Here is a 51572-nt window from a genome sequence, read left to right as displayed (position 1 = left end):
CTGGACCTCAGCCGCGAGGACTGCTGGTACTTCGGCGGCTGGGCGCCGAGCATGGGCCTGCTCGACGGCGGCCAGCCGCAACTGGACGCCTACGCCGGCCTGCGGCGCCCGCTGGACGACCGCCTCGGCTACGAAGTGGGGCTGATCCGCTACAGCCGCCTCGGCGTCGACGGCCTCGACCACAACCAGTACTACGCCGGCCTGACCCTGCTGGAGAGCCGCTTCGGCCTCGCCGTCGCCGACCGACCGGGACGCCAGGACGGCAACCTGCTGCTGGACCTCGCCCTGCCCCACCCGCTCGACCTGGGCATGACCCTGCAGTACGGCGCGCACCGCCTGGACAACCCGGTCAGGCTGGGTTCCGGTGCCCAGGTGCGCTCCTTCGGCGACTGGTCGCTGAACCTGACGCGGGCCTGGGGCGGCAACGCGCTGAAGCTCTCCTACGGCGGCTCCTCGCTGGGCGGCGAGCGCTGCGCCGCCTACTCGGGCAACAACGGCCAGTGCGAGGGCCTGCTGATGATCCGCGCGGAACGTCCGCTGCTGTGACGCCGGCTCAGCGCAACTGGCTGTCCTTGCTGCCGCGCCGGTTGTAGCCGCTGAACGCCGCCTGCTCCCTGTCGTGCTCGGCCTGGCACTTCACGCACAGGCGCACGCCGGGCACCGCCTCACGGCGGGCCTGGGGGATCGGCGCATCGCACTCCTCGCAGCGGCTCAGGCTCTCGCCCCGGGGCAGCTGGCTGCGGGCGCGGGCCACCGCGTCCTCGATGCTGCTGTCGATCTGCTCCTGTACCGCATCGTCGTTGGTCCAGCCTCCGGCCATGATGACCTCCGGATAGGGGATGTGATCCTGAAGATATGGGCGCCCGCCGCGCCGAATGCAAGCGCGCCGCCGGACTATGCTGGAAGGAACAGCGAAAGGAGTCCGTCGATGCCCTGCTCTCGTCTGCTCGCGGCCCTCGTGCTGGGCTGCTGCGCGCTGCTGGCGCGCGCCGAAACCCTGGTCGCCATCGACAACGCCAACCCGCCATTCATGTATCTGCACGACGGCCAGGCCCGGGGACTGTATCCCGCGATGCTGGAGGCGGTGTTCGCCCGCCTCGGCGAGCCCCTGAGCCTGCAGGCCATGCCCTGGAAGCGCGCCCTGCTCAAGGGCGCCGCCGGCGAGGTGGGCATCGGCGGCATCTACCGCAACGCCGAGCGGCTGCGGGTCTTCGACTATTCCGACCCCATCTACGAGGAGCGCCTGCTGCTCTACGTGCGGCGCGACCGGGCGTTCGACTTCCGCGGCATCGAGGACCTGCACGGCCGCCGGATCGGCGTGATCCGCGGCTGGAGCTACACCGACGACTTCGACCGGGCGGTGCGGGAGGGACGCATCGACGCCCAGCCGGGCAGCTCCGACGAGGCCAACCTGCGCAAGCTGGCGTCTGGCCGGCTGGACGCCGTGGTCGTCATCGAGATGGCCGCCAGGCGGCTGCTGGAACAGGACGGGCTGGACGAACTCCAGCCACTGCCCCAACCGCTGAGCATCAACCCCACCTACCTCGTGTTCGCCAAGCAGGCCCGGCGCCAGGACCTGCTGCTGCGCTTCGACCAGGCGCTGCGGGAGATGCACGAGGACGGCTCGCTGCAGCGCCTGATCGACGAGGCGACCGCTATTCCTTGACGTTCATGTACTCGCGCGCCCAGACGATGTAGTCCTCGGGCTGGGTGTACTTGTGCGTCAGCTCGGTGGCGTTGAGGTCGCTGGCGGCAATCCCGCGCTGCTCGCGCAGGCAGTCGTAGGTGGCCTTGATCGCGGCGAAGTAGGCGGCGTGGCCATCGACCACGATGCGCACGCCGAGGCTGGCCAGGCGGGCATCGTCACGCAGCAGCGGGTTGCCGTAGCTGACCAGCATCAGCGGCACATTGAGGTTCTCGGCGATCAGCTCCAGGTGGGCGAAGTCGCGCACGCCCACCATGCAGATGGCGTCGGCGCCCGCCTCCTGGTAGGCGCGGGTGCGGTGGATCACCTCGTCGACCTCCAGCACGCCGGCATGGGTACGGGCGATGATCGACAGCGCCGGGTCCATGCGCGCTTCCAGCGCCGCGCGGATCTTGCCGACGCCCTCGGCGACGCCGATCAGGTCGGTCGACTTGCGCCCGAACTGGGCCGGCAGCAGCGTGTCCTCGAGAGTCAGGGCGGCGATCCCGGCGCGCTCCAGTTCGGTCACCGTGCGCATCACGTTGAGCGCGTTGCCGTAGCCGTGGTCGGCGTCGGCGATCACCGGCAGCCGCGCGACCCGGCCGATGCGGGAAGCCTGCTCGACGAACTCGCTGAGGGTGATCAGGGCGAAATCGGGCGCGGCCAGAACTTGTAGTGAAGCTACAGAACCGCCCAGGATGCCAACCTCGAAGCCAAGGTCGGCGGCGATCCGCGCGGACATGGGGTCGAACACCGACGCGGTGTGATAGCAGGCGTTCGAGTCGAGAAGCGCGCGGAACTGCGCGCGAAGATCGTGATGTGAAGCTCTGTGCATGAAAGGCGCCACGGCTGGTTCGTCGTATTTTTGGTCGGACCAATTATGTAGCAAAACTACAAAACCAGCCAAGTATCCCAGCCCTTCTTCACGCACGGCGCATACCGGGATGCCACTCACAAGCCTGCCCACCTGTCGCTGCGGGTGCTGGATTCCTTCGATTCTATTTTGTTATGTTATTACATCCAAACAGGAAAGAAGCATGAAAAATCTCATCTACAGATCGATAGGAATATCCTCCCTGGTCGTGCAGGGCGCCATGGCGCAAGACGCCGTGCAGCTGGAGAGCGTGACCATCAGCGGCGACCGCTACGAAAGCGCCACCGGTCCCGTCGACGGCTACCGCGCCACCCACTCGGCCACCGCCACCCGCAGCGACGTCGATATCCGCGACACGCCGCAGAGCATCGAGGTGGTGCCGGCGCAGGTGCTGGAGGACCTCAACACCACGCGCATCGACCGCGCCCTGGATTTCGCCGGCGGCGTGTCGCGGCAGAACAACTTCGGCGGCCTGACCTTCCTCAACTACAGCGTGCGCGGCTTCACCACCGGCGAGCTGTACCGCAACGGCTTCGCCATCAACCGGGGCAGCTACAGCGCGCCGGACGCCTCCGGCATCGAGCGAATCGAAGTGCTCAAGGGCCCCTCGGCCAGCCTCTACGGCCGCGGCGACCCCGGCGGGCTGGTCAATATCGTCGGCAAGAAGCCCCAGGCCGAGGCGTTCAGCCGGCTCAACCTGAGCGCCGGCAGCTGGGACCGCTACCGCGCCAGCCTGGACGCCAACACCCCGCTGAGCGAGGACGGCAGCCTGCTGTCGCGGATCAACCTGGCGGTCGAGGACAACGGCAGCTTCCGCGACCACGTGGACAACCGCCGCCAGGTGGTCACGCCCTCGCTGAGCTGGCAGCTCGACGCGGACACCCTGCTGCAGCTCGACGCCGAGTTCGCCCGCACCGAATCCGTGTTCGACCGCGGCCTGCCGGCGGTCGGAGGCGAGCTGGGCGCGGTGCGCCGCTCCGCCTTCTTCAGCGAACCCAACGACGGCGACATCCGCAACGACAACCAGACCCTGGACCTGGCCCTGGAGCGCCACCTCGACGAAGGCTGGAAGCTGCGCCTGGCCAACCACTACACCCAGGGCCACCTGCGCGGCGACAGCTCCGAGCCGCAGCGGCTGGTCGGCGACACCCTCACCCGCTTCTACCGCCAGCGCGACTTCGAGTGGAACGACAGCATCACCCAGGTCGAGCTGCACGGCAGCTTCGAGCTGGCCGGCTGGCAGCACCAGAGCCTGATCGGCCTGGAATACGAGAACTACCGCAACAGCCAGAAGTATCCCCAGAGCGAGACCCTGGCCAGCTACGGGCTGAACATTCGCAAGCCGGTCTACGGCACGCCCAAGCCGCCGATCACCCGGCCCAACGACTTCCACGAGCGCACCGAGAGCTACGCGCTCAACCTGCAGGACCAGATCGCCTTCACCGACCGTCTGCGCGGGCTGCTCGGCGTGCGCCTGGAACGGGTCGAGCAGCGCTCGCTGAACCGCGCCAGCGGCGTCGCCAACGAGCAGCGCAAGGACGTCGCCACCCCGCGCATCGGCCTGCTCTACCAGCTCGTCCCCGAGGTCGGCCTGTTCGCCAACGCCGGCACCTCGTTCAAGCCCAACGCCATCGGCAGCCGCGGCGAGGTCTACCAGCCCGAGAAAGGCCTGGGCTACGAGACCGGGCTCAAGCTGGACCTGCTCGACGGCCGCCTGGGCGGCAGCATGGCGCTGTTCCACATCGACAAGGAAAACGTCGTCACCACCGACGCCCTCGGCGACAGCGTGGCGGCCGGCGAAGCGCGCAGCCGCGGGCTGGACCTGCAGTTCAGCGGCCAGCTGAGCGACGCCCTGCGCCTGATCGGCGCCTACGCCTACATCGACGCCGAGGTGACCAAGGGCGACGCCGCCCTCCCGGCCGGCAGCGACCTGCTCGGCATCCCCCGCCACAGCGGCAGCCTGCTGGCCGTCTACGAGTTCCAGCACGGCGCGCTGCGCGGCTCGGACATCGGCGCCGCCGTCACCCACGTCGGCGAACGCTCCGGCCAGGCCGGCAGCGACTTCCGCCTGCCGGCCTACGAGACCCTCGACCTGCTGGCCCACTACAAGGCCAGCGAGCAGGTCACCCTGGGCGTCAACCTCAACAACGTGTTCGACCGCAAGTACTACGAACGCGCCTACAACAGCGTCTGGGTACTGCCCGGCGAACCCCGCAACCTCAGTTTCAGCCTGACCCTCGACCTCTGACCGAAAGGACTTCCCGATGCGTACTCCCCTCCCCCTGCTGCTCGCCGGCCTGATCCTCTGCGGACAGGCCTCCGCCCACGGCCTGTGGACCGAACAGCGCCGCGGCAACCACGAAGTGATCTACGGCCACGGCGCCGAGGACGACGCCTTCAAGGCGCACAAGGTCAGTGGCGCCTGGGCCTATGGCGCCAGCGGCCGGACCATCCCGGTCGGCGTCCAGCGCCTGGACGACCACGCCCGCCTGCAGCCCCTGCGCGCGCCCGCGGTGCTGGCGGTGGCCCTGGACAACGGCGCCTGGTCGCAGAAGCCGGACAAGAGCTGGGTCAACCAGGGCCGCAGCCAGGTGCCGGACTCCACCCATTCCCTGCACACCTACAAGTACAGCCTGGCGATCCTCCAGGCCGGCGCCAGGCTGCCGGCGCTGGACAAGCTGCGCCTGGCCATCGTGCCGCAGAGCGACCCGACCGCCGTCGGGCCGGGCAAGCCGCTGCGCGTCCGGGTGCTGGCCGAGGGCAAGCCGGCCAAGGGCGTGAAGCTGATCGGCGACTACCGCGGCATGCCCCACGAGGTCAGCGCCACCACCGACGCCGAGGGCTATGCCGAAGTGACGGTGCGCAACGAGGGCCTGAACGTGATCGCCACCCAGCTCTACCTGCCGGTGAAGGGCGACGCCGATATCGAGGAACTGGGCCTGTTCAGCTCGCTGACCTTCCTCGGCAGCGAGCACCACGAATAACCCCTCAGAACCGCTCCGCCCGCGGCAGCCAGTGCTGGCGGATACGCTCCAGGCTGCCGTCGCGGCGCATGGCCTCCAGCTCCCGCTGCCAGCGCATGACCCGGCCGGGCGCCGTGCGCGCGGAGAAGGCGATGTAGTAGTCGGACTGCATGAACGCCATGTGCCCCTGCACCTCGTCCGGCGTCAGCCCGCCGCCGGCCAGCTCCTCGCGCAGGGACAGGTCCTCGGTGGCGATCAGCTTGACCCGCCCGTGCTTGAGCATGCTCACCATCAGCCGGGGGCTCGCCACCCCGTGCAGGTTGGTGAAACCCATGCGCTCCAGGGTCTCGTAGGTGTACCACTGCTTGGGCAGCGCCAGGGTACCGGCACGCCGGGCGGCCTCCAGGCTCTCGATGCGCAGGCCGCTGTCCTTCAGCGAATAGAAGCGGGTGGTGCCCTGCAGGATCGGGCCGACCCACTGGAACACCGATTCGCGCTCGGGGGTGCGCACCACCATGAACAGCCCGACGTCCGGCTCGTGGCGGGCCAGGTAGTAGCCGCGCGTCCAGGGGATCAGCTCGATATGGGCATCGCTGCCGGTGCGCCGGGACAGCTCGCGAACCAGATCCACCGCGTAGCCGTCCGGCTCGCCGTCGCGCAGGAAGCTGGTGGGCGGCGCCTCCTCGGTGTACAGGCGCAGCTCGCCCACCGCCAGGCCAGGCAGCAGGGCCAGCATCAGCCAGGCGAACAACCGGGCAGGCATCGCATTCTCCGTCGGGTCCTGCGAGTCATCCTAGGACTTGCGTCGAAAGGCGTCGAGCACGACAGGCCGATCTGCGGCATGCAACTACCGGCGCACTGACATAGAATGCGCGGCCGTTTTTCCGGAGCGCATCATGAATTCCCGTCCCGCCAATGCCCTGGGCATCGACTTCGGCACCTCCAACTCCACCGTCGGCTGGTGGCGCCCGGGCGTGGAGCCGCTGCTGGAACTGGAGGACGGCAGAATCACCCTGCCCTCGGTGATCTTCTTCAACACCGAGGAGCGCCGCCCGGTCTACGGCCGCCAGGCGCTGGGCGAATACCTGGAGGGCTACGAGGGACGCCTGATGCGCGCCCTCAAGAGCCTGCTCGGCTCCAAGCTGCTGAAGAGCGAGACCACCGTGCTGGGCAGCGCCCTGCCGTTCCGCGACCTGCTCGGCTTCTTCATCGGCGAGCTGAAACGCCGTGCCGAGGCCCAGGCCGGTCGCGAATTCGAGCAGGTGGTGCTGGGCCGCCCGGTGTTCTTCGTCGACGACGACCCGCAGGCCGACGCCGAGGCCGCCAACACCCTGCTGGCGGTGGCGCACAAGCTGGGCTTCAAGGACGTCTCCTTCCAGTTCGAGCCGATCGCCGCGGCCTTCGACTACGAGCGCAGCGTGACCCGCGAGGAACTGGTGCTGATCGTCGACATCGGCGGCGGCACCTCGGACTTCTCCCTGGTGCGCCTGGCGCCGGAGCGCCGCGAGAAGGCCGAGCGCCAGGACGACATCCTGGCCACCGGCGGCGTGCACATCGGCGGCACCGACTTCGACAAGCAGCTCAGCCTGGACGGCGTCATGCCGCTGTTCGGCTACGGCAGCCGGATGAAGAGCGACGCGCTGATGCCCACCAGCCACCACCTCAACCTCGCCACCTGGCACACCATCAACGCGGTGTACGCGCAGAAGGCCCAGCTGGCGCTGAAGAACATGCGCTACGACATCGTCGATCCCACCGGCATCGACCGCCTGCTGCGCCTCACCGAGCAGCGCGCCGGCCACTGGCTGGCGATGCAGGTGGAAGAATCGAAGATCGCCCTGACCGAGCGAGACGCCCACCGCATCGACCTGGCGCGGATCGAGGATGGCTTAGAAGCGAACCTCGACCGGCCGCTGTTCGAGCAGGCCATCGACGAGCTGCTGGAGCGCATCCGCGCCGGTGTCGACGAACTGCTGGTCCGCGCCGGCGTGAACCACGAGCAGGTCGACACCCTGTTCTTCACCGGCGGCTCCAGCGGCGTGCCGGCCCTGCGCCGCTGCGTCTCCGAACGGCTGCCCAACGCCCGCGTCGCCGAGGGCGACACCTTCGGCAGCATCGGCAGCGGCCTGGCCATCGAGGCCGCGCGCCGCTACGGCTGACCATCACCCCTTCACCAGCCCTAGGCCATTGGTGACGGCGGTCGCTGCAAGGCGGCCGCCACCTCGGTAAGGTGGGCCTTTCTTCCGCCGGAGACCGTCATGCGCAACGCCCTGCTTCTCGCCAGCCTGCTCGCCCTCGCCGCCTGCGACGGCGGCGCGGCCACCGCCACAACCGCCAAGCTGCAGGCCGACAAGGCGCAGCAGGCCCAGCAGCAGATGGAGCAGCTCAAGCAGCAGATCGATCAAGTCAACGCGCAGAGCCAGCAGCGCCTGCAGCAGATGGAACAGCAGAGCGAGCCGTGAAAAGAAAAAAGCCGGCAATGCCCTAATGCTGCTCACTTATGGCTGCCCTCGTGGGAGCGGCCTTGGCCGCGAAGCTTTGCTGCCTGCCCCGTTCGCGGACAAGTCCGCTCCTACAGGGTTGGCCCAACAACTGGTCGCGTCTGATTAAACAGCATTAGGGCATTACCCGGCCTTTCCATAGGGGTGCGCGGGGCCTCCCAGGCCACGCGCACGCGACCAGCCCTAGGCAGCCCGGCGCAGCAGGAACACCCCGGCCAGGGCGCAGATCGCCGCCGGCACGGCCACCGCCAGCAGCGGCGAGAAGCCGAACACCAGGCTGGATGGTCCCAGCAGGTCCTGGGCGATGCGGAACACGAAGCCCACCAGCACGCCGGTGAATACCCGCTGGCCGAGGGTCACCGAGCGCAGCGGGCCGAAGATGAAGGAAATCGCCATCAGCACCAGCGCCGCGGTCACCAGCGGCTGCAGCACCTTGGTCCAGAACGCCAGCCAGTAGGTGCCGTTGTTCAGGCCCTGCTCCGCCAGGTAGTGGATGTAGCGCCACAGGCCGGTCACCGACAGCGCCTCCGGCTCCAGCACCACGGTGCCGAGCAGCTGCGGGTTGAGTTCGATGTCCCAGCGCTCGGCGGGCGCTTCCACCACCTCGGTGCTGTTCTCGTGGAAGCGGGTGGTCTGCACGCCCTCCAGTTGCCAGTGATCGCCCTGGTATTCGGCGCGACGGGCGAAGCTGGCGGACTGCAGCCGGCGCTCGCCGTCGAACTGGTAGCGGGTCACACCGACCAGCCTGCCGTTGGGCTGCACGGCGTTGATGTGCACGTACTCCTGGCCCTGGCGATGCCACAGGCCGTGCTTGGAACTCTGCGCCTCGCCGCCGCCCTGGGCCAGCGCGCGGTGGGCCTGGGCCTGGTTCTCGCTCCATGGCGCCAGGTACTCGCCGATCAGCACGCCGGCCAGCATCAGCACCAGCATCGGCTTCATCACCGCCCAGACGATGCGCCCGACCGACACGCCGGCGGCGCGCATGATGGTCAGCTCACTGTTGCTGGCCAGGCTGCCGAGGCCGATCAGGCAGCCGATCAGCGCCGCCATGGGGAGCATCTCGTAGGCCCGTCGCGGCAAGGTCATGATCACGTAGGTCAGGGCCTGGAGGGTGCCGTAGCTGTCGCTGAGGTCGCCCAGCTCGTCGATGAAGGCGAACAGCAGGGCCAGTCCGACGATGATGCCGAGCACCGAGACGATGGCGAAGAAGACGCTGGTGCCGATGTAGCGATCGAGCTTATGCATGGGCCACCTCCTGCGTCGCGCGGCGGCTGGCCAGCCTGAGCTTCAGCGGTTGCCAGAGGAACAGGCCGGCGCCGATCAGCAGGAACAGCACGTGCACCCACCACAGCCCCAGCTGCATGGGGATCTTGCCCTTGTCCAGCTGGCCACGCGCGCCGATCAGCAGCGCCAGGTAGGCCATGTACAGGAGGATCGCCGGCAGCAGCTTGAGGAAACGACCCTGGCGCGGGTTGACCTTGGCCAGCGGCACCGCCAGCAGGGTGACGACGAACACCAGCAGCGGGATCGACAGCCGCCACTGCAGCTCGGCCTGGTGCCGGGGCTGGTCGCTGCCGATCAGCTCGCGGGTGGGAATCGCCTCGCGCTCGCCGATCTCAGCGCTGACGCTGGGCTTGGGCAGCAGCACGCCGTGGGTCTCGTACTGGGTGGCGCGGTAGTCGGCCTCGCCGGGGTTGCCGTCGTAGCGATAGCCGTTCTCCAGGATCAGGTAGCGGCTGCCGTCGGACTGGATCACCTGGCTGCCCTTCTCGGCCACCAGCACGGTGATGCCGCGCTGGCTGCCGTCCTTGGCGCTCGGCCGCTTCTCGGTGATGAACACGCCTTCCAGCTGGCCGCGGTCCTCGGACAGGCCCTCGGTGTAGGTCATCCGCGAGCCGTCCTTCATGGCCTGGAAGCGGCCCGGCACCAGGGTGTCGAACTCGGTCAGGGCGTCCTGCTGGTTGAAGATGCGGGCCACCTCGGCCACGCCCTGGGGCGCCAGGCCCAGGCTCAGCCAGGCGACGATCGCGGCGACGATGGCGGCCGGCGCCATGGTGTAGCCGAGCAGGCGGCGGTTGCTCATGCCGGTGGCGGACAGCACGGTCATCTCGCTGTCCAGGTACAGCCGGCCGTAGGCCAGCAGGATGCCGAGGAACAGTCCCAGCGGCAGGATCAGCTGGAGGAAGCCGGGCATGCGGTAGCCCATGATCATGAACAGCACGCCCGGGTCCAGCACGCCCTGTGCGGCCTGGGCCAGGTACTTGATGAAACGCCCGCTCATGATGATCACCAGCAGCACGGCACTCACCGCGCCCAGGGTGACCAGCACCTCGCGGGACAGATAACGGAAGACGATCAAACCGGACGCTCCAGGGTTGTCAGGCTCAGGCGGCAACGCTCACACTAGCCGCTCTCGATGGCACGGCCCGCCTCGGCGGGCCTCGAAAAAATAGCGGGCATTATCCGCCGATTGGTTTGGCGTGTCACGGCGTAGAAAGGCCGAATTTATCGGGGCTGCATACGCAGAATCGCGCCGAATTACGCCTAGTTGCGCCTGCGGTGGTACAGAAAATGGTACAAGCCATGCTGCGCTGGTATGGCTCTGACCGGCCCACTCCCATTTCATTCCCGTGCGTCCGGCCAGCGGGCCACACAAACGAAAAACGCCGCCCTCCTGGGCGGCGTTTTCGTAGCTGCGGGTCAGGCAGGCAGGCCGCGCGCGATGTCGGCCAGGTTGACCGCGCCCTCGGCAATCGCCTGCAGCTCGGCATCCGGCAGGACCGACAGCAGGCTGCTCGCCCGGCGATCCAGTTCCAGCTGAGCCATCGTCTGCCAGTTCGAGTAGCTGATGAGGTGGTCTCGGCCGGCGGGGTTGTTGCGGGTATAGCCGGTCAGGTAGTCGGCCAGGCTCTGTTCGATGGTGGTTTTCACAGGTTTCTCCTTTGCTATCACCGGGGTTCCTGCCCTGCACGGTAGGCAGCCTCTAGCGCCGCCTTGACCGACCAGACCGCCAGATCGTGAAAATCCAGGCTGTCCGAGTGGCGGGTGTCCAGGGTCTCTACGCCCAGCAACTTTTCGGCGATATCCCGTAGCTGTTCTTGGGCGGCAGGGGTCAGTGCAGGCAGGGTCATGCGGGCTTCCTCAGTTTGTTTGGCTGGCACCAGTAACGCTCTGGTGTCGCCGCATAGCAAGCAGTTCAGAGCCCAGCGAACAGCCCGCCGAGAGCGGCTGGCGACCAGTTCATGATCACCAGTTCACCGGTCACCTCGGCCGGGCCTTGGCGCTGGTTCGTGTTGCTGTAGCGGATATCCAGGCGCTCCATGTGGAAGCCCTCGAACGCCTCCCGGATATCGGGATGATCGTTGATGCTCACCATCACCCGGCCCTTGCACCGGCGCATGAAATCGGCCATCGCCAGGTACTGGTCGAAGGGGAAAGCCACGCCGTAGCCCTCGGTCTGCCAGTACGGCGGGTCCATGTAGAGGAAGGTGTGCGCCCTGTCGTAGCGCTCGGCGCACTCCAGCCACGGCAGGTTCTCGACGTACACTCCGGCCAGCCGCGCCCAAGCCGAGGAGAGATTCTCCTCGATGCGCATGATGTTCGGCGCCGGGCCGGTGGTGGCCGTCCCGAAAGTCTGGCCCGCCACTTTCCCACCGAAGGCGTGGTGCTGGAGATAGAAGAAGCGTGCCGCTCGCTGGATATCCGTCAGCGTCTCGGGGCGGGTGATCTTCTGCCACTCGAACAGCTGGCGGCTGGAGAGCGCCCACTTGAATTGCCGCACGAATTCCTCGACGTGGTTCTGCACCACGCGATAGAGGCTCACCAGGTCGCCGTTGATATCGTTCAACACCTCTACGGGCGCCGGCTGCGGCCGCAGGAAGAAAAGCGCGGCACCACCAGCGAACACCTCGACGTAACACTCGTGCGGCGGAAACAGGGGGATCAAACGGTCAGCAAGACGGCGCTTGCCGCCCATCCAGGGGATGATCGGGTTTGTCATTTGCAGGCCTTTTACTGGATAAATAAACAGTGCTAGGCTCCGCTCGCTTTGTGCACGAAGCGGGGGCCTTGGCTGGGCTTGCAGGTGTGGTCTGCGGGTTCGGCGGGCGGCACGGGTGTTGGCGCACCCGGAACCGCCCGCCCCTTTACGATTGAAACCGGAGGGTTCGTGGACCTACGTGGCCTGGAGCACAAGCGCCTAAGCGTCAGCCGCTGGCTGGTCGCCTTCCGCGACGAGCATGCCTGGCGCTGGGCCGCCGAGGAGCACTACCCGTACCTCCGCGACAGGGCCAACGAGTTGCTGCAGCTGGGCGATATATCAACTGACGTGCGCAATCAGGTTGTGCTGCAGGCGTTCGACCGCTATCAGTTCTACCTCCGCCACCGAGAGGAGGCCGAGCGGACATTCTGCTGGCACTATGAATACGAGGTACTGGAAGGTGATCAGCTAGTTGCCACTACAGGCGGCGGGGGCCACCTGTTCGCTACGGGTAGCCGCCAGCTGCTGGGATGCATCGGACACCACGGCCCCGAGGCTGATCTGCGGGTCACACGCTGGGTCGACTTCACCGAAACCCATGTTGGGTTCCTGCGGGGCCTCGATATCGTGAGACCTGCCGGGCCGGCGTGGCGGCTGAGACTGTCCCGGCGAAGCCCGCCACCGAAGCGGTGGGCAGGAACGCCGAGCGAGGGAGTCATCTGATTGCCCCCTACCTACGCACTTAGCGGTCGGACTCGTATCGAGCTACGCCGCCGCCCTGCGGCTTCCAGTCTTCTTCTGACGCAGCCGGAGAATGAATCAGTACCACCTCTACCTCCTGACCCTCTTTGGGCTCTGCCGGGCGGAGGCGAGCCAGTCGGTATGCGGTTCGCCCGCGGTCAGTATGGTATGTACTTTCTGCGCGGTGAAATTCCCACAGCCCCCAGCCGCCCGCCTCGCTCAGCTTGCGCTCGAGCTTCAGCGTCCACCCCTTGCCCAACCTGATCACCAGCACGGCGTTACCCTCGTTGCGAAACGGGGCATTCTACCGGCGCAAGCATGGACTGGGATGTTCCTCTACAGCCCTTCCTCAACCGCGCACCAACGCGCCCCCCATCGCCCACTCTCTCGCCGCCACCACCCACCAGGCTCCAGCCGGCCAACGCGGACCTGGCCGAACAGGGGCTCAGCCCAGGCATGGGGGTAGTTGTCGCGCACATTGGGCTTGAGGCTGGGCGCTTCCAGATAGCCATAACCAACCATGCTCAGGAGGTGGGACGGGTCGCTCTGATACCAGCGGCGCTGGACCCACTCCCCATCACCGGCATAGAGCCGGAGCGCGGTGTCCAGCGTGTCTTCGCTTTCGGCCGACGCCTGCAATGCTGCGTGCATGTACTCGGCCGCCGGCGCTCGCGCGTTGCGCCGGATCTCGATCCCCACATCGCGCAGGGCACCGCCGCCCAGCCTGGTGATGCTTGAGACAGCCTTGGCGATGGCGGCCAGGCGTCCGTCGTGTTCCTGATTGCGCAGCAGCAGGACAATCTCGCCATTGCCATGGACTTCCTCGGCGCTGAATGCCGGCCGGGGGACCAGCGGCCCGTAGGCCATGCCTGCGCGCTCCGTTCGGCCTGCCGGGGTGGGGTTGCCGCCAGGGCTGGCGAACTTTGGCACACCCTCCACCCGCTGCATGGTGCGCTGGCCATAGGCGAACTCAAGCTCAAAACCCAGCTGCCGCTCCAGGGCATGAACCAGGCCGCCCACCGCCGTCAGCGCCGGCCAGCCGACACACACCAGGCCGGACGATATGTTCATGCGCTCAACCCGGGCCGTCACCTGCACGAAGCTGAGCTTTTCGGCGCCGCGCCGCTGATTGTCCAGGCTGCGGCAGCCCCGGGTCATCAGGCGTACAGCACCACTTTGCTGCAGCAGCATTTCGCCGTGGTTGGCCATGGCCGCCGGGGTCGGCTGAATGATCCACTGGCGCGCGAGCAGCTTGCGCTCGAACAGCCGCTGGCTCAGCTCGTGGAGCACGCCGCAACTGTATACCGGCGAGACGCTGACGTAATGCCCCTGGTGCCAGCCGGGCAACGGCAGCAGCACCTGCTTCACGTTGGGGTCCTGAACTGGCGGGAGGACCGGTGCGGTGTCGAAGCCACCCTCGGCGATGAGGTCCTTTTCCAGCTTCATGTTGGCGGCGTTGCGGGGCAGAGCCCAATATTCGCGCCGCATTTCAACCGTCTGCGAGCAGACCAATTCGGGCGGCACGGTGCCCAGCAGCTTCGCCCGGATGGCGTTCTGCTTGAGCTTGGCGTTGGCGAGCTTGGGGGTGTGGGTGCCGATCATTCAGGCGCCCTCATGCTGGCCGCTATGGGGCATTCATCGTCGAAGTCCTGTTCACCGGAAAAGACGACCAGGCCGTCGTCGGCCTGGTCCAGGGCGACGATGTTAAGGCCATCGTCTCCCGACCAGCCGAGGGCGGCCGCCATGTCCGCGTAGTCGACGTAGCCAAATTCATGAGCGGCCTGGTCCAGCGCGCCGTTCATGTTGATCCCGGCGACGATCAGCGCGTCAGCCTCCTCGCCATCCTTCCAGACCCTGAAGCGCTCCAGCGAACTCCGGGCGCGCAAGATGGCCCAGGACAATGCTTTCTTCTTGCTGCCGTCGAACTGCCTGACCAGATATTCCCAGGCATCGAATAGCTCGGGCTCCGTCTCCGGGTTGATCAGGGCCTGAATCTGAGTCTGCTTTGCCCGGTAGCGGGCCGCTGCTTTCTTCTGTGCGTCGCTCATTGCTTCACCAGCTCCTGTTCCTTGCCGTGCATGTCGATCAGATAGGCAGTGCCCTGCTCATCAGTGACAGCCACACCGCGATAGCCGAGCAGTTGGGCAGCACGGGCCGAGAAGCGCTGAACATCCCAGGAGGCATCTGCGAGGTCTTCGGGATCGATGTGATCGAGGTCGTAGACCTGGCGCGACTCTTCGATCAGCGCTTCGGCGGTTTCGGGGTCGACCGACAGACGCTCGGCCAGCTCGGCCACCAACTCGTCCAGCTTCGCCGCGTCATCGTGATAGAAGAGGCGGTCAGCCTTGATGATCGCCTCTTCGTCTACCTCCACGCTGTAGGTGACGTGGCTACCGGCGGTCATCACATACTCGCAGGCCGAGAAGAACAGGAAGCTGCCGAAGCGGCCGGAGGTGGTGATGGCGGTGATTTCGGTAGGGCTGGTGTGGAAGAGTTGCATGGCGTCTTCTCCGTCGTGTTAGGGCAATCATACATATATCATAGGATATAGATCAACCCTTCAACAGCGGATGCCGACAGAGCCTGAACTGGCCGTCCTGACGCCTCTACGGCGGACCCTCACCGGCCTTCCGGTAGAACCGTCGACCGAACGCGCGAACACCAAGCCACATCACCGAGGCCACAGCGACCGAGGCAATCCCGATCAACGAACCATCGCCCGAGCCGGCAACGCACTGCCACAGGCGCTCGTCAGCCAGGGCCTGGCCGATCTGCCGGGCGTAGTCATTGTCGTGTATCTGGCAGCAGTGCGCCCACCAGCCCTCCGGGAACAGCGTGCAGTAGTCCATCACGGAGCCCCCGCACATTGAATGCTGATCCGGTTCGGCGCCACCGCCAGGGCGACCGCCTCCCTGTTGACCACTCGCACCTCGCCAGGGAGGGCGCAGTAGCGCGCCGTCGCATATTGCGCGGCCTGCATCACGGTGCAGCCCTGGAGCACGACCAGGGCGCTGAGCAGCACGACCGATCTCATCGCACCACCTCCAGCGACGCGGCGTAGTTGACGGCGAATTTCTGCCGCAGCTCCCGGCGCTTCCCGGGCGTGCCGGTGGTATGCGCCCCGGGGCGCCAGGTGCGGAGGTAGAGCTGCCACGCCCCCTCCACATCGCCTCGCTCCGGCAACTGGTGAGGGTCGGTGAACATCAGCAGGCGCGCGCAGCAGGCAGCCAGCACATCGTCGTGCTGCAGGCGCTTGTAGATCGCCTCCGGCTCGAATGGCACGCCGCGAGCAGCAGCAACGGCGCGCAGATGCTCGCGGCTGGCGGGGTGCATGTAGATGCCCCACACGCCACCCCGGGTTTGCTCGCTGCCCAGCTCAAACTGCCAGAGGCCACGGGCCGGGCCGGTGGGCCACTGCCGGCGCCGCTGCTGCGGGTCCTCCTGCAGGGTGAATGCAACAAGGTGCAGCTCGGCCAGCTGGCTTTCCATCCGCGCAGGCAGCAGCCGGAACGCCTCGGCCAGGGCGCCGAAGCGAAGCTCTCTCAGTGTCATCGTGTTCTCCAATAAAAAGCCCGGCGCTGGGCCGGGCTTGCGGGTGTAGGTGAGGTCAGATCGTGGGAGGCGGGATGCAGTCTTCCGCGTAGAAGATCGGGCGCGGTGGCTCGCTTGCGATATGCAGTACGAGAGTTCCGCCGATAACGGCGCCGCCGAGAGCGGCGGCAAACAGCATGAGGAAATTGCGCAGACGAGTGGGCATGATCACGCTCCTTGTGATTCGGAGCGTGGAGCATAGCCCAGATCAGGAAGCGGCCGGCCAGCCCTCCTCGAGCATGCCGGCCTGGAACGTGCCGGCATCCAGAGCAGAAAGCAGCTCTGCCTCTCTGTCGAAGCACGCCTGGACATGCGCCCTGCTGGCCTGCGCGACAGCGAGAATCTGCTGGGCGCTCAGCTGAACGAACCCGGCCGGCGTCTTCCACTGCAGCTGGTAGCCAGGATCGAGCATCGCCTGCACGGCCGCCCCGGTCATCAGCGCCTGGCTGTCGCGCTCAGTGTTGATCGCCACGCCACCCACCGTCGTGCCCGCAGTCTCTGCTTGATAGCGCCGCGCCGCAATCACGGACGGCCAATCATCCGGCGGAGCACCAGTGCTGACCCATGCACCACCGCTGACCTCGCCGGTCTCGGCGTTGTGCTGGCCGCCCTGGTACACCGGGTCGTAGACAGGGCCGCTCCAGCCCGCGGCGACCCAGCGCTGTCCAGGCTCGGGATAGATGGCGTTCCCGAGGTACATGCCATCCTCGGCAATCAGATACTTGATCATGGATCACCCCAGGGGAATAAAGACGTCCAGCCCGAAACGGAGAGTCGTTCCCCCCACTGCCGGCCCCAGCTTCGCGTCTCCGTTTGTGTCGATCAGCCCGGCGACGCCGGCGCTCCACTGGCCGGCCGTCGCCGACACGTCACCGCGGCCGTTGAACGGGTAGATCGCTGGCGGGCGGTACAGGAACGGGAGATTCCAGAAAACAGTTCCGGCGTTCTTCGTCCCCATCGTTGCATAGAGCTGCAGCTGCAGAGAGCCACCGAGGATGCGGAATCGGCTGTTGAACCCGGGGAGGATCGTCCAGCCGTTGAGCAGCGATGTGATCGGGGTCCATGAGTCCACGGTAACGTAGGTCTGCCACTGCGCCCAGAAAGGCGCCGCATCCCAGGTGATCAACATCCGGAACAGCGTGATGTTGTGATAGATCACCGCCAGTTTCTGCTCGATGCGCCCACCATCAACGCGGCGAACCTCAACGATTGCACCCGGCGTCGGATACTGAGCCGGGCCGTTCGCCATCGCCTGGTCGACTATCCAGATTCCCTCCTGTGTCATTGCGTCGAAGTCGGCGGCCCCCGTCCACGGGCGCGCCCCGGCCTGCTCCAGCGTGACGATGCTCCCATCCGCCTTCTTGAAGAACAGCTTGCCGTCGGCGACGTTGAGCGCCAGCTCACCCAGCGCCAGCTGCCCCGCGGTTGGAGCGGCAGCTGCGACGGAAGAGCGTTTGAGCTTGATCACATCGGCCATGGATCACCTCAGTACGTACCGCCATCGATGCCGTCGACGAACTCCAGGGCATTGGCCGCCGCGTTGACCTTCACGAAACGGCCTGCGGCGCCGGTGAATGCTGCCGGAGTGTCGGTCAGCGCAATGAACGTGGTCACGCCGCTCGGGATGGCCTCCATCTCGAACACGCCGTCGCGGTAGATCAGCACCTGGCCATTGGCGGCGCCGGTGAGGTCCACGTCGTTCAGCGCGCCGATGCTCGCGGCGGCGATGACGGTGCCGACAGCGGCCGCGAAGTCGCTCAGGTCCGCAGAGCTGAGACCATCCAGCTTGTCCTTCAGCGCCTTGCCGCCGATGATCACAGGGGTGCCGTCGCTGATGCGGCCGTAGTACAGGTAGCCGGAGACCTCGGAGTACGCCAGTTCGCCCGCGGCGAGAGAAGGCGGCGCCGAGGTGGCGTCGGAGCGTTTGATGCGAATTACGTCTGCCATGTGAGGCTCCTCAGAAATGGCCGCCGTCAGGCGACACAGGCTCGAATGCGCCGAGGTGGAATACCTTCAGCTGCAGGGTCAGGGGGTTCCACCAGGTGTCGCTCTCGGCGGCGCCGACTGGTTCGTGGTCTTGGATGTAGGTGATGCCGCCAGCGCCAACACCGTCCCGGCCGGGCGGGCCTTGCTCGCCTGCCGTCACGGCAGTGACCTGCTCATGCTCGAGCACCGCCAGATATTCGGTTTCCAGTTCGCTATCCACAGCCGCAGCCCCCTTTATCCGGGCCGCCCTCGAAGAAGCGGGTCACGGTGCCGTCTGAAAACGTGACATCGAAGCTGTAGCTCCAGTCCTGGCCCAGGGCTGCGGTCTGCTCGGCAGTGAGCGTGCGCGTGATCGTGCCAGGCGCAGTCAGTTCCAGGCCGGCGCCAAGGGTCAGCACGAGGGGCGCGCCACCGGTGATCGTCATCACAGGTACCGAGCCGACAAGATCCAGCGGCACCCGGTACGCCAGTTCACCGCCGCGAGCGTTCGTGCCAGCCGCGGACAGCTCGTTGATCTCCAGCGTGTCGGCGTCGATCACGGCAGCGCGAAGGGGGCGGGCCTGGGGTGGCTCACGATTGAGCGTCGGCATTCCGGACACGCCTCGCACCCACACCGACCAGTGATCTGTGAGGCCGTGCCCTGGAACCGTCAGGCGGGCCGGCGCCTCGGCGATTAAGGTGATCGGCTTGTACACCCACCTCGGCTGCATGAGCCGCAGAGTGTCGCGATAGGTCGTACCCGGGACGACCGCGAGGTTTTGCACTGCTGGTTTCATCATTTCTCCGGGCAACAAAAAGCCCGCGCGGGGCGGGCTGGGATTGCGCTTGTGGGCGGCTACGGGTCAACCGTTTCTTCATACGCAGCGAGGGGTGTGGCGATCAGCACCATCCCTGGTCCGCTGTCCATCAGCTGCGTGCGCAGGTGAGTGAGTCCGGAGGACTGGTACACGCGCGGCACGCCAGCCAGCTCGACGTTGGAATAGATCACGTCCTGGAAGCCGAACTCGGCCGTCACTCCGTCGGCCAGCAGCCACTCGCCGCTGCCGGGCTCGCTGAACCCGAGGCCGCCGCTTGTGATGTGACCGACGAAGGTCCTGTGCTGCAGCTCAACCCAGTCCGAGGCCTCGCCGTCGGACCAGACGCAGACCCACACGCTCCCGTCCAGCTCGCTGACACACAGCGTGCAGGCTGGCGCGATCACGCCGTCCACCCCTGGATAGCCAGGGATCGACAGGCCCGACATGTGCGTGATCTGCTCTGCGGTCAGCGTCAGGTAGATGAAGCTGCCGGCCGGCCAATCCTGCTGATCTGTGCCCTCGCAGCCGCGACCCAGCGCCGCCGCTCCGCTCTCGACGACCGCCTCCACGATCTCATACCGGGTCCGGCCGGCGTCACGCAGCGCGAGACGATAGCGGCCGTCCGGCAGGTCCAGGCTGGCAGCCTCGGCATATTCAGAGAGCGCGATCTCGCGCTCCCAGTAGTTCTCGAATCGGTACATGCTCATGCTCACACCCAGTTGTATCGGTAGTTCAGGTCAGCCCTGCGCACTTCCCCGGTGACCGGGTTCCATGCACCACTCGCCCAGCACCGGAGCTGGTCCGGGGTATGCGCGGTGGCGTTCGGGATGACGTGATCGCCGCCATGTAGCCCCGCGGGGCTGACGGCCCCGCTCTGGAATCGTCGCTGCTCTGGCAGCTGAGCGCGGTACGCCATGGCGACCAAGGCATTGGAGAGATACGAGACGTTGAGGCTCATTGCGATGATGGGCGGTCCGCTCCCCACAGGCCCCTCGCCGGCGTAGTCGATGAAGCGCGCTCCTGTTGGGGTGTACCGCTGCAGATGCACAACCGGGTCTCGCCCGTTGAGGTTCCGGCCTGGGGCGTCGGAATAAATCTGCGAGCCGTTCATTGAGACTTTCGACGACGGTTCTTGCCAGCCTCGGGTAAATACCGTATCGACGTCATTCACATACGTCAGAACCTCATGGCCCTGGATGCTGAAAGTCCGCGTCTCAAGAACATGGTCATGGCTGTTTACGTTAAGCCCCGACCCGAAACTCCTGTCGACCTCATATCTAACCCTGAGCTTCACAAGTTCGACGGTAGTTGCATCCGATTTGTACCACGCCCAAAACGTCCACTCCTCATCGGTGCTGTAGCTGTAACTTCCCACGCTGTATGTCATCGAATCGGTCCACCCCGAGTTGCTCGGAGGAGTCCCATACGGCATAACCACCGGCTCGCCGAACGAGTACCAATAGATAACGTATGTAGGGGATGACTCGCTGGTAGGGCTCACCGAAAGCAACTGGTACATGCCCGGATAAGTTGCGTGATATATCACGCTGATATTGTTGTTCTCCGGCTCCAGTATCACTTCGAAGATACAGGCGCGCTCATAACCACCCGTTCGTCTCAGTTCTAGCAAATAGAGAGCTCTGTCTCCCGATCCGCCCCGCATCATTAATGTAATGCGCGTATCGGTATACCCCCAATCCGACGGGACATTGGCCGGATTGAAGCCGGACGTGTATTGAAGAACAACCCTCTCGCCGCTTACCGACTCGACCTCCGCATGTACGGTCAATATCTTTTCAATTGGCGTATAGCCGGCGAAGTTATAAATCATCCTCCAGGGCTGACCACCCCGAACAACGGGGGGCGATGGGTAGTATCGATCCCACGACCACTGTCCGTCGTCAGCCCTCCTGATCCCCCGCGTCCAATACGCTTGGTCTTCCTCCACCGGGATGTCGGGCGCCGACAGGCCAGGCACGACGAACGGGTGGCTGTTCGTGAATACGCTGCCGGACACCTGATTGCCTGACGGCATCGGCCGCGTCGCGCCGCTCGGCAGCACGATCTCGCAGCCGTGGGGCGGGTCTGTGATCTGATTGCCCGCGGGGCGCCGGATCAGGCCGTGCCAGGGCCAGCCGAACGCCGCCGGGTACGGATCAGCCGGCGAGTTAGGGAGTGACATTCAGGTACTCCATTTCCACGAGTTCGTCGTTCGCGTCGCGCATCGTGATCTTCTTCACCGAGTGCCATTTGATCCACGCCATACCGTCTGTTGACGGGAGTACAACGGCCTCGTGGTAGGTGCGCGTGTCGGGCTGCTCGATCAGCGGGCTCGCGATGCCGCCCCCACCGCCGAGTGACCGCGGCGGGTTGTAGTCCGCACGGCCGCGCTGTGCGCCGATGCCTCCAACTGCCGGGCTTGCCGGCAGGGTTCGGCGCGGCGCCGGCGGCGGAGTGAGCCGCGCAATGTCCTCAACTACAGTTTCTCCGCGCCTCGCTGCCTCCATCTGCCGCCCGAGCATCCGCCGGGCATTCTCGTTGTCGATCCCGAGCTGGCGGCGCGCGGCCTCCATGCGGCGCCCGCTCTCGCGGCGTTCGTCGCCCAGTGCCATAGCCGGTCCTCACATCACAAGAAGATCGTCGGGAATGCCGACGTGGTAAGTGAACGTGCCTTCGTAGACTCGCTCGTCGGTGTCCGCCGCGGGGATCTCGTCAGCTTCAACAGTCATCCGACGCGGGAACTGCTCAAGGGACGGGTCCTGCGGAATCGAGTAGTTGCCGGCGAAGCCCAGCAGGTCGTCGTCGTATGGCTCGGACGTGAACTTGCCGCCGAGCTGGGTTGGCAGGTCATTACTCGGTGCCGCACCGCCACCACCGCCGCCTCCGTCTGCCGCCCCCAGCCGCGGCGGAATCGTCAGCGGCTGGTTGCTGCCGGCGCCCATGCGACGCACAGCGATGCTGAGCGTCGTGTTCGCATTACCGCTGTCGAGGTCGAGCACATGCCGGATGCGCCGGCACTTGCCCTGGGCCTGGACGCCCTGGTCCTTCAGCAACAGCGTATGCACAAGGTCAACGCCCATTGCCTCCGGAGTCGGCACATCCCAGGACACGGCTGTGCGGCGGTGCGCCGAAATAAGCTCGGTGCGAGCGGTTTCCAGTTGGCAACGGATGCCAGCTATCCGGCGAGGCTCGTTGTGGCGGTCTCCGGGAGGGCCGAAGCCAGGCGATCCCGGCGAGGTGGCAATGCTGTCTTGGTTGATGTTGATCGGCAGCAAGCTGTCGGCCCATCCATCGGCCTCTGCCGCCTCGATGTCGAACGAACTGCCGCGGCGCTGTGTGACGCGCCGCACCTCGTCTTCTCCGCCATCGGTATGCAGGCGGAAGGCGTATCGCTCGGTCACCGTTTGCACCCACCTGCGCTTGCCAGTCCAGCCGGCACCGAGCAGCAGGTCCGAGAAATTGTTGATCCACGGCATGCCGTTGCCACAGGGGTCAGGGTGAGTCGGAGGCAGGCGATACCAGTTCGCGCTGGTGATCACCTGCCCTGCTCCCGATCCCGAGCCCAAGATCATCTCGATGTTCGGCAGTTCAGAATCGTCGTTACGCCAGGCACAGAGCCCGGCCAGCCCGATCAGGCCGCCAGTGCCTGGATGCGTCCAGCCGTAGGTCTGTGAGAACTCGCGCAGCCTCGAATAGCGGTAGCTGATCTCGATCTCGATGAAATTTGTGATTGCCTCTTGCTCCGCCAGCTCAACGCGCACGGACTGATAGAACGTGGTCCCTTCGCCGAACTCGAAAGCCGGGGCAGTCGGCGTCCAGCTGGTCAGCCGGAGGGCGCCGTGGGCAGAACAGTCGAGCGAAGCAGGCAGACTGCCGAGCAGTTCCTGCGCGTAGTCCCAATGGCTGCGCCCATCTGTTGGCTCGTAGACATCGGCGGACCAGTACCCTGGAATCAGCGCCTGGATCTGCTCGACGCCCATAGCCTCTACGCGCAGCTGCAGGTTGTCGCTCGCGGCGCACGCCATCAGCCGGGTCACCGGGTCCCAGTCAGGCTGAGACAAGACGCCAGTGAACAGCCTGGCCTCGGATGTGGAACCCGCGCGGGTGCTGATGAAGTCGATGGAAAGCGCTACTCCGGTCCAGTCGGTCGGAACAACCGCGACGCCCTCCTCGAAGTACATCACCACCCCGGCAACGCCGGCGCCGCCCTCCTCGCGGTCGACTTCCAGCTGGCCAGTGATCAGATTGGTCAGATCATTGCCGCCGAACCGAACGCGCACCGTCCAGTCGTAGGTACTGCTCGGGTCGGACGGTTGCGGCGGATTCACCGAGCCGCCATCGCCGCCGGCCAGCGCAAGGATTGGCCCGCCGATGATGGGTTCTGCACCGATCATTCACGCCTCCTCCCAGCTCAGCGACCAGTTGTAGTTCGCACCCGAACGCCCCTCGGTAGGCCGAGTGCATTTCACCTGGTACACAGGCAGGAACCACGCCTGGTACGTCACCGCGCCCGGCACTGGCGTGGCGGTCACGACGCGGCCTGCAGTGACGCTGGCGGTTGCAACCCACTCGCCGTTCGGGAAGTAGGCCCAGCACCAGGGCGCTTTGTCCGGCCGAGGATCTGCAGGCAGATTGAACAAGGTGCCGGACGACTGGACCGAACGTGGCTTCGTCGAGCGCAACTCGTGGTGTACAGCGAAGTCCAGGCCATCGAGGCCGGGCGGCGTGAAGCCGGCACCACTGATCGTGCCGGCCATGCGCTCCCAATGCCGCATGGTCACCAGGCGCCCGCGAGAAAGCCGCCGGTTCGTTTCGCCGCCCAGCACCTGCTCGCTCAGCTCTACCGAGCCGGCATGCAGTTGCAGCGGGATACCTCCCAGCATCAGGGGTGGTAGCGAGCCCATGGGTACTCCAGAAATAAGAAGCCCCGCGAGTGCGGGGCTATTGTCGTTGCGTTGTCGCTAGCGGCGCCCTGGCCGACCGAACTTCCGGGCGGCGAGCTTCAGCTCATTGGCTTGTTCAGCCGTGGCGTAGACCGTGTAGTCGCCGCCACCAAGCTCAAGGACCATCCGGCCGAGGTTGGGCAACTGCTCGGCATTGATCTGAGCCTGCAGGGCCGGGGCCAGCGGCGGGATAGGTGGCGGAGAGAACCCGCCGCCGATCACTCCGCCCGTTGCATAGCCCGGCAACTGCAGCCGGTTGATCCGGTGAACCAGGTCCGCGCCGTAATGCCGCACAGCCCTTGCCGTGAGAATGCCCTCACCGTTGCTGCCGTACATGAGGATGCTGTCGCTCGTTCCGGTTCCTGCGCCACGCAGGATGCCACCGCGCGCAAACTTCGGCGCGGGCGGGTTGGGCGGCACGAAGACATAGCCGTCGGCATCCGCCTCGCCGGCCTTCGGCATTACCACCTTGACCGGAAGCGTGATCTCGGTCTGTCCAAGCTGCTGGATCAGAGCCTGGATCTGCGTCCGAACAGCCTCGATGGACCCCTCGTCAGTTTTCACCGACACCGGCATGTCCTTCAGCTTCTTGGCTTGCTCCTCAAGAGACTTGATCTCCTCGCGGACTGCCTTCAGCTTGTCCTCGGCATTCGTCTGCTCGATGTCGTTGGCAGCCAGCTCGATGGCCTGCAGCTCCTGAATGAAGCCCGCGAACCCATAAGTGTTCTGACCAGCCGCCGCCAGGTCCTGCAGCATCTTCAGCGCCGCCTGCGCCTGGCGCTGGGCGCCCTCCACGTCATTGGCCGCCAGAGCCTGCCGCGCGCCCACCTTCAACGCCTGAGCCGCACCGTAGGAGGCCTCGCCACCGCCATTTAGGCCGGCCAGCGCTTCCTGATAGCGCTGCTCGATCTTCAAGCGGTCTGCTCGAACCTTTTCAATGTCGCTGAGCGCCTTCTTCTCTGCAGCGGCGAGCTTCTTGGCTGCCGCTTCAGCGGCCTTGACCTGACTATTGCGAAGGGCATCAAGCTCGGAGATATATCGCCTGAAATCAGCGACATCTCGCACCCTTGCAGCCGAGGCAGCCTCTGCAGCAACGTCAGCCAGGAACTGCATTTCAGCATTCATGCCGGTCTGCTGCTCGATCACGCTGGCCCGCAGCGCAACCAAGGCATCCCGCTTGGCCTGCAGTTCCTCCGTCGAGAAAAACAGATCGGTGAATAGGTCGCCCGGCGACCATGATCCATCCAGCGACTTGTCGATGGCCGCGATCTCGTTGTCGATGGCATCGAGTTCGGTGACAAGCCCCTGCGACTTCGCCACGGTGAAAGCAATCTGCTTGCCCAGGTCGACAAAATCGCTGCTTGCCCCAATAGCGCCCCCGGCTAGAGACGTGAGAGCAGAGGCCAGGCGCACCAAGTTGTCGATCACCACCGGATCGCTGAGCGTTTCCCCCAGGCTGTTGATGCTGTCGATCAACGGCTGCACGTCCGCCTGACCAAGTGCCGCGCGCCAGGTGTCGCCGAGCTTGGTCAATGCTCCGCCGACGGTTTCCGGCAGCGACTCGGCCTCCTGTCGCAGCGTATCCAGCTGCCCGGTCAAGGCATCCGTCACCACCTCGGCCGTCAACTTGCCCTGCGCCGCCATTTCCTTCAGCGCTGTTACCGGCACTCCGATGCCATCCGCGAGAGCCTTCATCAGACGCGGCGCCTGCTCATTAACACTATTGAACTCGTCGCCACGCAGGGCGCCGCTACCCAGCGCCTGGGCGAATTGAATAACGCCCTGCTCAGCTTCAACAGCAGTAGCACCGGACACCCGGAAGGATGTGGCTACAGCCTCGGTGACCTTGAGAATATCCTCTTGGCTCCGGCCGGCCTCGCGCAACGGCTGACTGATCCGCCCATACAGAGTGACGAGCGCCTGCACAGGAGACTCGGTTTCCCGGGCAATGCGAGTCAGCCCAGCTTGTGCAGTGTTGAACTCCTCCTGACTCTCGGTGGCCAGCCTGAGCCGTGCGTTCATCAGGCTGTAAGAATCGGCCGCTCGAGTGACGGTGGAAATAGCCGAAACCGCAGCATACCCCCCGCCGATCACACCTATGGCACCGCCAATGCCGCTGGCGAGGCCGGTCATGCTGCTCGGGCGCCGCTGCTCAGCGTTCATGTCGCGCAGAGCACGTTGCGTCTCCCGCACTCGCTCAGTCATAGCCCGCTGAGCAATCGCCAGTTCTCGGCCCGTGAGATTGCCTGTAGCGCGCAGCAACTGGTATTGGCCGCGCACCCGCACTAGCTCAGCCTGCAGCTGGCGATAACGGTTGACCCCGAGATCCTGCCGGGCCGCCTCCAAGTTGGCTGCGCGCTGCTGGCGGGTCATCTGTGCCAGGGCAGCGGACCGAGCCTTGATTCCTGCAGCGGCTTGCTCACCGCGGCCAGCAGTCAACGCACCATTCAACTCCCGGCTGAGTCGTTGCTGTTCTGCGACCAGATTCCGCGTATCCACGCCAGCCGCTGTGAGTTCACGGCGGCGTGCCGCCAGCCGCTGCTGGGCGGTACTCTCGGCCCTCTCCAGTCGCTTCAACTCGCTGACGGCATCCCGATACTCGGCCGTCAGCTGCTTACTGGGCTCAGCCGTGCGTGCCAGCTCATTGCCGAGTTCGCGCACACGGTCCCGCGCACGGCTCGTCTGCCGCTCGGCATCTTCCAAGCCACTCTCCAGCTCGCGGAAGACGCCAATCGACTTCAGCGGCTTGGCCAGTTCGTTGACCAGTGACTGGTATACCTTGCTCAGGTAGCCGATGCCCTGCACGGCCCCGTCGACATCTGCAACTAGCCGTAGCTGAACATCAGACATACATCACCCCTTCAACGCCTGCAGAAACAACGACCACGGGTAGCTCCACACGGCGTGGTGGCCGAGCCGGATCAGCTGGCAGGCCACATCATCCAGCGCCTTTACTGCTTCTCCGGGCTGCCGGCCACCTTGGCCAGCATGCGAAAAAAACTGGGGTTGGCCTCTTTGCAGCCTTCCACCAGCAACTCCAAGTCGCTAGGCAACATTTCCTCCAGATCCTCCCGCTTGAGGCAGGTGAAGAACGGCAGATCAACCAGCCGAACCTCCTCCAGCAGTAGTTCGTCCACTAGGTCCCCGGTGGTCACGTTCTGCAGCAGGCCGCGCACCTGGCCCACGGTCAGCTCGTTGCAGGCGATACCGCCCCTGCTGGTCTGCTTGATCACCGACCTACCAATCACGCCTTCGCCCATGCTGTTCTCCAGGCATAAAAAAACCCGCCGTAGCGGGTTATTCATTGAACTTTGTGAGCCTATCCAAAAGAGGGGGGCTCACCAACGAGTCTCTATCAACACCTTTTAGCCCATCGCCGGCTAGCTGAAGCTCTTTCGCAGAAGTAGCTAGATCAGTCCGAATCTTCTTCATTTCACCAAGCGTCTCGATCTGATCGTCTAGTGCTTTCCTGATAGCCTCATAACCACTGTCTCGCACATACTGGTTTGAAGACTCTGTTCTGATTTTTGCATTCTTTTCGCGATCCTTTGCGCTGGACAAGTTCAGGATTGCACGCATCGAATTAGCAGTGCCCCTTATGACCTCCTGAGACTTCTTCGCGTAATGAATACCTGCCGCTGTAGTTTCATTTTGAGGCTCGATCACTGACAGCCGTACAGCAATTGAATCAATTTCAGTGACTGCCTTATTGGCCTTGGCGAAGAACTCAGAGAACGTCATCGAACCTGAGTCATCAACAGCAGTGAGAACTTGTGAAACATAAGCGGAGGCCAGCTTTACTTCTTTATCAACCTGCTCCGCTACCAATCTCTCTGTATATATAGAGAAGCCGAAATAACCAACGCCAATAACAGCAGCAAGCGCAAAGACTGACAGCAGTAGCACTCTACCCTTAACTTTCCTACCCGCCCCGCCAGGCGGCGCCGCGGCGGATGCAGACTCAGCAGAGCCATATTCTTCACCACAACTTACACAGCCGTTCGGGCTCCGCTGCACTTCAGCCAAGGTCGGCTCATATCTACACTTCGGGCACTGCATCAGGCTTCCCTCCCTATTGATGGCAGGGACTGTAGCCGATCAACGCCAACGCCGAAACCCAACCAAGCCGGGTTTCGACGTAGCGCAGACTAGGCCTACCGGGCAACACCCTATTCCACGTCCTTGATGAGCAGGTACTGCGATACGCCGGTCCCAATCTTGGTCGGGTCCTTCTCGACCTTCGCGGTGAACTCCATGCCCTGGAACTCGTCACCGATGAAGCTCAGGTTGGCAGGCGAGTGGTTGATGCGGAAGGCTTCGATCACCACCGGCTTGCCAGAGCGGGCTTCGTTGAGGCCGACGAATACGTGACGATAGCGCTTGCCGCTGCTCACCAGCGCCTGGATGGTGGCGTGCTTGGAGAAGCTGTAGTCCACCTCGATATCCATGCCGGCATCGGTGACCGCACCGTCCTCGGTGATCACCGGGAAGCCGGCCGGGTCCAGGGTGTAGTCGGTGTCCAGCACCAGGGGCGAGCCGCCGGCCTGGGGTGTCACCACGACGTTGGTGGCGCCCGGATTGCGGAGCAGGATCAGCGCCCCCGGATACGCCTTGTGCGGCTCGCCGGTCGCGGTACCTGCTGCCACATTGGTGGCGCTGCCGGCCAGCGCTCGGGCCATGTTCGCGGCCTTGAAGTGGCGGGCGTTGTAGATCAGGTTCACCGCGCTGATGCGTTGCACGGATGCGTCGAGGCCGCCGCCCGGGGTGGTGTAGTCGGGCTCTTCGATAGACTGCGGAGTGGCTTCGTATTCAAGCCTGTTGCAGTTGCCGATGAAGATGAGGCCCTTGGAGTCGTCGAGGTCCTCAACGTACTGTTTGCCTGCGCCCAGGAAGGCGCCGCGCAGATCTGCTGCCATGTCATTCTCCGTGGATTGTTCAATCCGGGGAGGCATGGCGATGCGCGAGGCCTTGCGGCGTGGCGGATCAGCGAGCCCGGCGAGCGGGTGTCAGTTGGTGGGGCTGTTCTCTTTCAGCCAGTTTTCCCAGGCGCTGATCGCGCCCTTGGCGAGGCGGATCAGCGCCTCATGCAGTTTTCGGGTTGCGGGGGTCATCGGTATGTTTCCTGTCTTCGTTCAGACGGCTCTGCCTGATCCCCGGCTGGGCAGGCTCTACCGTCACGTCCACGACTTGTGCGCGGCCGAGGATGTGGCCGCCCTCCAAGTCGCGGACGGTCATGGTTCCGCCCGCAAGGTGGCGCGCTAGGTCAATCACCCCCGACCACCTCGCGCTTTTTCAGCCATTCCTTTTGCTGGGCAGTTACCTTGATCTTTTCGCCCTTGGCGTACTCCTTGCCCTTGTGGGTGTGGGGCTTGGCGAGGATGACCTCGATCAGTTCAGGCGCCGCCTCGGCGGCCTCAGTCTTCGGCTTGCTCATGTGTCTTTACCTCGAATCACGACATGGAGTTGGATGGGGAATAGCACCGTGCCGGCGCGTAGGCCCTCGGCTGGCGCGAACAGCTGGCTCGGCTCGATGCTCACCCTGCGGGGGCCGAACTGGCCCCAGGGGTTGGGCATGCCCGGCTGGACCTGCAGGCAGGCGGCCAGGTCGAAGAACAGTTCGTCGAGCAGTTGCCGGTAGTCGTCGCCAGCACCTGGGTCCACCGCACCGACCACCCGCCGCCCAATGCGCCACAGGTCAGCACCAGGGCCATCGGCGCCAGGCAGGTACACCGCCGGTTGCACGGCGATCAGCGGGAAGGTCACGTCGTCCTGGGCCAGGATGTCCTGCAGCCACCCTTCCCTGATGCGGGTGCCCGCGTCCGTGCAGTAGCCGTTCGCGGGCACGATCTGGCCGAGGCGAGCCAGCAGAGCCTGGTGCGCCTGTTCGATGGGGTTGGTCATAGGTCGATCCGTTGGAGTTGCCGGCGCACCTCGGCCTCGAGCTTGCGCTCGGCGTCGGCGCCGAGGTCTTCCAGCTTGGTATTGAGGACCTGCGACGGCGAAGGGCCGTGCAAGACTTCGAGCGGCAGGCGCGGGCGCCCGAAGCGCTCGGCGATCAGGCCGCCGGCCGGGCCGATGGGCGCGATGAATGCGCCCTCGACCAGCTCCGTCCAGCCCTTGCCCACGCTGACGCTGACGCCCGCCTTGACCCGCTTGCCGTCCTTGCCACGGCGCCACAGCTGCTTGTGGGGGAACTGGCTCAGCGTCACCCCGCGCTTGCGCGCGTAGATGATCACCCGCAGTTCCTCCAGCGTGGCCGGGATGAAGTTCACCTCGTTGCTGATGTAGCTCGGCCGGAGGTTGATTTCCTCGCGTATCTCGCGCCAGCTCTGCGTGCGGGTGCTGCGACCCACGGTGTTCAAGGCCAGCTGGATGGCACGCCGGAGTTTGTCCGGCGCTTCGCCCAGCCGCTGCAGCTGTTGCTCGAAACCACGCGCATCGATACGGATGCTGTCATAGCCGGCCATGCGTCACCCCAACTTGATCAGGGACCACTTCTCGACCAGTCCGTCGCTGTCCAGCTGATCGTCGAGCTTGAAGCGCCCTGCCTCGACCGTGAGCAGACCGCCGCGGCGACCGCGCACTTGGTGCATTCGCAGCTCGGCAAGGAACTGCACGGGCCGGAAGATCCCGTCGGCGCCGGCCACAGTCACGTCACGGCTGATCATGACCTCGACGCAGACTTGCCCGCCCCCGTCCGGGGGCTGGTAGGTGGGCGCCTTGCCCGCGCAGCAGTGCTCGCCGAACACGCGGTACAGGTCGTCGTCCGCCTGGCGCATGATGGCGTCGAAGTCGCTGGACACGATCAGTCGCCGGAGCTGTCGTCGCCGGAGCCGGGCGCCGTGTCATCGCCGTCGGTGCCGATGGGCGCCGTCGCACCCTTCGCTTTGGCGCCGCCTTCGACTTCCTCGATCACGCCACGCTCGAGCAACTCCTTGACCAGCGCGTCCGGTACTTCCTGCGGTTCAGGTGAGGACTTGATGACGACTTTCTTGCCACCCTTCTTGACGATGCCGTGAATGGTGGATTTGACGATGTATTGCTTTGCCATGGTGGGTCTCCTGCAGGCGCGCGGATGCGCGCCTCAGTTGGGGCAGCCGTCAGGCCACAAGGACGAAGGTGAACTCGTCAGCGTCGAACAGGGCCGGCACCGGGGCGGCCTGGGTCTGCAGCCACTCAACGCTGGGGTTGTCGGTGAACCAGTTGCTCGGGTAGCGAGTGGCCTCGGCGATGCCGTTGGCGTTGGCTTTGGCGTCCTGAATGCCGCCGTAGGCCATCACGTTGTCGGCGGAGGACGGGGCTACCAGCACGCCGTACTCCGGCATGAAGTTGACCTTCTGACCGGCGTCGTCGGTGTACTTGCCGGTGTATACGAGGATCTCGTACTCACCGAAGAAGCCCTTACGCATGACCTCCTTTTCCAGCTGCGGACCCAGCTCCAACTGGGAGGTGCTGCCGCGGCGGGTTTCCAGCTTGTCCTTCACCGCCTTGAAGCGCGAGAACAGGCGCCAGGCGCCCTTACCCATCACGACCAGTCCCGCGGGGCCGGTGGTGACGCCGGCCCAGTCCTCGAAGTCGTCGGTGGGGTCGTAGGTTTCCGGGTCTACGGTGTCCCACTTGGCGGCGCCGGCCAGGGCGATCTGGTTCTCCGGGCTGCGGCCGTAGTCCACCTCGACCGGCGGATGATCAGGCCCTTCCATGGTGACCTTGCCATACAGCACGGCCTGCACCGCCATCCACTCTTCGCGGGCGACAATGTTCTCTTCCTGCTCGACCAAGATGTCGGCGACCACTGCGTCGTGGCGCTCGGCGGCGTTCATCTCGCCGTTGAGCGCTTCGCCCAAGCGGCGCTTGAGCAGACGGGTCGGGCGCACCACATCGGTTTCCTTGATGTAGGCGGGCTTGATGGTGCTCAGGAAGCCACCACGCTCGCGGCGGGGGCGGCCAGAAACCAGCGGCGAGACGAAGGGCGCCAAGCGGCGGTCCTTCTTGATCTTGTCGAAGGCCACTTCTTCGGTGCCGAAGGTGGCAGCAGTGGGGAAGAACATCTGCAGGAACAGCGGGGTGAACTTGGGAAGGATTTCCTTCACACCCAGCAGGGTGGTCGTATCGTAGCCAGCGGCCATTGTTCGGTCTCCTGAAATGAAGAAGGCCGCGGAGGCGGCCTTGAAAATGCGGTGTTGCTGCGTCTACACGGGCAGCTGCAGGCTGATCGGCGTGCCCACGAAAGCCGCCAGTTTCTGCGCGGCAGTGGCGCCGACCGGCCAGGCGACCTGCTCGGGGTTGAAGGTGCCGGACTTGATGACCTGGGCCTGCTTGTCACCGCCCGTGGCGTCCACCGCATAGGCAGTGAGATACACAGCCTTCTCGCGGCCATCGCTCGCGGCAGGGTCCCAGGCGACGACCTTGCCGGAGGCAGTCACGACGCCCAGCGGCTTTTTCTCGGGCAGGTTCTGGCCGGAGAGGATGGTGGCCAGGGTGGTTTGGTAGGAGTCGGAACCGGTCACCCAGTTGTCGACAGGCTGCTGTACGGTGGCCATTAGACTTTCGCTCCCGTGGCTTTTGCCCAGCTGCCGACGATGGCCTGGGCCTGGTTGGGTTTGCCGCCACCGTCACCGCTGGTGAGGTTGGGCTGTTCTTCGGCGGCCATCATCTTGTCCAGCGCGGTGCTGGCATCGAGGTTGGCGGCCTGTTCCTTCGGGGCCGCGGCCAGCAGTGCGCCGGCCTGCTCCACGCTCATGTCGGTGGAGAAGGCCAGGTGCTCGGCCATCTTGCCGCGGCCTTCGGCCTCGGCGTGCTGCAGGATGCCCTGTACGCGAGTGCGTTCAGCGCTGGCAGCGGCGGCGGTGTCGACAGTGGCCGGCGCCGCGCTGGCCACCGGGGCGGGCGGCGCAGCTTCGGCAGTCGGCGCGGTAGTAGTACCGGTCATGCGATTAACTCCTAGGGTTGTGATCCTGCCCTGGGTGGACAGGTACTCAGAGAACTCGGCCACCGCCTCATGCCCGTTCACCAGGGCATCCGCGAAGCCGATGTCGATTGCCGCCTGGCCGCGGAATACCGCAGCTTCGGTGGCCAGCACGGCGTCACTGGTCATGCCCATGTTGCGGGCTACCAGGGCGGCGAACTGTTGGCGTAGCGCGTCGGTGTCGGCCTGGAAGCGACTCAGCACCTCGTCGGGCAGGTCCTCGTAGGGGTTGCCGTCGACCTTGCGCGCACCGGAGTGGATGAGGGTCACCTTGATGCCCTCCTGCTCCAGATAGTCTTCGTAGCTGGCGTGGGCCATCACCACGCCGACCGAGCCCATGTAGCCGGTCTGTGTGATCAGGCGCCGGTCCGCTCCGCTCGCCAAGGCCATGCCGGCGGAGCACGCCGAGTCGCAGGCCATGGCCCATATCGGCTTGCCGGCTTGCTGCGACATCTGCCGCAGCCGGTCGGCAGTATCGAAGCACCCCGCCACCTCGCCGCCCGGCGTGTGCATGTCCATCAGCACGCCCTTGACGTCGCTCTCCGCGAACATCATGGCCGCCCGGTTGATGATGCCGTCATAGCCGGTCATGCCGCTGTAGGGCTTGAGATAGCCGGACTTGTGCGCCAGGGTGCCTTTCACGTCGAGCAGCGCAATTCCATCTACCACCTGAAACAGCACTTCCTCCATGCCCCACGCATTGACGCGGGTCTTGTTGTAGGTGCGGGCATCGACACGCAGTTTCTGGCCCATGTCGATGGCGCCCTGCTCGTCCTTCAGTTCGGCGATGTTGAGCCGGCTGCCCAGTGCGCTGAAGAAAACGCGCGCGTAGGCTGGCTCCAGCAGCAAGGGTGTGTTCAGCACCCGGCTGGCGATGTGCGGATAGTGGTTCATGCTGTGTCCTACTCGGTGGGCTCGGCCTGATCCGGGGCCAGTTCCTGGGCTTGCATCCAGCTCGGGGGCGGCAGGCCGGCTTCGCGGCGCTCGTTCATCTCGCGCACCTGCTGCGCGAAGGTCTCCTGATAGTCCTCACCCAGCAGAGCAAGCTCCTTCTCGTAGGTGCTCAAGCCAGACTCGATTCGCAATACCGCTTCCTTCACTTCCTTCAGGCCGTCAATGGCCAGCCGGCCGGCGCCGATCCAGTCGCAGTTGCACCATGAGGCGCGCGCTTCGTAGAAGCCGCGCTTTGCTGTGCGCGGCAAGGTGAGCAATCGGCGCTGCAGTGCTTCTTCAAACGCCAGGACGAACAAGTGCGTGGCGAAGCGCGATGCGATGACCTTGCGGCGCCCCATGTAGTAGCGCCAGCCCTCCATCATCGAGGCCCGGGCGCTGCTATAGGTGCTCTGCCGGTAGTCGCGGGCGAAGGGCTCATAGGGCAGATTCAGACCCGCGGCCATCCAGCGGAGGATGCTCGACTCGAAGTCGGCATAGCCGTTGTCGACGTTGCCGCTGGTCTGCAGGTGCAGCTTCTCGCCTGGCCACAGATGCGGGATCTTCACGCCGTTCAGCGACAGTTTGCTGCCACTGTTGAAGCTGTTCACCGCCATCATGTACTGGGCGATCTTGGTGACGCTCTCCTCGCCCGCGCCGATCAGCTCCAGCGCCGCTTCGTTACCCAGTTCGCTCTCGATAGTCGCCGCATACATGGCGTTGACAATCGCGTTCTGCAGCTTGGTGTGCTGCAGCTTCGGCAGCATGTGGCTCTGCTCCAGCACCGTGAGGAACTGGTTTGCGCCACGGGTCTGGCCGTCCTCGGTGGGCTCGAACACATGGATGAACTTCATGCGGCCGTTGGCGGCCTCTCGGCCGACGCGGCGCCACTCGTTGCTGTAGCCGGTGCCGATCCCCATGCCGGCGGTGTTGAGTTGGCGGATGTAGTACGCGACCGCGACGCCGTTCCGGTCGAACTCCACTCCCGCCCGGCGGGTCGGCGTGTCGGAAAGATCGCCAGGGTTGCCAATACGCTTGGGGCTTACCATGCGCACGGCGGTGCGCATCGGCGTGCCGCGGCGCTCCACCCACTCGGCGGCGGCGGCCACCTCGCCCAGGCGGGTATGGGTGCCGATGGCCTCGCGCACCATCATGGTGGCGGTGCGCTTGCGCTCCACGTCCAGCCAGCAGCCCACCGGGTCTTCGGCATACTCGAACCACCAGGCTTCCACGTCCTGGGCGAATGCCCGGGCGTCAGCGTCGGTGATGCCCAGCAGCCGCCAGCGGGGCTTGTAGCTCAGCCGGAACAGGTGTCCGACAATGTTGTCGATGTGCAGCTGCACGCCGTTGGCGGCAAAGGCGTTGTTGCGGGTGACATCCTCGGCGCGGGCGTTGCCCAGTTTGAGGTTGGGCAGCAGCGCAGCGTCGAGGCTTTTCATTTGAGGCGTCCAGCGCTCCAGCTGGCCGCCGAAGCCGCTACCGGTGCCCTGCCAGCTGCTGAGTTGCTGCCGGGCCGGGAGCCCGTTGGGCGCCAGTATCTGCACCGTGCTCATGCGATCACGCTTGCCGGCCGGCGCCGCGTATGACCACCGCCGCCCAGCTGGCCCTCCAGTTGGTTGATGTAGGCTTCGAGGTCCCGGCGATTGGCTTGCTGGAACCACACGATCTTCCCGTCCCGCTGCACGCTGACCGTGCTCTTGCCGGTGATCAGCAAGTGCAGCGCGGCCCGGGCCTCTTTCAGGTTCTGTTCCGTCGACATCAGTCGTCTCCGTTCATCATTCGGCCCAGTTCAGCCAGGCTGACGCCAGCCGATGGCGGCTTCGCGTTGCTGGTGGTCGTGCCGGGAGGCGCCACGGGCTGGTCGTCAGCGTCGGCCAGTAGGTCGGCCTGCATCAGGCCCGCTTCGATGGCATCCCAGTCAGCCGGAGTTTTCAGGTGTAGGCGCTGGAAGCGCGCCAGGTGGATCTGGTAGGTCTCGCAATCGAGCGCTTCGTTCGAGGCGCCAGCCTTCTTCTGATAGACCTTCTTGCCACCGTGCTTCCGGCTGGGTGCCTTGATCTCGGCGAGCACCTGGGCGAAGTAGTCGCTGCGCACGCCCTTATAGAAGTGCATGCGCCCAGGACCGTGGCCCGTCAGCTTCAGCCGCTCATGCAACAAGTCCTTCGCCTTGGTCACGCCGACTTGGTAGACCTGCAGGCCGTACTTCGCTGCCTTGGTGCTCTGGCTATTCAGCTCGACCTTGCGAGGCGCGGTCAGAATTTCCGCGTCCAGATTCGAGCTACCCTTGAGCGCCAGCAGCTTCGCCAAACGCTTTTTCCGGCTGCGCACGTAGTGGTAAACGGCGTCGTTGGTCTGCCCGTCCGACGAGTCGATGCTCGCGGCGCTGACCCGCAGCCGGTATCCCTTGGCGTGCGTGTAGGTGCCGAACAGGATGCGGTCGAGTTCCGCCCACACCGGGTCGGTCTTGTCGGAGCAGCCGGTCTGGGCCGCGATCTCTGTCCAGAGAACCAGCCAGTTCTCCTCGCCACGGCCGAAGGCGCGGAGGATCAAGGCCAGGCGGTCGTGCTGGACGTCGACGGTGAGCTGCAGGATCAGGCCGCCGGACGGCACCACCAGTTCTTGGTACTCCTCGGCGCGCTCGGCCAACTTGTCGGCATCGGGCAGGTCGCTGGCGTACTCGTAGGGGCGCCCTTTCTTCTGGTTGACGAACTTGATCAGCTGCTTCACATCGCCGGCGTCGGCCAACTGCTCGGCGGCCAGCTGCTCGCGCACGAGCCCAGCCAGGGTCGTGCCGGGCAAACAGGCATACAGTTCGTTCAATTCCTTGAAGCCGGCCTTGCCGTAGAAGGGGGCAGTGGGTTTCCAGCCGCAGTACTTGTCGCCCGCGGCAACCGCCGCGAACACGGTGTTGCGGATGTTCTCCTGCCTCTGGTAGTCGTCCCACACGCTGCCGCAATGCGGGCAGGCGTAGTAGGCGGTTTCGGGCAGCGCGTAGCCGTATACCTCGTGAGGAGCCGCGCCGGCGTCCGGGTCGGCGAAGTCGAACTTGATGTGATCGAAGTCGAGGACATGGGCCTCGCTGCAGTCGTGGCAGATGATCGGCAGCACGCGCTGGTCGGTCTGCTGCAGGCGCTGCTCGGTCTTCGATAGCCCCTTGAGAGAGGGCGTGCCGCCCACCAGCTTCTTTGAGCCGGGGTAGCGCTTGACACGCTCTTCAAGAAGGCCGATGGCATCGCCCTGCCCTTTCACGTCGTCGCTGGTATCGTCCGGCTCCTCGACGATGGCAAGGCCAACGCTCGAGGTGGACTTCACGTTGCCCGGCGAGTTTGAGGCGACCAGCTTCAAGAAGCCGCCCGGGAAGGATTTGTGATCCCAGCGGTTGCCAGATTTCTTCGCCGTGGTCACGTCCATCAGCTTGGCGACGGCGCCATTGGCCTTGGTGGCGGGGACCAGCTTCTCATCGTGAAACGCCTTGCCGTCGCCCTCCTTGGCGAACAGCACCATGATGGGCATCGGGCGGCCGGTGACGCGCTTGAAGATCAGCGCGATCATGAAGTACGTCCAGCCGATCTGAGCCGCCTTCATCAGGTCGACCTCTTCCACCTCCGGGTCATCAATCGCGGCGGCCACGCCCAGGAAGTACGGCGTGTAGTAGAACTCGTAGAGGCCATGCAGGACGCCAGCCTCGGCCGGCAGGTAGTACTCGTTCTCGATGTATTCAGCTGTCGATATCTCCTTCGGCGGGTTGAACTGCGACCCCGCCTCCAGCAATGCGACGGCCAAGTTTGTCCGCATAGCCGCCAATTCGGCTGACTGTAGCTCCAACAATGCGGTTCACCCCATCGCGGTCGACGCTGATCTTGTGCGTCGCCTCCATGGACTGGATGACCTTCTCCACCCCACCGAGATACTCCCGGTTGGCGTAGCCGGCCCAGTCGCTCAGAGCCATCGCGGCATCAGCGGCAGGAACGAGCGTTCCCAATTTCTCGTGGTAGGCAAGGCGGCCATTCGCGGCCTTCACCGTGGATTCCTTGATGCGGGCGGTGTTGAGCGCCTCGGCCTGGCTGCTACCGCGCCCCGCCGCCTTCTCGCGCAGGTCGCGGATGTAGGCGATGCGAATTTCGTCGAGGGTCGATTCGGTCCAGTCGATGTCCAGCGCCTTCAGCACGTCGCGGCAGTTGCGCTCGCTCATGTCTAGGTGCAGGGCGATCTCTTTCTGAGAGGGCATCGCAACTCCAAGTCAGGCACCGGGCCGGAAGCGGAACCCCCTATGCGCCCGTCTATCTGGAAAGAAACCGCGGTCTACGTCGCCGCAAGGGGCGAGGCGCCAGGAAGGACCCGTGCCCATCAGGCGGTCACCGGGGGCGGCGGCGCTCATCGCCTGACCAAACTTCAGGCTCAGGACGAAGAAGGCCCGCGACGTTGCCGCCGGTGCGCAGCACCCCGCAGGCAAACACGGCGAGCAGCAGGACAAGCGGCCAGCATTGCGCAGGGACGACCAGCCCGCCCGTCAGCGTCTCGATGATCAACCGGCCTGCTGCCACCATCACCGCCACGGCAGTCACCGACATGCCGAGGCGATATCGGGCGCCGTTGCGGCGGTAGGTGAACAGGCGGACGAAGATCACCGCGCTGAACAAGAACGTCAGCTGGGTCAGCAGCAAGCTAGCCATCGGCCTCACCTCCATCGTCGACCCTGGCCCGCTTGCGTAGCGCAGCCCGGGAAATGGTCACAACCATGAGCGATGCACCGAACGCTGCCGGGCCGGAGTAGACGAAGGGGCGAATGCCGCCGATCTGCACCTCGGCCAGCCCAGGGCTGAGCAGATACCCCATCACCAGGCTGATCAGGAAGTACGCCGCCCTCTCGGCCAAGGGGAACTCACGGCGGGTCATGAAGAAGATCATTGCCCCGCACAGAGCCCCGGTCGCCGCATTGCCATCGATGCCGGAAAGCAGGCCGGCGGCGCCGACGCCCAACGCCCCTGCTACCACCACGCCACTCGGCTCGCTCATCACTACCTCCCGGGCGGCCAAGGGCCAGAAGAAAAAGCCCCGCCGTTGAGGGGCAAGGGCCTGCCGCACTGTCCAGACGGCAGGCCGGAAAAGACAAAGCCCTGCAGAGCAGGGCTTCGTGGTGGACGGCCAAGTCCGTCCGGGGTGCACAGCACAAGTGCGCGGTGGCTTGCTTCACTGCGGGCGCAGCTTTCAAGCCTTGGCGCCTTTGTACCGACGACATGCAACACCAGCAATGCCCTATTCCGGCGTGGTCGCCAAATGCGCGCATTTGGTATGCAGATGGTCGGCATTTGGTTTTTCGTCCCGACGAACGGTAAGCCCCGCATCGACCGCCTGGCGCTTCCCGGCGGCCTTCTCGATGCGCGCCGACACCCGCCGCACCCGCCGTCCTTCCCGCTCGGCATCCTTCCGCCGCTGAGCGATAGCACGTGCAGCCGGCGTCGATGCCTCGGCTTGCGCCTGAGCCTGGACAGCCCCTGGCCACGCGGCGGCCACCTCGGCGTGCAGTTCATCCACTCGGCAGCGGTATGTGCGCTCCGCAATGCCCAGGCGCCGCGCCTGCTCATCCACCCGCAGGCGGGGCGCCTGGCAGTATCGCGCCACCGCCAGCTGATACAGCACCCGCCCCCTGGAGCCAGACTCGGCCAGGTCATTGAGCACCCGGTCGACCGCTTCCACGGCGCGACTCATCGCCACCCAGCACTCCACGCCCGACAAGCACCGCGGGCCTGGCCCGGCGGCCGGTGCATCATCGTCCACCCGCCCCAACGGCGAAGGCATGCTCACCTCCAGGCGCGGACTGATCCGCTCCTGTCCCCACCCCTTCAGCAACACCTCAATCCGCTCAATCATGGCTGTACTCCCCGCCGCAGACCCAAACCCTACACAGAACACCCCAACCCAACACACACCCAACACACAAAAAAGCCTTTGAAAACAAAGCATTAATGCTGTCTGTGCAAGGTGTGTAGGGTTTGTAAGGCTTTTCGTTCCTCGCGTAGTGAAAAAACATCACCATCAATCCGGTGAGTGGAGTTGGTGAAAATATTCCCGCGCACGCGCACCCGCGCGCGAAAACCTTACACACCCAACACACCACCCGCGCCCGCCCCGAACCACGCGGCTTGCAGCTGTGTAGGGTTCGAGGATCGCCCCTACACACAGCCGACACACCCAACACACATGCAGGCGCACTCATGGCGTGGTCCCCTTCACATGGTCCCAGCCGTCCACGTTCCAGCCAGCCAGGCGAGCGCGGGTTCGCCATTCCTCGACGTGCTTGCCGAGATCGGCCGCCTTGGTGGATGGTGGCAGGAAGGACTGGTCATCCTTGGGGAAGAGCCACGCGCTGAATCGCCGGGTCGTTCGCTCCGTCCAGGGGATCGCACGCGTCTTCTCCACCCCCATCGTCTCGATGAACAGACTGAACTTCGTCTGACTCATCGAGTGCTCCTTGTTCCGGTGGCACCACTCCAGAAACAGCGCGTACAGGTCCGACGACAAGCATCCACCCCACAACCCGTCGCCGAGCTGGGCGGTGCGCCACAAGTGGATGAACGTCTGCCAGGGCGCCCTGCTGAGCGCCACCAGCCGCTCCCGGGCGGGCGTGCTGGGCGGCTTGGTCTGCTGGTCGAAGTCGGCCAGGTCCTGGGCGAGCAGCCAGGCGTACAGCGCCTCGACGCCGCCATGCTCCAGCTCATGCTTGATCGCCTTCTGGCGCTCCGGCGGCAGCTTCTCCTCCGGCCACATCACCAGAAAGCGCCTGTCGCTGTCGCTGATCGGCCATGGCACGATCTCATTCGACAGGAACACCGCATTCATGTGGCTGGCTTCCTCCCAGCCGTTCACGAACTTGCTCTCGATGCGCACCGTCTGGCCGGTGATCAACTGCTTGATCTTGCCGACCTGGTTGTACTTCTGATCGCGCGACACCACCTCCTCGAACACGGCCCACAACTTGCCGCTCTGCCAGGCGTTGAAGCTGCCCTCCAGCTGGGTCTGCCCCACCGTCGCGCTGTACTGGCCATACAGCCGGCCGAGGGCAACGGAGAACAGCAGACTCTTGCCCGAGCCCTCCTGCGTCGAGTGCATCAGCACCGCCGTGTCCATCTTTGCCCCGGAGTGCTGCAGCGGGTACGCCAGCCAGCGGATCAGCCAGGTGGCGGCGGCCGTATCGTGGTTGCACAGAAACTCGATCAACCAGCGCAGATTCTCGCAGGCGGCATCATCCCGCTTCGGCAGCAGCGGCAGGCCCTCATAGGTGTTGATGTACACCTCCGGGTCGAGCGTCGACGTGGGGTCGAACACGATGTGATTCATGTCCACCACCCGCCGATCCGGGCTGTTCAGCCAGAGGCTGTACGCATCGCCCAGGGCCATCTTCACCGCGCCCTCGGGGATGCGCCGCTTCTTCGCGTAGTCCCAGGCGTCCTTCGTGCCGTCGATGTACACATAGCGGATCATCATCGGCATCGCGGCATCCCCCACCGCCTTGCCGGCCATCAGCTGGGCGCGTTCGATATCGCGCACCCATTCCTCGCTCACCCGCTTCTTGCGCTTCGGATCGATGACGGCCGACCACGCCTTGAACGATTCCTTGCCCACGTGCGCCACGAAGGCGCTCTGCTTCATCTTCTTCGCCTGGTCGTAGTCCCACACGTGAGTGGTTCCCTCGACCAGCGCATAGCGCCGCAGCAAGCTGTTCAGGCTAGGCCCACCCCCCGCTCCCCCGCTTTCGGTGGTGCCGGGCTTTGCCGCGGAGTCGCCGTCAGATGGGGGTGCCGGGGGAAGATCGCCAGCGCCAGCGCCAGCTGCCTCAGCGCCCTCGCTCATCAAGGCATCGAACTGCTCCAAGGCCTCCCGAACGCTGGACCCGCCAACGGGCGGCGGCTCCGGGGACCGTGGGCCGGAGCGCTTGTGCTCCAGCCCCATCGCCCTGGCCGCCGCCTTGATGGCCGCAGATGTGTCGCCGTTGTGCTCGAGGATGCAGAACACATCGAACGGATCGTTCATGTGCCCGTTGGCCAGCGGGTCCGAGCCGTGGTGCGAAAAGACCCGGGACGGCTCCCCCGGCTGCTCCACCACGGACACACCCGGCAGGCCGGTCGAACTCTGCGGCGCCAACCACTTCCTCCCCCGCTTGATGTAGCCGTGGCGCTGCAGCAGCGCCTCCACATCGTGCCCACGGTTGAAGGCGTCGATCACCGAGGGCTGGTCGCCAGCCTCCTTCCGGGGCGCCGCCTTCTTCGCCTTCGCCCGGGGCTTCGCGGCACTCGGCGCCCATGCACAGGCCGCCAGCGCGTCGCGCTTGAAAATGTCCCAGTTGGTCCAGATGTTCACCAGATCCCGCGGCAACTCCAGCAGCCCCTCGGCCGGAGGCGGGTTGCGCCAGATGTACGGCTTGCCGGTGTCCGGGTGGATCGACGGCGGCAACACATCCTGCACCGTCCCGGCGCGCAGCTCGAACACCGTCACCGGCGAGAACTCCCTCTGCCGCGCCTGCATGGCCTCGATCTGCTGCTGGTCCTGCTCCTCGCGCGCCTGCTTCAGGGCCTTGGTCGCCAGTCGGTGCTTGCTGCCATCCGGGTCCTTCGGATTGGGCCAGCTCAGCGAATGGCGGCTCAACTCCAGGCCGTCCGGCACCCGGAACAGCAAGCGGAAGCGCTCGGGGTTGCCCACCACCGTCGGGTAGGCCACCGCGAGCGCATCCAGATCGACGCCCAGCAGGTCCATCAGCACCTGGCGGGTGTACCCCACATGGTCAACGTCCAGCGAGCACACCCGGCTCGGGCCGTGGACCACCCCCATGTTGTGCTTCGGGTGCTTCGTCCAGAACGCCTCGGCCGCGTCCGGGTCCGTCAGGTAGCCCCCCGGCTTGTTCCAGCCATTGCCCTTCGGGGCCTTCTGCCCCGGCTCGATGGCCACCAGGGCCAGGCCGAACACTTCGATATAGCGCCGCGCCCAGGCGGCCATGTTGGCGTGTACTGCTGCCTTCGTCATTCGGCAGCCTCCGGCTTCTCTGCGACTGCCTTGCACTTATTACCACTGCCCGGGCGCATTTCCTCCCACCAGCCGCCCGCCCGGAAGCCTCTGGCCTCCCAGGCCCAGCTACTGCAGTGGTGGTCTTCTTGCCGGCCGCAATTCTGGCAGGTGCGGGTGTATGGGTTCCGGTAGACCCAGCGATGCCCGCTATGGTCTGCCGCAACCCAATGCAGCGCGAACAGGATCAGCAGGATGATGCAGAACACGGTCATGTCCGCTCTCCTTCGCCCTGCTGCCCGCGGTAGGCGGCCAGCGCCGCCTTGGCAATCGAACCGTCTTCGACGCTCGCCGTACCGGCCTCGTCGTGCAGGAAGTTCAGGGGCTCACCACTGCAGGTATCCCAAGCATCAGGGTCAGCAAGCAGCAGGTGGTTGCCTTGCGCGTAGAACTCCAGAGCCTCGACCAATTCGGTGACTCCGCCGGAATGGTGCGGCGATGGTGGTGATGGTTGAGGGGGGGGCGGTAGCTTGGCAGCAGCCCGTGAGGCGAGCAGGGCTCGCAAACGCCGCTCGACAGCAGAGCCGCTGCGCAGGTCGTGGAGTAGATCAACTGCCATGCCCAGCAACTCCACCGGCACAGGCTGGTAGTCATCTGGACAGTCCGCCGGCTGCACCGGCGCGGCGAGAACAGCCATGCGGACGGCCAGACTCATATCGCCGAACGGCATGTGGGCCTCCTCGGCGGCCGCCACCATCTCCGGCGTCGGGTCGTATGGCACCAGGGCATAGTCACCATCCTGTCCGGCTACCACCATCGGGCAATCAGCCGTCGAGTGATCGGTGCGGCCGGGGCAGTTCACGCATTCAAGAATCGCCATGGCCTACCTCCCCTGCCGCAGATCGGCGAGCGCGCGCGTCAGGTCCATGCTCGCGCGGCGGGCCGCGCCGGACTCGACGGGGTGGCGCAGGGGCAGGCCCACATCGCGGTCGCGCTTGCGGGCGGCCCGCAAGCGCTTGGCCTGCACGATGAAGCGCGCCGCCTCGGTGATGGCGCGGTCCAGAGTCTGGTCAATCATGCCCTGCCCCTCCGTTCGAGGAGCGCCTGACATTCAACGCAGGTCTGGCAGCCCGGAATGGCCTCACGGCGGGCCAGCGGAATGGCGGTATCGCATTCCTCGCAGTACAGCGCGCTGGTGGCGGGCGCCGCCAGTACGGCGCGCTGGTGGCGGGCGAGGGCATCCTCCAGCAGCTGGTCGGTGCGCTCAGTGGCCAGGTCGCAGAAGTCAGCCATGTTGGCGGCCCTCCATCGCCAGGCGTGCGCCGGCCACGATGCCGAGCAACTGCCGCATCAGCTCGGTGGCATGACGCTCCAGTTCCTCGACCTCATGCCGCTCCCAGCGGCCATCGGCCGCGCCCTCGGCGACGCTGGAGACGAACCCCGCCTCCTGCTGCAGGTAGCGGCCGAGCGACAACAGCGCGTCTCGGCTGGCCTCGACCGGCTGCGCCTGGTAGCTGGTGACGCCGTAGACCTCCTCGAACCAGCGCCGCACATGGGCACCGCGCACGAGTTCGATCACCCGCGCCGCGTCATCGGCGTGCAGGTGGTTATCGGGGTAGGCGCCGGAGAGGCGTTTCTGGAACGGGCCGTAGGGCTCGTCGAGGATGGCGCAAACGGCCTTGTGGCCGCCGCGGTATTCGCGGCAATCGGCGTCGATAGCCGCCTCCAGGGGCTGACTCGGCCCCTGGTCCAACGGTGAGTGTGCTGTGCTCATTGGTAGTAAAACCCGATCACTACCATAGGCGGCCGCAGGGCAATGCCCGTACTATTCGCCTACAGCAGCCGCACCGCCCCTATGTACTTGCTGTGCCTCGGGGCATCCGCGGTTGTTGAGGAGCCGACTGGTAATCGGCTCCGACCCCGCAGGGGCCAGGGTTTCATTGGTAAGTGGGTCCCGGCCCCTGCACCTACCTGCCGCCGAGGCGACAGGCAAAATTCCGACTGTCCCGTCCGGCACCGTTCTGCTGGTAAGGCTCCCGGTGCCGGACACCCCGCCCGTTTTTCCATTGCTGTGCCTGGCGGGGCTGGATTGAAATGTAAAGGACTGCTCTATGCCTACTCGTACCCCTCAACTGATCACTGTCGGGATGCTCAAGCAGATGCTCGAAGGCATCCCCGACAACCATGAACTCGACTTCAGTGGCCTGGAGTTCTACCGCGTCAAGCAGCGAGCCCCCGAACTGCACCAGATCGAGTTCAACGAACTGGTGTATCGCGACAAAGAAACAGGGCTCGTGGTGGTTGAGAACCTCGAATGAGGTAGCCGGCTGCCGCCAAGGCAGTTTCAACGTCGCGTGGTGCGTAGCTCTCGAACACGGCACCGTCCATGCGGGCCTGGAGCAGTAAGCCGGCCTCGGTGTGGCGGATCAGCACTTCCAAGCCAGGGCCGGGGGTGCCGGCCTGCTCAATGCTATCGGTGACAATCACGCGGCAGCCTCCTGGCCGCCGTCCATCCGGGCAGTCCCGCGGAGGTAACCCCAATTCACGTCCGGGCGCAGCTGTTCGCAGGTAACCCTGCCGCCGCTCGCTATCTCGATCTTAATGGCGAGTTCCGCGCTTGGGCGGCGGCCATAGGCGACTTGCTTGATCTGCCCGGAGGTCGTGTCGCAACGAGCCGAAAAGGCCTCGAGATCCTCTTTCGAGAGGGGCTTTATGTATGAGTGGAGATTCATGGGCGTCCTCTGCACTTGCCAAAGCGGCCGAGCAACTTCGAGGCGGAGTATTTACCTATCGGTAAAAGCAGTCAACACCAAACGGTAATTTACTTTTTAGTAACAATGGCGCGACCATCCAACCCATGAACATTCACGACATCAGACGCAACAACCTTCGTGCCCTTGTCGACTCCCGATTCGAAGGCAAGATCAGCGCGCTTGCCACTGCCGTGGAGCGCCAATCGAGCTACCTAAGCCGCTGTCTTGCTACTACCGGACCGCACGCCAAAACCATAGGCGAAAAGTTCGCTCGCTATATCGAAGATACGCTTGGCCTCGCTCCCGGCGCCCTGGACTCGGAGCCCGGCAACGACACCCACGAGCGGCGCAGCCTCTTAGAAGACGGCGCGATGTCCCGCATGCTGATGCCCATTGAGACCTGGGATGACGACACCCCTCTAGGCGTGGACGAGGTTGAACTTCCGTTCTACAAGGAAGTAGAGATATCCGCCGGCAAGGGATCGGAAGTCATGCTGGAGACTGGAGGACGGAAGCTACGGTTTGGGCTGCGGACGCTGAAGCGGAAGAATATTGATCCGACAATGGCGGCATGCGCTACGGTCACCGGAAACAGCATGGAGCCGGTGTTACCCGAGGGCAGCACAATTGGAATCGATACAGCTTCCACCGCCGTGAAGGACGGTCAGATGTATGCGATTGACCACGAAGGCCAACTACGGGTGAAGGTCCTTTATAGATTGCCAGGCGGCGGGCTGAGGCTCAGGAGCTACAACCAAGACGAGCATCCTGACGAGCGCTACGAACCGGACTACGTCGCTCAGCGGATTCGCATCATTGGTAAAGTTTTTTGGTACTCAGTACTGATGTAAGAATATTTTTACCAAAAGGTATTGACCCAGAGATTTACCATTAGGTAACTTGCTCGCGTACCCACTTACCAAGGGAACGCGACATGGCACAGCACACCACCACACCCAGTAGCCGCCAGGTACTCATCCACCCGGCCTGCATCACCAACCCTGACGCCGTCAAAGCCGTCCAGCAGGCCACCGGCCGCCTGATCGTGCTCGCTGGCGGCCGCCCCCGGCTCGCATCCACCCCGCTGCCGATCACCCTGCCCGCCTTCGAGGACTTCTCTGGCTTCGACGGAGGTGCGGCATGACTCCGGCCGTCCAGCTGCTGCTGATCCAGATCATGCAGATCAGCGCCCTGCTGTCCGTCGATCCGCGCTACATGGTGTTCGTCGAGACCGCAGGCCACATCCGCCAGATTCAAGTGCGCATCTACCCCGCCACCAGCACCTGGCGGCAGGGATTCCCCGCGCCCAAGGAAATCGCCACCGCCAGCGCGTACTGGGAGCCCTACCGCAGTCCATGGGACGACGACGAGATGTACGCCGCCGAACTGCAGGCCGCCGAGCGCAAGCTGTCCTTCATGCGGGCCGCCCTGCACGGCTACCTGCCGCAGCCCGCACCGGAAGCCCAGGCGCCGGCCGAGCAGGAAGCCCAGGAACCCGAGCTGTACAGCACGCTGGACGATGCCAGCCTCTCGGCTGTGCAGCGCCTGGTGCTGGACGGAGGCGATGCCGAGCTGCAGCTCTTCACCGGGCCGCTCTCGCACACCGCCACGCTGACGGTGGATCGCATCGACCACCCGGCCGGCCACGGCCTGGAGGCTGAGCTGCGCATCTACAAGCAGCGCCACGCCCTGGCGCTCAAGCCGGGTGATGGCCTCTACCTGGCCCGGCTGTGCGAGTGGATCGAAGCCGCCGCCCTCGGGCGCCTCGCTGCAGCCGCTTGAGGGTCAGACCATGCGCCAACAGACCCTGCTGTTGCCGGCGGTGACGCTGGATATCCGCTTCGCCGACCTGCTCGGCGACAAGATGCTGACCATTTCCACCCCGGAGCGCCGCGCCCGCTGGGCCGAGTGGCTGCGCCTGGCGCGCGCCGCCGGCTCCGCCGCAGTTGCCCGCGCCTGGAGCGACAACCGCGATTGCCAGGGGTGCAAGCACCTGCGCGGTGCCTGGTGCCGCCTGCAGGAACTGCCCTGCACCGTCAATCCGGCGCTCTCCTACCGCACGGGCCTGCCTGGCCTCGCCTGCTGCGGCGCCGGGCGGGAGGAGCACCCATGAATCGCCCCCTCAAGGCAGCTGCCCAGGCCCTGGGCATGAGCGAGAACGCGCTGCGCGCGTGGCTGCGCGAGCACAAGCACCTCAACCGCGACGGCAGCCTGGCGGCACAGCACGTCGGTGGCGGCCACCTGTTCGAGGAGCCGCGCACCACCCAGCCCCGCCAGCTCGGCTTTCGCAAGCACTACGCCGTGATCAAGGTCACCGAGAAGGGCCTCGCCTGGCTTGCCGCCCAGCTGCGCGTCGAGATCAAGAAGGACCACGTCGCATGAGCAAGCCCAACCCCATCACCGACGCCATCGGCGTGGTCAAGCTGGCCGACATGCACTACCGCAACCCCACGGCGGTCGCCGCCGAAGTGGTGCGCGACGCCGCCCGCGAGTGCATCGAGCGCCTGGAGAGCATCCCGGCCGAGGCTATCGCCCTGGTGACGCTCTACACCGCCCTGCTGGCCATCACCCCGGCGCGCTGGCTGCCGCACGTCACCATCACCCACGACCCGGTGCGCCCGCTCGGGGCAGTGATCACCGACGAGGCCGGCAACATCGCCGCCAGCGGCGCCGCAGGCACCGCCGAAGGGCTGGTGGAACTGCTGCAGGCCCGCCTCTCCGCCCGCCGCGGGGAGGTGTGGCCTTGAACACCCTCGAGCAACTGCGGCGCCGCTACCCGGCGAACTACATCACCGCCGAGCAGCTGCTGCAGGACCACCTCACCGACATCCCGAGCGTCCGCGCGCTGCTGCGTCAGCACCGGACCAAGAAGATCGACGTGCCCCTCACCCGTCAGCGCGGCGACCGCGGCCCCTGGGTCGTGTTCCTGCCGCAGCTGGCCGAGTGGCTCGACGCGCAAGCCGCGAAAGCGGCGTAACCGGGCCTTACCAGCCCACCACCAAGAGGCACAGCACCATGAAAGCCACTGATACCGGCGAGTTCATCAACTCCCTCAACGCAGGCGTGTTCAGCCAGCAGGTCGGCCGCGCCCTCTCCGACGTCGCCGCTGGCGTGGTCGAGTTCGGCAAGAAGGGCAAGGTCGTCATCACCCTGGAACTCAGCCAGATCGGCGAGAGCAACCAGGTGAAGATCAACCACAAGCTCGACTTCGCCCAGCCCACCAAGCGCGGCAGCAAGCGCGAGGACACCGCGCTGGATACCCCGATGTACGTCACCGCCAACGGCCTGGAGCTGTTCCAGAGCGACCCGACGGCCCAGCTGTTCAAGCAGTCGGAAGCGCCGGTGATCCCGCGCGACTGAGTACCACCCCGAAAACCCACTTACCAGAAGGAACTACAGCATGTCGCTGTCCAAAGACGCCCTCGACACCATCACCGCCAACGCCATTGTGGCCGCCGGCATCAACATCGCCACCTCGACGCCCGCCGCCCTGGTGCCGGACAACTTCAAGCTCCAGAGCCTGGAGCACCTGCAGGACGGCCGCAGCCGCTTCCGCGCAGCCATGAGCACCCAATCCATCGCCGACTTCAGCGCCTACGTGCAACGCCAGGTCGGCGAGGGTCCCGGTGCCGCCGGCTTCGTCGATCAGGACGCCATGAGCGCCCGCGTGATCTTCAACCTCGGCACGCCGGACAACCCGGGCCACGGCGATGACACCGCCACGCTCGACCTCAAGCCCACCGCCGCCTACTCGGCCCTGAACTCCATCATCGGCAAGCCCCTGAGCCAGCAGGCCCTGGCCGAATGGCTGGAGGACTGGGCACCGCATCTGGAAGCCCAAGAGGGCGACAAGTCCCTGGTGCTCTCGACCGCCATCAACGGCATCCGCCGCATGAGCATCAAGGCCGTCAGTCAGCGTGACAGCTCGGTCGGCGACTTCTCGGCCGCGCGCAGCTCGATGGATGAGATCGAGGCCAAGAGCCTGGAGACCCTGCCGACCGGCTTCATCTTCACCGCCATCCCGTTCGAGGGCCTGCAGTCGGCCGCCATCACCCTGCGCCTGTCCGTCATCACCGGCGCCGATGTCCCGGTGCTGAAGCTGCGCTGGGTCGGCGAGGAAGCCCAGCGCGAGGAGTTCGCCCGCCAGTTCAAGGCAGCACTGGAGGCGGAAGTGGGCGGCTTCGTGCCGCTGACCCTGGGCGCCCTGACCCTCAACAAGTAACCACCCTGCCGGCGGCCGTACCAGCCACCGGCCCTACCCCGAGGCACAGCACATGCAACCCATCACCATCCTGTCCCTGCTCGGCGCCGCCCTGGTGCTGAGCCTGATCTGCCTGGGCCTGTACGCCCGCCGGAGCGCGGCCAATGCGTTCTCCGCGGGCTACGACCACGGCCACAGTGACGCCCGCCAGCAGCTGGTCGAGCGCATCCGCATGATCGAGGGCGACCTCGAAGCGCAGCGCGCCACCGAGACCAACCTGCGCGCCGCCCACCGCCTGGACCGCGACGCGATCATGCGTGACTGCGACGAGCGCGTCGCCGCATACGCCCGCCGCTCCCTGACCCGGGACGACCTCACCACGCTGCGCATCATCGACAAGCAGCTGGCCGTGGCCGCGAAAACCTACCTCAGCCTCAACCTCACCGAGCAGGCCCAGCACCTCGCCACGGCCTCGCTCAAGCTGGCACAGCTGATCCAGCAGCTGGACGCAGCGCTGCCGCCGGCCGACGACATTCTCGCCTTCGCTGCCGGCGTCCAGCCCAACGGCAAAAGCTGGCTGGTCTACGGCCCGCAGCGCTGCGGCAAGACGACCAACGCCAAGGCCATCGCCCAGGCGCTGGGCCTGACCGAGATCGTGGACGACTGGCAGCCCGGCATGCCGGCGCCCACGACCAAGGCCCTGGTGCTGACCAACCACGACGGCCCCACTACGCCCTTCTACCGCCGAGTGCTGAGCTACGAGCAGGCCATGAGCCTGGTCGCCTCCAAGGCCAAGCAGCCGGAGGCAGCATGATCAACCAGACCCACTTCATTCTCGACCTCGAGACCATGGGCAACCGCCCGACCTCCGCCATCGTCGCTATCGGCTGCGTCCGCATCGAGAACCTGCAGATCACCGACACGTTCTATCGCCACGTCGACCTGCAGAGTTCCCTGAGCGCCGGTCTGACGGTAGACGCCGGCACGATCAACTGGTGGCTTCGGCAAAGCCGCGAGGCACAAGAGGCGATCACCAGCCCTGAGCCTGTGCAGGTATTCGAGGCACTGCTGGACTTGTGCGAGTTCATGGGCGCCGTGCGCACCGGCGAGCCCAACCGGCAGGCGCTGCTGTGGGGCAACGGCAGCAGCTTCGACAACGTAATCATCGGCAGCGCCTTTGACGCCCACAACATCGAACGCCCCTGGATGTTCTGGAATGACCGCGACCTGCGCACCCTGCTGGCCCTCTATCCCGAGGCCGAGACGCTGCCGTTCGAGGGTATCAAGCACCACGCCCTGGACGATGCCAAGCACGAAGCCCGCCAGCTGATCATGGCCTTGCAGCTGCACCAGAAAGCGCAGCAGGGGGTGCCGGCATGAGCTGGATACTCACCAACAACGCAGTGCCGTTCAGCCTGCTGAACCCCGCCGCCGCCATGATCGTGGCAGCCGACCTGGCGCATGCGCTCAGCAACGTGTGCCGCTTCAACGGGCACAGCGCCTGGCACTACTCGGTCGCCCAGCACAGCCTGCTGGTGGCCGACCTGATCGCCCTGGAGGGCGGCAGCGCGGAGGAGCAGCTGGCCGGGCTGCTGCACGACAGCACCGAGGCATACATCAGTGACCTGACGCGCCCGCTCAAGCTGTTGCTGGCGGAGGCCACAGAA

Annotated in this window: 71 protein-coding genes (2 of these 71 cut by a window edge); 20 read left to right on the top strand and 51 right to left on the bottom strand. The window is 65.5% G+C overall.

Annotated elements, in window-relative coordinates; translation table 11 throughout:
* On the top strand, window positions 1-546 hold the 3' portion of the coding sequence (locus N7640_RS08755; RefSeq protein WP_279903551.1) for a TorF family putative porin. It extends 177 nt beyond the left edge of the window; the window shows 546 of its 723 coding nt (coding positions 178-723); its start codon lies off the left edge, out of view; the stop codon is at window positions 544-546.
* A 7-nt stretch (window positions 547-553) separates the two neighbouring features.
* Here N7640_RS08755 and N7640_RS08750 read toward each other — a convergent pair whose 3' ends face one another.
* Window positions 554-820, bottom strand: a complete 267-nt coding sequence (locus tag N7640_RS08750; protein WP_220811035.1) for a DksA/TraR family C4-type zinc finger protein — start codon at window positions 818-820, stop codon at window positions 554-556.
* A 108-nt stretch (window positions 821-928) separates the two neighbouring features.
* Here N7640_RS08750 and N7640_RS08745 point away from each other — a divergent pair, with 108 nt between their 5' ends.
* On the top strand, window positions 929-1666 hold the full coding sequence (locus tag N7640_RS08745) for a transporter substrate-binding domain-containing protein (protein WP_220811036.1): 738 nt from the start codon (window positions 929-931) through the stop codon (window positions 1664-1666).
* Here the strand turns inward: N7640_RS08745 and N7640_RS08740 are convergent.
* Entirely contained in the window at window positions 1656-2519 is an 864-nt protein-coding gene (locus N7640_RS08740; RefSeq protein WP_279903550.1) for an oxaloacetate decarboxylase, read from the bottom strand. The two genes, N7640_RS08745 and N7640_RS08740, sit on opposite strands and share 11 nt — an antisense overlap.
* A 259-nt stretch (window positions 2520-2778) precedes the next feature.
* Between N7640_RS08740 and N7640_RS08735 the strand changes: the two genes are divergently transcribed.
* Together N7640_RS08735 and N7640_RS08730 are read left to right on the top strand one after the other, a co-directional pair.
* Window positions 2779-4806: a TonB-dependent siderophore receptor gene (locus tag N7640_RS08735; protein ID WP_279903628.1), complete on the top strand. Its 2028-nt coding sequence runs from the start codon at window positions 2779-2781 to the stop codon at window positions 4804-4806.
* A gap of 16 nt (window positions 4807-4822) precedes the next feature.
* Window positions 4823-5542 carry a DUF4198 domain-containing protein gene (locus N7640_RS08730; protein ID WP_279903549.1) on the top strand — a complete coding sequence of 240 codons (720 nt, stop codon included), beginning with the start codon at window positions 4823-4825 and terminating at the stop codon, window positions 5540-5542.
* Between the two features lie 4 nt (window positions 5543-5546).
* On the opposite strand, the gene N7640_RS08725 is transcribed toward N7640_RS08730, so the two are convergent.
* The gene (locus N7640_RS08725) at window positions 5547-6284 is read right to left on the bottom strand and encodes a transporter substrate-binding domain-containing protein (protein ID WP_279903548.1); all 738 of its coding nucleotides are present in this window, start codon (window positions 6282-6284) and stop codon (window positions 5547-5549) included.
* Window positions 6285-6417: 133 nt separating this feature from the next.
* Here N7640_RS08725 and N7640_RS08720 point away from each other — a divergent pair, with 133 nt between their 5' ends.
* Together N7640_RS08720 and N7640_RS08715 are read left to right on the top strand one after the other, a co-directional pair.
* Window positions 6418-7680 carry an Hsp70 family protein gene (locus tag N7640_RS08720; protein WP_279903546.1) on the top strand — a complete coding sequence of 421 codons (1263 nt, stop codon included), beginning with the start codon at window positions 6418-6420 and terminating at the stop codon, window positions 7678-7680.
* 99 nt (window positions 7681-7779) lie between these two features.
* The gene (locus tag N7640_RS08715; protein WP_279903545.1) at window positions 7780-7983 is read left to right on the top strand and encodes a hypothetical protein; all 204 of its coding nucleotides are present in this window, start codon (window positions 7780-7782) and stop codon (window positions 7981-7983) included.
* A 222-nt stretch (window positions 7984-8205) separates the two neighbouring features.
* On the opposite strand, the gene lptG is transcribed toward N7640_RS08715, so the two are convergent.
* The 5 genes from lptG to N7640_RS08690 form a co-directional block, all read right to left on the bottom strand.
* Window positions 8206-9267: an LPS export ABC transporter permease LptG gene (gene lptG, locus N7640_RS08710; protein WP_220811043.1), complete on the bottom strand. Its 1062-nt coding sequence runs from the start codon at window positions 9265-9267 to the stop codon at window positions 8206-8208.
* Window positions 9260-10381: an LPS export ABC transporter permease LptF gene (gene lptF / locus N7640_RS08705; protein ID WP_279903544.1), complete on the bottom strand. Its 1122-nt coding sequence runs from the start codon at window positions 10379-10381 to the stop codon at window positions 9260-9262. Before lptF ends, lptG begins: the two co-directional genes overlap by 8 nt.
* 341 nt (window positions 10382-10722) lie before the next feature.
* Window positions 10723-10953 (bottom strand): hypothetical protein, encoded by a 231-nt coding sequence (locus N7640_RS08700; protein WP_279903543.1) that lies wholly within the window; start codon window positions 10951-10953, stop codon window positions 10723-10725.
* Between the two features lie 17 nt (window positions 10954-10970).
* Window positions 10971-11153 carry a hypothetical protein gene (locus N7640_RS08695; RefSeq protein WP_279903542.1) on the bottom strand — a complete coding sequence of 61 codons (183 nt, stop codon included), beginning with the start codon at window positions 11151-11153 and terminating at the stop codon, window positions 10971-10973.
* A 65-nt stretch (window positions 11154-11218) separates the two neighbouring features.
* Window positions 11219-12022 carry a DNA adenine methylase gene (locus N7640_RS08690; protein WP_279903541.1) on the bottom strand — a complete coding sequence of 268 codons (804 nt, stop codon included), beginning with the start codon at window positions 12020-12022 and terminating at the stop codon, window positions 11219-11221.
* A 168-nt stretch (window positions 12023-12190) separates the two neighbouring features.
* On the opposite strand from N7640_RS08690, the gene N7640_RS08685 reads away from it, so the two are divergent.
* Window positions 12191-12724, top strand: coding sequence for a hypothetical protein (locus tag N7640_RS08685; RefSeq protein WP_279903540.1), 534 nt, complete (start codon window positions 12191-12193; stop codon window positions 12722-12724).
* A gap of 354 nt (window positions 12725-13078) precedes the next feature.
* Here N7640_RS08685 and N7640_RS08680 read toward each other — a convergent pair whose 3' ends face one another.
* From N7640_RS08680 to N7640_RS08475, 42 genes are all read right to left on the bottom strand, one after another.
* On the bottom strand, window positions 13079-14344 hold the full coding sequence (locus N7640_RS08680) for a hypothetical protein (RefSeq protein WP_279903539.1): 1266 nt from the start codon (window positions 14342-14344) through the stop codon (window positions 13079-13081).
* Complete coding sequence (locus N7640_RS08675; protein WP_279903537.1) at window positions 14341-14790, bottom strand: hypothetical protein; 450 nt, start codon at window positions 14788-14790, stop codon at window positions 14341-14343. The genes N7640_RS08680 and N7640_RS08675 overlap by 4 nt, the downstream gene beginning before the upstream one ends.
* Window positions 14787-15242 (bottom strand): hypothetical protein, encoded by a 456-nt coding sequence (locus tag N7640_RS08670; protein WP_279903536.1) that lies wholly within the window; start codon window positions 15240-15242, stop codon window positions 14787-14789. The genes N7640_RS08675 and N7640_RS08670 overlap by 4 nt, the downstream gene beginning before the upstream one ends.
* Window positions 15243-15348: 106 nt before the next feature.
* Window positions 15349-15591 carry a hypothetical protein gene (locus N7640_RS08665; RefSeq protein WP_279903535.1) on the bottom strand — a complete coding sequence of 81 codons (243 nt, stop codon included), beginning with the start codon at window positions 15589-15591 and terminating at the stop codon, window positions 15349-15351.
* Window positions 15591-15776 (bottom strand): hypothetical protein, encoded by a 186-nt coding sequence (locus tag N7640_RS08660; RefSeq protein WP_279903534.1) that lies wholly within the window; start codon window positions 15774-15776, stop codon window positions 15591-15593. Before N7640_RS08660 ends, N7640_RS08665 begins: the two co-directional genes overlap by 1 nt.
* Complete coding sequence (locus tag N7640_RS08655; RefSeq protein WP_279903533.1) at window positions 15773-16294, bottom strand: hypothetical protein; 522 nt, start codon at window positions 16292-16294, stop codon at window positions 15773-15775. Before N7640_RS08655 ends, N7640_RS08660 begins: the two co-directional genes overlap by 4 nt.
* Before the next feature lie 55 nt (window positions 16295-16349).
* A complete protein-coding gene (locus tag N7640_RS08650) occupies window positions 16350-16499 on the bottom strand; it encodes a hypothetical protein (protein ID WP_279903531.1) in 150 nt (49 codons plus the stop codon).
* 42 nt (window positions 16500-16541) lie between these two features.
* Window positions 16542-17063, bottom strand: a complete 522-nt coding sequence (locus N7640_RS08645) for a DUF4376 domain-containing protein (protein ID WP_279903530.1) — start codon at window positions 17061-17063, stop codon at window positions 16542-16544.
* Window positions 17064-17066: 3 nt separating this feature from the next.
* On the bottom strand, window positions 17067-17810 hold the full coding sequence (locus tag N7640_RS08640) for a hypothetical protein (RefSeq protein ID WP_279903529.1): 744 nt from the start codon (window positions 17808-17810) through the stop codon (window positions 17067-17069).
* A gap of 8 nt (window positions 17811-17818) precedes the next feature.
* A complete protein-coding gene (locus N7640_RS08635; protein ID WP_279903528.1) occupies window positions 17819-18280 on the bottom strand; it encodes a hypothetical protein in 462 nt (153 codons plus the stop codon).
* Between the two features lie 10 nt (window positions 18281-18290).
* Window positions 18291-18539, bottom strand: coding sequence for a hypothetical protein (locus N7640_RS08630; protein WP_279903527.1), 249 nt, complete (start codon window positions 18537-18539; stop codon window positions 18291-18293).
* Window positions 18532-19095 carry a hypothetical protein gene (locus N7640_RS08625; protein WP_279903526.1) on the bottom strand — a complete coding sequence of 188 codons (564 nt, stop codon included), beginning with the start codon at window positions 19093-19095 and terminating at the stop codon, window positions 18532-18534. Before N7640_RS08625 ends, N7640_RS08630 begins: the two co-directional genes overlap by 8 nt.
* Before the next feature lie 59 nt (window positions 19096-19154).
* Window positions 19155-19823, bottom strand: coding sequence for a hypothetical protein (locus tag N7640_RS08620; RefSeq protein WP_279903524.1), 669 nt, complete (start codon window positions 19821-19823; stop codon window positions 19155-19157).
* A 2-nt stretch (window positions 19824-19825) separates the two neighbouring features.
* Window positions 19826-21298, bottom strand: coding sequence for a hypothetical protein (locus N7640_RS08615; protein WP_279903523.1), 1473 nt, complete (start codon window positions 21296-21298; stop codon window positions 19826-19828).
* A complete protein-coding gene (locus tag N7640_RS08610) occupies window positions 21285-21728 on the bottom strand; it encodes a hypothetical protein (RefSeq protein ID WP_279903522.1) in 444 nt (147 codons plus the stop codon). Before N7640_RS08610 ends, N7640_RS08615 begins: the two co-directional genes overlap by 14 nt.
* 9 nt (window positions 21729-21737) lie before the next feature.
* Window positions 21738-23510, bottom strand: a complete 1773-nt coding sequence (locus tag N7640_RS08605) for a hypothetical protein (RefSeq protein ID WP_279903520.1) — start codon at window positions 23508-23510, stop codon at window positions 21738-21740.
* Entirely contained in the window at window positions 23511-24020 is a 510-nt protein-coding gene (locus tag N7640_RS08600; protein ID WP_279903519.1) for a hypothetical protein, read from the bottom strand.
* A 57-nt stretch (window positions 24021-24077) separates the two neighbouring features.
* Window positions 24078-26909: a tape measure protein gene (locus N7640_RS08595; protein ID WP_279903518.1), complete on the bottom strand. Its 2832-nt coding sequence runs from the start codon at window positions 26907-26909 to the stop codon at window positions 24078-24080.
* 101 nt (window positions 26910-27010) lie between these two features.
* Window positions 27011-27319: a hypothetical protein gene (locus N7640_RS08590; RefSeq protein ID WP_279903517.1), complete on the bottom strand. Its 309-nt coding sequence runs from the start codon at window positions 27317-27319 to the stop codon at window positions 27011-27013.
* 37 nt (window positions 27320-27356) lie between these two features.
* Window positions 27357-28118: a hypothetical protein gene (locus N7640_RS08585; protein ID WP_279903516.1), complete on the bottom strand. Its 762-nt coding sequence runs from the start codon at window positions 28116-28118 to the stop codon at window positions 27357-27359.
* A 110-nt stretch (window positions 28119-28228) separates the two neighbouring features.
* A complete protein-coding gene (locus N7640_RS08580; protein ID WP_279903515.1) occupies window positions 28229-28975 on the bottom strand; it encodes a hypothetical protein in 747 nt (248 codons plus the stop codon).
* A 347-nt stretch (window positions 28976-29322) separates the two neighbouring features.
* Window positions 29323-29493, bottom strand: a complete 171-nt coding sequence (locus tag N7640_RS08575; RefSeq protein ID WP_279903514.1) for a hypothetical protein — start codon at window positions 29491-29493, stop codon at window positions 29323-29325.
* The gene (locus tag N7640_RS08570; RefSeq protein ID WP_279903513.1) at window positions 29490-29960 is read right to left on the bottom strand and encodes a hypothetical protein; all 471 of its coding nucleotides are present in this window, start codon (window positions 29958-29960) and stop codon (window positions 29490-29492) included. The genes N7640_RS08575 and N7640_RS08570 overlap by 4 nt, the downstream gene beginning before the upstream one ends.
* Complete coding sequence (locus N7640_RS08565; RefSeq protein WP_279903512.1) at window positions 29957-30526, bottom strand: phage tail protein; 570 nt, start codon at window positions 30524-30526, stop codon at window positions 29957-29959. The genes N7640_RS08570 and N7640_RS08565 overlap by 4 nt, the downstream gene beginning before the upstream one ends.
* Window positions 30527-30529: 3 nt before the next feature.
* Complete coding sequence (locus tag N7640_RS08560; protein ID WP_279903511.1) at window positions 30530-30862, bottom strand: hypothetical protein; 333 nt, start codon at window positions 30860-30862, stop codon at window positions 30530-30532.
* 2 nt (window positions 30863-30864) lie between these two features.
* Window positions 30865-31110 (bottom strand): hypothetical protein, encoded by a 246-nt coding sequence (locus N7640_RS08555; RefSeq protein WP_279903510.1) that lies wholly within the window; start codon window positions 31108-31110, stop codon window positions 30865-30867.
* Between the two features lie 49 nt (window positions 31111-31159).
* Window positions 31160-32185 (bottom strand): major capsid protein, encoded by a 1026-nt coding sequence (locus N7640_RS08550; protein WP_279903509.1) that lies wholly within the window; start codon window positions 32183-32185, stop codon window positions 31160-31162.
* Window positions 32186-32248: 63 nt separating this feature from the next.
* A complete protein-coding gene (locus tag N7640_RS08545) occupies window positions 32249-32599 on the bottom strand; it encodes a head decoration protein (protein WP_279903508.1) in 351 nt (116 codons plus the stop codon).
* Entirely contained in the window at window positions 32599-33918 is a 1320-nt protein-coding gene (locus N7640_RS08540) for a S49 family peptidase (protein WP_279903507.1), read from the bottom strand. Before N7640_RS08540 ends, N7640_RS08545 begins: the two co-directional genes overlap by 1 nt.
* An 8-nt stretch (window positions 33919-33926) precedes the next feature.
* The gene (locus N7640_RS08535) at window positions 33927-35507 is read right to left on the bottom strand and encodes a phage portal protein (protein WP_279903506.1); all 1581 of its coding nucleotides are present in this window, start codon (window positions 35505-35507) and stop codon (window positions 33927-33929) included.
* Entirely contained in the window at window positions 35504-35713 is a 210-nt protein-coding gene (gpW, locus tag N7640_RS08530; RefSeq protein WP_279903505.1) for a gpW family head-tail joining protein, read from the bottom strand. Before gpW ends, N7640_RS08535 begins: the two co-directional genes overlap by 4 nt.
* On the bottom strand, window positions 35713-37737 hold the full coding sequence (locus N7640_RS08525) for a terminase gpA endonuclease subunit (RefSeq protein WP_279903504.1): 2025 nt from the start codon (window positions 37735-37737) through the stop codon (window positions 35713-35715). Before N7640_RS08525 ends, gpW begins: the two co-directional genes overlap by 1 nt.
* Window positions 37673-38146 (bottom strand): hypothetical protein, encoded by a 474-nt coding sequence (locus N7640_RS08520; protein ID WP_279903503.1) that lies wholly within the window; start codon window positions 38144-38146, stop codon window positions 37673-37675. The genes N7640_RS08525 and N7640_RS08520 overlap by 65 nt, the downstream gene beginning before the upstream one ends.
* A 163-nt stretch (window positions 38147-38309) precedes the next feature.
* Window positions 38310-38627, bottom strand: a complete 318-nt coding sequence (locus N7640_RS08515; RefSeq protein ID WP_279903501.1) for a phage holin family protein — start codon at window positions 38625-38627, stop codon at window positions 38310-38312.
* Complete coding sequence (locus N7640_RS08510; RefSeq protein WP_279903499.1) at window positions 38620-38970, bottom strand: putative holin; 351 nt, start codon at window positions 38968-38970, stop codon at window positions 38620-38622. The genes N7640_RS08515 and N7640_RS08510 overlap by 8 nt, the downstream gene beginning before the upstream one ends.
* Before the next feature lie 240 nt (window positions 38971-39210).
* A complete protein-coding gene (locus N7640_RS08505; protein WP_279903498.1) occupies window positions 39211-39825 on the bottom strand; it encodes a hypothetical protein in 615 nt (204 codons plus the stop codon).
* Between the two features lie 342 nt (window positions 39826-40167).
* Window positions 40168-42972, bottom strand: coding sequence for a bifunctional DNA primase/polymerase (locus tag N7640_RS08500; RefSeq protein ID WP_279903497.1), 2805 nt, complete (start codon window positions 42970-42972; stop codon window positions 40168-40170).
* Complete coding sequence (locus N7640_RS08495) at window positions 42969-43226, bottom strand: hypothetical protein (RefSeq protein ID WP_279903496.1); 258 nt, start codon at window positions 43224-43226, stop codon at window positions 42969-42971. The genes N7640_RS08500 and N7640_RS08495 overlap by 4 nt, the downstream gene beginning before the upstream one ends.
* Window positions 43223-43831 carry a hypothetical protein gene (locus tag N7640_RS08490; protein WP_279903495.1) on the bottom strand — a complete coding sequence of 203 codons (609 nt, stop codon included), beginning with the start codon at window positions 43829-43831 and terminating at the stop codon, window positions 43223-43225. The genes N7640_RS08495 and N7640_RS08490 overlap by 4 nt, the downstream gene beginning before the upstream one ends.
* 3 nt (window positions 43832-43834) lie before the next feature.
* Window positions 43835-44029 (bottom strand): hypothetical protein, encoded by a 195-nt coding sequence (locus N7640_RS08485; RefSeq protein ID WP_279903494.1) that lies wholly within the window; start codon window positions 44027-44029, stop codon window positions 43835-43837.
* Window positions 44026-44244: a TraR/DksA C4-type zinc finger protein gene (locus tag N7640_RS08480; RefSeq protein WP_279903493.1), complete on the bottom strand. Its 219-nt coding sequence runs from the start codon at window positions 44242-44244 to the stop codon at window positions 44026-44028. The genes N7640_RS08485 and N7640_RS08480 overlap by 4 nt, the downstream gene beginning before the upstream one ends.
* Window positions 44237-44725, bottom strand: coding sequence for a hypothetical protein (locus N7640_RS08475; protein ID WP_279903492.1), 489 nt, complete (start codon window positions 44723-44725; stop codon window positions 44237-44239). The genes N7640_RS08480 and N7640_RS08475 overlap by 8 nt, the downstream gene beginning before the upstream one ends.
* A gap of 337 nt (window positions 44726-45062) precedes the next feature.
* Here N7640_RS08475 and N7640_RS08470 point away from each other — a divergent pair, with 337 nt between their 5' ends.
* Entirely contained in the window at window positions 45063-45269 is a 207-nt protein-coding gene (locus tag N7640_RS08470; protein ID WP_279903491.1) for a hypothetical protein, read from the top strand.
* 165 nt (window positions 45270-45434) lie between these two features.
* On the opposite strand, the gene N7640_RS08465 is transcribed toward N7640_RS08470, so the two are convergent.
* Window positions 45435-45683, bottom strand: coding sequence for a YdaS family helix-turn-helix protein (locus tag N7640_RS08465; RefSeq protein WP_279903490.1), 249 nt, complete (start codon window positions 45681-45683; stop codon window positions 45435-45437).
* Window positions 45684-45808: 125 nt separating this feature from the next.
* On the opposite strand from N7640_RS08465, the gene N7640_RS08460 reads away from it, so the two are divergent.
* From N7640_RS08460 to N7640_RS08405, 12 genes are all read left to right on the top strand, one after another.
* On the top strand, window positions 45809-46555 hold the full coding sequence (locus N7640_RS08460) for a helix-turn-helix transcriptional regulator (RefSeq protein ID WP_279903489.1): 747 nt from the start codon (window positions 45809-45811) through the stop codon (window positions 46553-46555).
* Between the two features lie 83 nt (window positions 46556-46638).
* The gene (locus N7640_RS08455; RefSeq protein WP_279903488.1) at window positions 46639-46848 is read left to right on the top strand and encodes a hypothetical protein; all 210 of its coding nucleotides are present in this window, start codon (window positions 46639-46641) and stop codon (window positions 46846-46848) included.
* Window positions 46845-47486, top strand: a complete 642-nt coding sequence (locus N7640_RS08450) for a hypothetical protein (RefSeq protein WP_279903487.1) — start codon at window positions 46845-46847, stop codon at window positions 47484-47486. Before N7640_RS08455 ends, N7640_RS08450 begins: the two co-directional genes overlap by 4 nt.
* Window positions 47487-47496: 10 nt before the next feature.
* Window positions 47497-47817, top strand: coding sequence for a hypothetical protein (locus N7640_RS08445; RefSeq protein ID WP_279903486.1), 321 nt, complete (start codon window positions 47497-47499; stop codon window positions 47815-47817).
* The gene (locus tag N7640_RS08440) at window positions 47814-48086 is read left to right on the top strand and encodes a phage antirepressor KilAC domain-containing protein (RefSeq protein WP_279903485.1); all 273 of its coding nucleotides are present in this window, start codon (window positions 47814-47816) and stop codon (window positions 48084-48086) included. The genes N7640_RS08445 and N7640_RS08440 overlap by 4 nt, the downstream gene beginning before the upstream one ends.
* Window positions 48083-48451, top strand: a complete 369-nt coding sequence (locus N7640_RS08435) for a hypothetical protein (RefSeq protein WP_279903484.1) — start codon at window positions 48083-48085, stop codon at window positions 48449-48451. The genes N7640_RS08440 and N7640_RS08435 overlap by 4 nt, the downstream gene beginning before the upstream one ends.
* On the top strand, window positions 48448-48681 hold the full coding sequence (locus tag N7640_RS08430; RefSeq protein ID WP_279903483.1) for a pyocin activator PrtN family protein: 234 nt from the start codon (window positions 48448-48450) through the stop codon (window positions 48679-48681). Before N7640_RS08435 ends, N7640_RS08430 begins: the two co-directional genes overlap by 4 nt.
* A gap of 38 nt (window positions 48682-48719) precedes the next feature.
* On the top strand, window positions 48720-49064 hold the full coding sequence (locus tag N7640_RS08425; protein WP_279903482.1) for a hypothetical protein: 345 nt from the start codon (window positions 48720-48722) through the stop codon (window positions 49062-49064).
* A gap of 40 nt (window positions 49065-49104) precedes the next feature.
* On the top strand, window positions 49105-49926 hold the full coding sequence (locus N7640_RS08420) for a DUF2303 family protein (RefSeq protein WP_279903481.1): 822 nt from the start codon (window positions 49105-49107) through the stop codon (window positions 49924-49926).
* Between the two features lie 52 nt (window positions 49927-49978).
* Window positions 49979-50719 (top strand): hypothetical protein, encoded by a 741-nt coding sequence (locus tag N7640_RS08415; protein ID WP_279903480.1) that lies wholly within the window; start codon window positions 49979-49981, stop codon window positions 50717-50719.
* On the top strand, window positions 50716-51285 hold the full coding sequence (locus N7640_RS08410; RefSeq protein WP_279903478.1) for a 3'-5' exoribonuclease: 570 nt from the start codon (window positions 50716-50718) through the stop codon (window positions 51283-51285). Before N7640_RS08415 ends, N7640_RS08410 begins: the two co-directional genes overlap by 4 nt.
* Window positions 51282-51572, top strand: the beginning of a protein-coding gene (locus N7640_RS08405; RefSeq protein WP_279903476.1) for a phosphohydrolase. Its footprint extends 408 nt past the window's final position; only the first 291 of its 699 coding nucleotides appear in the window; it begins with the start codon at window positions 51282-51284; its stop codon lies beyond the right edge, outside the window. The genes N7640_RS08410 and N7640_RS08405 overlap by 4 nt, the downstream gene beginning before the upstream one ends.

Origin of the sequence: Pseudomonas sp. GD04015, assembly GCF_029837675.1 — a bacterium.
Lineage (GTDB): Bacteria > Pseudomonadota > Gammaproteobacteria > Pseudomonadales > Pseudomonadaceae > Aquipseudomonas > Aquipseudomonas paralcaligenes.
The sequence above is the reverse complement of the archived record's forward strand: the minus strand, read 5'-3'. Positions and strand labels throughout refer to the sequence as shown.

Excerpts from the sequence above, each read along its gene's own strand:
- N7640_RS08750 (WP_220811035.1), bottom strand. The coding sequence starts at position 820 with ATGGCCGGAGGCTGGACCAACGACGATGCGGTACAGGAGCAGATCGAC.
- N7640_RS08745 (WP_220811036.1), top strand. The coding sequence starts at position 929 with ATGCCCTGCTCTCGTCTGCTCGCGGCCCTCGTGCTGGGCTGCTGCGCG.
- N7640_RS08740 (WP_279903550.1), bottom strand. The coding sequence starts at position 2,519 with ATGCACAGAGCTTCACATCACGATCTTCGCGCGCAGTTCCGCGCGCTT.
- N7640_RS08735 (WP_279903628.1), top strand. The coding sequence starts at position 2,779 with ATGGCGCAAGACGCCGTGCAGCTGGAGAGCGTGACCATCAGCGGCGAC.
- N7640_RS08730 (WP_279903549.1), top strand. The coding sequence starts at position 4,823 with ATGCGTACTCCCCTCCCCCTGCTGCTCGCCGGCCTGATCCTCTGCGGA.
- N7640_RS08725 (WP_279903548.1), bottom strand. The coding sequence starts at position 6,284 with ATGCCTGCCCGGTTGTTCGCCTGGCTGATGCTGGCCCTGCTGCCTGGC.
- N7640_RS08720 (WP_279903546.1), top strand. The coding sequence starts at position 6,418 with ATGAATTCCCGTCCCGCCAATGCCCTGGGCATCGACTTCGGCACCTCC.
- N7640_RS08715 (WP_279903545.1), top strand. The coding sequence starts at position 7,780 with ATGCGCAACGCCCTGCTTCTCGCCAGCCTGCTCGCCCTCGCCGCCTGC.
- lptG (WP_220811043.1), bottom strand. The coding sequence starts at position 9,267 with ATGCATAAGCTCGATCGCTACATCGGCACCAGCGTCTTCTTCGCCATC.
- N7640_RS08695 (WP_279903542.1), bottom strand. The coding sequence starts at position 11,153 with ATGACCCTGCCTGCACTGACCCCTGCCGCCCAAGAACAGCTACGGGAT.
- N7640_RS08690 (WP_279903541.1), bottom strand. The coding sequence starts at position 12,022 with ATGACAAACCCGATCATCCCCTGGATGGGCGGCAAGCGCCGTCTTGCT.
- N7640_RS08680 (WP_279903539.1), bottom strand. The coding sequence starts at position 14,344 with ATGATCGGCACCCACACCCCCAAGCTCGCCAACGCCAAGCTCAAGCAG.
- N7640_RS08675 (WP_279903537.1), bottom strand. The coding sequence starts at position 14,790 with ATGAGCGACGCACAGAAGAAAGCAGCGGCCCGCTACCGGGCAAAGCAG.
- N7640_RS08670 (WP_279903536.1), bottom strand. The coding sequence starts at position 15,242 with ATGCAACTCTTCCACACCAGCCCTACCGAAATCACCGCCATCACCACC.
- N7640_RS08665 (WP_279903535.1), bottom strand. The coding sequence starts at position 15,591 with ATGGACTACTGCACGCTGTTCCCGGAGGGCTGGTGGGCGCACTGCTGC.
- N7640_RS08660 (WP_279903534.1), bottom strand. The coding sequence starts at position 15,776 with ATGAGATCGGTCGTGCTGCTCAGCGCCCTGGTCGTGCTCCAGGGCTGC.
- N7640_RS08655 (WP_279903533.1), bottom strand. The coding sequence starts at position 16,294 with ATGACACTGAGAGAGCTTCGCTTCGGCGCCCTGGCCGAGGCGTTCCGG.
- N7640_RS08650 (WP_279903531.1), bottom strand. The coding sequence starts at position 16,499 with ATGCCCACTCGTCTGCGCAATTTCCTCATGCTGTTTGCCGCCGCTCTC.
- N7640_RS08645 (WP_279903530.1), bottom strand. The coding sequence starts at position 17,063 with ATGATCAAGTATCTGATTGCCGAGGATGGCATGTACCTCGGGAACGCC.
- N7640_RS08640 (WP_279903529.1), bottom strand. The coding sequence starts at position 17,810 with ATGGCCGATGTGATCAAGCTCAAACGCTCTTCCGTCGCAGCTGCCGCT.
- N7640_RS08635 (WP_279903528.1), bottom strand. The coding sequence starts at position 18,280 with ATGGCAGACGTAATTCGCATCAAACGCTCCGACGCCACCTCGGCGCCG.
- N7640_RS08625 (WP_279903526.1), bottom strand. The coding sequence starts at position 19,095 with ATGAAACCAGCAGTGCAAAACCTCGCGGTCGTCCCGGGTACGACCTAT.
- N7640_RS08620 (WP_279903524.1), bottom strand. The coding sequence starts at position 19,823 with ATGAGCATGTACCGATTCGAGAACTACTGGGAGCGCGAGATCGCGCTC.
- N7640_RS08615 (WP_279903523.1), bottom strand. The coding sequence starts at position 21,298 with ATGTCACTCCCTAACTCGCCGGCTGATCCGTACCCGGCGGCGTTCGGC.
- N7640_RS08610 (WP_279903522.1), bottom strand. The coding sequence starts at position 21,728 with ATGGCACTGGGCGACGAACGCCGCGAGAGCGGGCGCCGCATGGAGGCC.
- N7640_RS08605 (WP_279903520.1), bottom strand. The coding sequence starts at position 23,510 with ATGATCGGTGCAGAACCCATCATCGGCGGGCCAATCCTTGCGCTGGCC.
- N7640_RS08600 (WP_279903519.1), bottom strand. The coding sequence starts at position 24,020 with ATGGGCTCGCTACCACCCCTGATGCTGGGAGGTATCCCGCTGCAACTG.
- N7640_RS08595 (WP_279903518.1), bottom strand. The coding sequence starts at position 26,909 with ATGTCTGATGTTCAGCTACGGCTAGTTGCAGATGTCGACGGGGCCGTG.
- N7640_RS08590 (WP_279903517.1), bottom strand. The coding sequence starts at position 27,319 with ATGGGCGAAGGCGTGATTGGTAGGTCGGTGATCAAGCAGACCAGCAGG.
- N7640_RS08585 (WP_279903516.1), bottom strand. The coding sequence starts at position 28,118 with ATGCAGTGCCCGAAGTGTAGATATGAGCCGACCTTGGCTGAAGTGCAG.
- N7640_RS08580 (WP_279903515.1), bottom strand. The coding sequence starts at position 28,975 with ATGGCAGCAGATCTGCGCGGCGCCTTCCTGGGCGCAGGCAAACAGTAC.
- N7640_RS08575 (WP_279903514.1), bottom strand. The coding sequence starts at position 29,493 with ATGAGCAAGCCGAAGACTGAGGCCGCCGAGGCGGCGCCTGAACTGATC.
- N7640_RS08570 (WP_279903513.1), bottom strand. The coding sequence starts at position 29,960 with ATGACCAACCCCATCGAACAGGCGCACCAGGCTCTGCTGGCTCGCCTC.
- N7640_RS08565 (WP_279903512.1), bottom strand. The coding sequence starts at position 30,526 with ATGGCCGGCTATGACAGCATCCGTATCGATGCGCGTGGTTTCGAGCAA.
- N7640_RS08555 (WP_279903510.1), bottom strand. The coding sequence starts at position 31,110 with ATGGCAAAGCAATACATCGTCAAATCCACCATTCACGGCATCGTCAAG.
- N7640_RS08550 (WP_279903509.1), bottom strand. The coding sequence starts at position 32,185 with ATGGCCGCTGGCTACGATACGACCACCCTGCTGGGTGTGAAGGAAATC.
- N7640_RS08545 (WP_279903508.1), bottom strand. The coding sequence starts at position 32,599 with ATGGCCACCGTACAGCAGCCTGTCGACAACTGGGTGACCGGTTCCGAC.
- N7640_RS08540 (WP_279903507.1), bottom strand. The coding sequence starts at position 33,918 with ATGAACCACTATCCGCACATCGCCAGCCGGGTGCTGAACACACCCTTG.
- N7640_RS08535 (WP_279903506.1), bottom strand. The coding sequence starts at position 35,507 with ATGAGCACGGTGCAGATACTGGCGCCCAACGGGCTCCCGGCCCGGCAG.
- gpW (WP_279903505.1), bottom strand. The coding sequence starts at position 35,713 with ATGTCGACGGAACAGAACCTGAAAGAGGCCCGGGCCGCGCTGCACTTG.
- N7640_RS08520 (WP_279903503.1), bottom strand. The coding sequence starts at position 38,146 with ATGAGCGAGCGCAACTGCCGCGACGTGCTGAAGGCGCTGGACATCGAC.
- N7640_RS08515 (WP_279903501.1), bottom strand. The coding sequence starts at position 38,627 with ATGGCTAGCTTGCTGCTGACCCAGCTGACGTTCTTGTTCAGCGCGGTG.
- N7640_RS08510 (WP_279903499.1), bottom strand. The coding sequence starts at position 38,970 with ATGAGCGAGCCGAGTGGCGTGGTGGTAGCAGGGGCGTTGGGCGTCGGC.
- N7640_RS08505 (WP_279903498.1), bottom strand. The coding sequence starts at position 39,825 with ATGATTGAGCGGATTGAGGTGTTGCTGAAGGGGTGGGGACAGGAGCGG.
- N7640_RS08500 (WP_279903497.1), bottom strand. The coding sequence starts at position 42,972 with ATGACGAAGGCAGCAGTACACGCCAACATGGCCGCCTGGGCGCGGCGC.
- N7640_RS08495 (WP_279903496.1), bottom strand. The coding sequence starts at position 43,226 with ATGACCGTGTTCTGCATCATCCTGCTGATCCTGTTCGCGCTGCATTGG.
- N7640_RS08490 (WP_279903495.1), bottom strand. The coding sequence starts at position 43,831 with ATGGCGATTCTTGAATGCGTGAACTGCCCCGGCCGCACCGATCACTCG.
- N7640_RS08485 (WP_279903494.1), bottom strand. The coding sequence starts at position 44,029 with ATGATTGACCAGACTCTGGACCGCGCCATCACCGAGGCGGCGCGCTTC.
- N7640_RS08480 (WP_279903493.1), bottom strand. The coding sequence starts at position 44,244 with ATGGCTGACTTCTGCGACCTGGCCACTGAGCGCACCGACCAGCTGCTG.
- N7640_RS08475 (WP_279903492.1), bottom strand. The coding sequence starts at position 44,725 with ATGAGCACAGCACACTCACCGTTGGACCAGGGGCCGAGTCAGCCCCTG.
- N7640_RS08470 (WP_279903491.1), top strand. The coding sequence starts at position 45,063 with ATGCCTACTCGTACCCCTCAACTGATCACTGTCGGGATGCTCAAGCAG.
- N7640_RS08465 (WP_279903490.1), bottom strand. The coding sequence starts at position 45,683 with ATGAATCTCCACTCATACATAAAGCCCCTCTCGAAAGAGGATCTCGAG.
- N7640_RS08460 (WP_279903489.1), top strand. The coding sequence starts at position 45,809 with ATGAACATTCACGACATCAGACGCAACAACCTTCGTGCCCTTGTCGAC.
- N7640_RS08455 (WP_279903488.1), top strand. The coding sequence starts at position 46,639 with ATGGCACAGCACACCACCACACCCAGTAGCCGCCAGGTACTCATCCAC.
- N7640_RS08450 (WP_279903487.1), top strand. The coding sequence starts at position 46,845 with ATGACTCCGGCCGTCCAGCTGCTGCTGATCCAGATCATGCAGATCAGC.
- N7640_RS08445 (WP_279903486.1), top strand. The coding sequence starts at position 47,497 with ATGCGCCAACAGACCCTGCTGTTGCCGGCGGTGACGCTGGATATCCGC.
- N7640_RS08440 (WP_279903485.1), top strand. The coding sequence starts at position 47,814 with ATGAATCGCCCCCTCAAGGCAGCTGCCCAGGCCCTGGGCATGAGCGAG.
- N7640_RS08435 (WP_279903484.1), top strand. The coding sequence starts at position 48,083 with ATGAGCAAGCCCAACCCCATCACCGACGCCATCGGCGTGGTCAAGCTG.
- N7640_RS08425 (WP_279903482.1), top strand. The coding sequence starts at position 48,720 with ATGAAAGCCACTGATACCGGCGAGTTCATCAACTCCCTCAACGCAGGC.
- N7640_RS08420 (WP_279903481.1), top strand. The coding sequence starts at position 49,105 with ATGTCGCTGTCCAAAGACGCCCTCGACACCATCACCGCCAACGCCATT.
- N7640_RS08415 (WP_279903480.1), top strand. The coding sequence starts at position 49,979 with ATGCAACCCATCACCATCCTGTCCCTGCTCGGCGCCGCCCTGGTGCTG.
- N7640_RS08410 (WP_279903478.1), top strand. The coding sequence starts at position 50,716 with ATGATCAACCAGACCCACTTCATTCTCGACCTCGAGACCATGGGCAAC.